The sequence below is a fragment of the Leeuwenhoekiella parthenopeia genome (genome assembly GCF_020782115.1).
GTDB classification, from domain to species: domain Bacteria; phylum Bacteroidota; class Bacteroidia; order Flavobacteriales; family Flavobacteriaceae; genus Leeuwenhoekiella; species Leeuwenhoekiella parthenopeia.
In genome coordinates, this window is the sequence record NZ_JAJGMW010000028.1 from 1 (window position 1) to 55,826 (window position 55,826).

At 41.9% G+C, this 55,826-nt stretch carries 55 protein-coding genes; 35 read left to right on the forward strand and 20 right to left on the reverse strand.

Annotated elements, in window-relative coordinates; genetic code table 11:
• Positions 1-2,273: 2,273 nt before the first annotated feature.
• From LLW17_RS16455 to LLW17_RS16470, 4 genes are all read right to left on the reverse strand, one after another.
• Positions 2,274-3,719 carry an amidohydrolase family protein gene (locus LLW17_RS16455; RefSeq protein WP_228231387.1) on the reverse strand — a complete coding sequence of 482 codons (1,446 nt, stop codon included), beginning with the start codon at positions 3,717-3,719 and terminating at the stop codon, positions 2,274-2,276.
• A gap of 1,045 nt (positions 3,720-4,764) precedes the next feature.
• A complete protein-coding gene (locus LLW17_RS16460) occupies positions 4,765-5,085 on the reverse strand; it encodes a rhodanese-like domain-containing protein (protein WP_228231388.1) in 321 nt (106 codons plus the stop codon).
• Between the two features lie 63 nt (positions 5,086-5,148).
• Positions 5,149-5,769 (reverse strand): thioredoxin family protein, encoded by a 621-nt coding sequence (locus tag LLW17_RS16465; protein ID WP_228231389.1) that lies wholly within the window; start codon positions 5,767-5,769, stop codon positions 5,149-5,151.
• A 12-nt stretch (positions 5,770-5,781) separates the two neighbouring features.
• A complete protein-coding gene (locus LLW17_RS16470) occupies positions 5,782-6,324 on the reverse strand; it encodes a TlpA disulfide reductase family protein (RefSeq protein WP_228231390.1) in 543 nt (180 codons plus the stop codon).
• 195 nt (positions 6,325-6,519) lie between these two features.
• On the opposite strand from LLW17_RS16470, the gene LLW17_RS16475 reads away from it, so the two are divergent.
• The 12 genes from LLW17_RS16475 to LLW17_RS18895 all read left to right on the forward strand — a co-directional run bounded on the left by LLW17_RS16475 (position 6,520) and on the right by LLW17_RS18895 (position 16,434).
• Entirely contained in the window at positions 6,520-6,978 is a 459-nt protein-coding gene (locus tag LLW17_RS16475) for a MarR family winged helix-turn-helix transcriptional regulator (protein WP_228231391.1), read from the forward strand.
• Complete coding sequence (locus tag LLW17_RS16480) at positions 6,971-7,603, forward strand: NAD(P)H-dependent oxidoreductase (protein WP_228231392.1); 633 nt, start codon at positions 6,971-6,973, stop codon at positions 7,601-7,603. The genes LLW17_RS16475 and LLW17_RS16480 overlap by 8 nt, the downstream gene beginning before the upstream one ends.
• Positions 7,604-7,649: 46 nt before the next feature.
• Positions 7,650-8,216, forward strand: a complete 567-nt coding sequence (locus LLW17_RS16485; protein WP_228231393.1) for a YceI family protein — start codon at positions 7,650-7,652, stop codon at positions 8,214-8,216.
• Positions 8,217-8,457: 241 nt separating this feature from the next.
• Positions 8,458-9,855 carry an anthranilate synthase component I family protein gene (locus LLW17_RS16490; protein WP_228231394.1) on the forward strand — a complete coding sequence of 466 codons (1,398 nt, stop codon included), beginning with the start codon at positions 8,458-8,460 and terminating at the stop codon, positions 9,853-9,855.
• A gap of 87 nt (positions 9,856-9,942) precedes the next feature.
• Positions 9,943-10,572 carry an anthranilate synthase component II gene (locus LLW17_RS16495; protein ID WP_228231395.1) on the forward strand — a complete coding sequence of 210 codons (630 nt, stop codon included), beginning with the start codon at positions 9,943-9,945 and terminating at the stop codon, positions 10,570-10,572.
• A 167-nt stretch (positions 10,573-10,739) separates the two neighbouring features.
• Positions 10,740-11,738: an anthranilate phosphoribosyltransferase gene (gene trpD, locus LLW17_RS16500; protein ID WP_228231396.1), complete on the forward strand. Its 999-nt coding sequence runs from the start codon at positions 10,740-10,742 to the stop codon at positions 11,736-11,738.
• Between the two features lie 36 nt (positions 11,739-11,774).
• Complete coding sequence (trpC, locus tag LLW17_RS16505) at positions 11,775-12,557, forward strand: indole-3-glycerol phosphate synthase TrpC (RefSeq protein ID WP_228231397.1); 783 nt, start codon at positions 11,775-11,777, stop codon at positions 12,555-12,557.
• Positions 12,558-12,646: 89 nt separating this feature from the next.
• Positions 12,647-13,561: a phosphoribosylanthranilate isomerase gene (locus LLW17_RS19025; protein WP_350355219.1), complete on the forward strand. Its 915-nt coding sequence runs from the start codon at positions 12,647-12,649 to the stop codon at positions 13,559-13,561.
• A gap of 60 nt (positions 13,562-13,621) precedes the next feature.
• Positions 13,622-14,806 carry a tryptophan synthase subunit beta gene (trpB, locus tag LLW17_RS16520; protein ID WP_228231398.1) on the forward strand — a complete coding sequence of 395 codons (1,185 nt, stop codon included), beginning with the start codon at positions 13,622-13,624 and terminating at the stop codon, positions 14,804-14,806.
• A 116-nt stretch (positions 14,807-14,922) separates the two neighbouring features.
• Positions 14,923-15,189, forward strand: a complete 267-nt coding sequence (locus LLW17_RS16525) for a GIY-YIG nuclease family protein (protein WP_228231436.1) — start codon at positions 14,923-14,925, stop codon at positions 15,187-15,189.
• 225 nt (positions 15,190-15,414) lie between these two features.
• Positions 15,415-16,179: a tryptophan synthase subunit alpha gene (trpA, locus tag LLW17_RS16530; RefSeq protein WP_228231399.1), complete on the forward strand. Its 765-nt coding sequence runs from the start codon at positions 15,415-15,417 to the stop codon at positions 16,177-16,179.
• A gap of 120 nt (positions 16,180-16,299) precedes the next feature.
• Entirely contained in the window at positions 16,300-16,434 is a 135-nt protein-coding gene (locus LLW17_RS18895) for a hypothetical protein (RefSeq protein ID WP_262909017.1), read from the forward strand.
• A gap of 100 nt (positions 16,435-16,534) precedes the next feature.
• Here the strand turns inward: LLW17_RS18895 and LLW17_RS16535 are convergent, their stop codons facing one another.
• Positions 16,535-17,281: an LVIVD repeat-containing protein gene (locus tag LLW17_RS16535; RefSeq protein ID WP_228231400.1), complete on the reverse strand. Its 747-nt coding sequence runs from the start codon at positions 17,279-17,281 to the stop codon at positions 16,535-16,537.
• Between the two features lie 3 nt (positions 17,282-17,284).
• Positions 17,285-17,806 (reverse strand): hypothetical protein, encoded by a 522-nt coding sequence (locus tag LLW17_RS16540; protein WP_228231401.1) that lies wholly within the window; start codon positions 17,804-17,806, stop codon positions 17,285-17,287.
• A gap of 470 nt (positions 17,807-18,276) precedes the next feature.
• On the opposite strand from LLW17_RS16540, the gene LLW17_RS16545 reads away from it, so the two are divergent.
• Positions 18,277-19,548 carry a PQQ-dependent sugar dehydrogenase gene (locus LLW17_RS16545; protein ID WP_228231402.1) on the forward strand — a complete coding sequence of 424 codons (1,272 nt, stop codon included), beginning with the start codon at positions 18,277-18,279 and terminating at the stop codon, positions 19,546-19,548.
• Complete coding sequence (locus tag LLW17_RS16550; RefSeq protein WP_228231403.1) at positions 19,549-21,630, forward strand: TonB-dependent receptor family protein; 2,082 nt, start codon at positions 19,549-19,551, stop codon at positions 21,628-21,630.
• A gap of 43 nt (positions 21,631-21,673) precedes the next feature.
• On the opposite strand, the gene LLW17_RS16555 is transcribed toward LLW17_RS16550, so the two are convergent.
• From LLW17_RS16555 to LLW17_RS16565, 3 genes are all read right to left on the reverse strand, one after another.
• Positions 21,674-22,450, reverse strand: a complete 777-nt coding sequence (locus LLW17_RS16555; RefSeq protein ID WP_228231404.1) for a hypothetical protein — start codon at positions 22,448-22,450, stop codon at positions 21,674-21,676.
• A 58-nt stretch (positions 22,451-22,508) separates the two neighbouring features.
• Positions 22,509-22,961, reverse strand: coding sequence for a pantetheine-phosphate adenylyltransferase (gene coaD / locus LLW17_RS16560; RefSeq protein ID WP_099647290.1), 453 nt, complete (start codon positions 22,959-22,961; stop codon positions 22,509-22,511).
• Positions 22,962-23,187: 226 nt separating this feature from the next.
• On the reverse strand, positions 23,188-24,171 hold the full coding sequence (locus LLW17_RS16565) for a D-alanine--D-alanine ligase (RefSeq protein ID WP_228231405.1): 984 nt from the start codon (positions 24,169-24,171) through the stop codon (positions 23,188-23,190).
• Positions 24,172-24,386: 215 nt separating this feature from the next.
• On the opposite strand from LLW17_RS16565, the gene LLW17_RS16570 reads away from it, so the two are divergent.
• The 9 genes from LLW17_RS16570 to LLW17_RS16610 all read left to right on the forward strand — a co-directional run bounded on the left by LLW17_RS16570 (position 24,387) and on the right by LLW17_RS16610 (position 32,763).
• On the forward strand, positions 24,387-25,040 hold the full coding sequence (locus LLW17_RS16570; protein ID WP_228231406.1) for a PASTA domain-containing protein: 654 nt from the start codon (positions 24,387-24,389) through the stop codon (positions 25,038-25,040).
• Positions 25,009-26,061 (forward strand): RluA family pseudouridine synthase, encoded by a 1,053-nt coding sequence (locus LLW17_RS16575; RefSeq protein WP_434084792.1) that lies wholly within the window; start codon positions 25,009-25,011, stop codon positions 26,059-26,061. Before LLW17_RS16570 ends, LLW17_RS16575 begins: the two co-directional genes overlap by 32 nt.
• Positions 26,062-26,088: 27 nt before the next feature.
• Positions 26,089-26,280: a hypothetical protein gene (locus LLW17_RS16580; protein ID WP_228231407.1), complete on the forward strand. Its 192-nt coding sequence runs from the start codon at positions 26,089-26,091 to the stop codon at positions 26,278-26,280.
• 12 nt (positions 26,281-26,292) lie between these two features.
• Positions 26,293-26,868, forward strand: coding sequence for a cob(I)yrinic acid a,c-diamide adenosyltransferase (locus LLW17_RS16585; RefSeq protein ID WP_228231408.1), 576 nt, complete (start codon positions 26,293-26,295; stop codon positions 26,866-26,868).
• A gap of 147 nt (positions 26,869-27,015) precedes the next feature.
• Positions 27,016-27,237, forward strand: coding sequence for a DUF2795 domain-containing protein (locus LLW17_RS16590; RefSeq protein WP_028374482.1), 222 nt, complete (start codon positions 27,016-27,018; stop codon positions 27,235-27,237).
• A 232-nt stretch (positions 27,238-27,469) separates the two neighbouring features.
• Positions 27,470-30,832 carry a preprotein translocase subunit SecA gene (gene secA / locus LLW17_RS16595; protein WP_228231409.1) on the forward strand — a complete coding sequence of 1,121 codons (3,363 nt, stop codon included), beginning with the start codon at positions 27,470-27,472 and terminating at the stop codon, positions 30,830-30,832.
• A 163-nt stretch (positions 30,833-30,995) separates the two neighbouring features.
• Positions 30,996-31,358, forward strand: a complete 363-nt coding sequence (locus LLW17_RS16600; RefSeq protein WP_228231410.1) for a DUF3140 domain-containing protein — start codon at positions 30,996-30,998, stop codon at positions 31,356-31,358.
• Between the two features lie 61 nt (positions 31,359-31,419).
• Positions 31,420-31,896, forward strand: a complete 477-nt coding sequence (locus LLW17_RS16605; RefSeq protein WP_228231411.1) for a DUF4199 domain-containing protein — start codon at positions 31,420-31,422, stop codon at positions 31,894-31,896.
• A 45-nt stretch (positions 31,897-31,941) separates the two neighbouring features.
• Complete coding sequence (locus LLW17_RS16610; RefSeq protein WP_228231412.1) at positions 31,942-32,763, forward strand: Cof-type HAD-IIB family hydrolase; 822 nt, start codon at positions 31,942-31,944, stop codon at positions 32,761-32,763.
• Positions 32,764-32,905: 142 nt separating this feature from the next.
• On the opposite strand, the gene LLW17_RS16615 is transcribed toward LLW17_RS16610, so the two are convergent.
• Both LLW17_RS16615 and LLW17_RS16620 read right to left on the reverse strand, forming a co-directional pair.
• On the reverse strand, positions 32,906-34,225 hold the full coding sequence (locus LLW17_RS16615) for an ABC1 kinase family protein (RefSeq protein WP_228231413.1): 1,320 nt from the start codon (positions 34,223-34,225) through the stop codon (positions 32,906-32,908).
• 8 nt (positions 34,226-34,233) lie between these two features.
• Entirely contained in the window at positions 34,234-34,920 is a 687-nt protein-coding gene (locus tag LLW17_RS16620) for a TetR/AcrR family transcriptional regulator (protein ID WP_228231414.1), read from the reverse strand.
• Between the two features lie 198 nt (positions 34,921-35,118).
• On the opposite strand from LLW17_RS16620, the gene htpG reads away from it, so the two are divergent.
• The 7 genes from htpG to LLW17_RS16655 all read left to right on the forward strand — a co-directional run bounded on the left by htpG (position 35,119) and on the right by LLW17_RS16655 (position 42,251).
• Positions 35,119-37,008 (forward strand): molecular chaperone HtpG, encoded by a 1,890-nt coding sequence (gene htpG / locus LLW17_RS16625; protein ID WP_228231415.1) that lies wholly within the window; start codon positions 35,119-35,121, stop codon positions 37,006-37,008.
• A gap of 177 nt (positions 37,009-37,185) precedes the next feature.
• Positions 37,186-38,586: a nicotinate phosphoribosyltransferase gene (locus LLW17_RS16630; protein ID WP_228231416.1), complete on the forward strand. Its 1,401-nt coding sequence runs from the start codon at positions 37,186-37,188 to the stop codon at positions 38,584-38,586.
• A 2-nt stretch (positions 38,587-38,588) separates the two neighbouring features.
• Positions 38,589-39,089, forward strand: a complete 501-nt coding sequence (locus tag LLW17_RS16635; RefSeq protein WP_228231417.1) for a hypothetical protein — start codon at positions 38,589-38,591, stop codon at positions 39,087-39,089.
• Between the two features lie 48 nt (positions 39,090-39,137).
• On the forward strand, positions 39,138-39,746 hold the full coding sequence (gene pncA, locus LLW17_RS16640; RefSeq protein ID WP_228231418.1) for a bifunctional nicotinamidase/pyrazinamidase: 609 nt from the start codon (positions 39,138-39,140) through the stop codon (positions 39,744-39,746).
• Positions 39,747-39,950: 204 nt separating this feature from the next.
• Positions 39,951-40,562 (forward strand): SET domain-containing protein, encoded by a 612-nt coding sequence (locus tag LLW17_RS16645; protein ID WP_228231419.1) that lies wholly within the window; start codon positions 39,951-39,953, stop codon positions 40,560-40,562.
• Positions 40,563-40,615: 53 nt separating this feature from the next.
• Complete coding sequence (locus LLW17_RS16650) at positions 40,616-41,335, forward strand: DUF429 domain-containing protein (protein ID WP_228231420.1); 720 nt, start codon at positions 40,616-40,618, stop codon at positions 41,333-41,335.
• Positions 41,336-41,888: 553 nt separating this feature from the next.
• On the forward strand, positions 41,889-42,251 hold the full coding sequence (locus LLW17_RS16655) for a DoxX family protein (RefSeq protein WP_228231421.1): 363 nt from the start codon (positions 41,889-41,891) through the stop codon (positions 42,249-42,251).
• A gap of 52 nt (positions 42,252-42,303) precedes the next feature.
• On the opposite strand, the gene LLW17_RS16660 is transcribed toward LLW17_RS16655, so the two are convergent.
• Positions 42,304-42,888 carry a T9SS type A sorting domain-containing protein gene (locus tag LLW17_RS16660; RefSeq protein WP_228231422.1) on the reverse strand — a complete coding sequence of 195 codons (585 nt, stop codon included), beginning with the start codon at positions 42,886-42,888 and terminating at the stop codon, positions 42,304-42,306.
• Between the two features lie 207 nt (positions 42,889-43,095).
• Here LLW17_RS16660 and LLW17_RS16665 point away from each other — a divergent pair, with 207 nt between their 5' ends.
• Together LLW17_RS16665 and LLW17_RS16670 are read left to right on the forward strand one after the other, a co-directional pair.
• Positions 43,096-43,974, forward strand: coding sequence for an AraC family transcriptional regulator (locus LLW17_RS16665; RefSeq protein WP_228231423.1), 879 nt, complete (start codon positions 43,096-43,098; stop codon positions 43,972-43,974).
• Between the two features lie 293 nt (positions 43,975-44,267).
• Entirely contained in the window at positions 44,268-45,131 is an 864-nt protein-coding gene (locus tag LLW17_RS16670; protein WP_228231424.1) for a helix-turn-helix transcriptional regulator, read from the forward strand.
• Positions 45,132-45,158: 27 nt separating this feature from the next.
• On the opposite strand, the gene LLW17_RS16675 is transcribed toward LLW17_RS16670, so the two are convergent.
• Entirely contained in the window at positions 45,159-45,935 is a 777-nt protein-coding gene (locus tag LLW17_RS16675) for a S1/P1 nuclease (protein WP_228231425.1), read from the reverse strand.
• A gap of 287 nt (positions 45,936-46,222) precedes the next feature.
• On the opposite strand from LLW17_RS16675, the gene LLW17_RS16680 reads away from it, so the two are divergent.
• From LLW17_RS16680 to LLW17_RS16690, 3 genes are all read left to right on the forward strand, one after another.
• On the forward strand, positions 46,223-46,729 hold the full coding sequence (locus LLW17_RS16680; RefSeq protein WP_228231426.1) for a hypothetical protein: 507 nt from the start codon (positions 46,223-46,225) through the stop codon (positions 46,727-46,729).
• Positions 46,726-47,649: an alpha/beta hydrolase gene (locus tag LLW17_RS16685; protein WP_228231427.1), complete on the forward strand. Its 924-nt coding sequence runs from the start codon at positions 46,726-46,728 to the stop codon at positions 47,647-47,649. Before LLW17_RS16680 ends, LLW17_RS16685 begins: the two co-directional genes overlap by 4 nt.
• Positions 47,650-47,758: 109 nt before the next feature.
• The gene (locus LLW17_RS16690; RefSeq protein ID WP_228231428.1) at positions 47,759-48,520 is read left to right on the forward strand and encodes a DUF4369 domain-containing protein; all 762 of its coding nucleotides are present in this window, start codon (positions 47,759-47,761) and stop codon (positions 48,518-48,520) included.
• Between the two features lie 68 nt (positions 48,521-48,588).
• Here the strand turns inward: LLW17_RS16690 and LLW17_RS16695 are convergent, their stop codons facing one another.
• The 7 genes from LLW17_RS16695 to LLW17_RS16725 form a co-directional block, all read right to left on the reverse strand.
• Positions 48,589-48,855 carry a hypothetical protein gene (locus LLW17_RS16695; RefSeq protein WP_228231429.1) on the reverse strand — a complete coding sequence of 89 codons (267 nt, stop codon included), beginning with the start codon at positions 48,853-48,855 and terminating at the stop codon, positions 48,589-48,591.
• 69 nt (positions 48,856-48,924) lie between these two features.
• Positions 48,925-49,893, reverse strand: coding sequence for a type I phosphomannose isomerase catalytic subunit (locus tag LLW17_RS16700; RefSeq protein ID WP_228231430.1), 969 nt, complete (start codon positions 49,891-49,893; stop codon positions 48,925-48,927).
• 29 nt (positions 49,894-49,922) lie between these two features.
• Positions 49,923-50,336 (reverse strand): 6-pyruvoyl trahydropterin synthase family protein, encoded by a 414-nt coding sequence (locus LLW17_RS16705; RefSeq protein ID WP_228231431.1) that lies wholly within the window; start codon positions 50,334-50,336, stop codon positions 49,923-49,925.
• On the reverse strand, positions 50,333-50,851 hold the full coding sequence (gene idi, locus LLW17_RS16710) for an isopentenyl-diphosphate Delta-isomerase (RefSeq protein ID WP_228231432.1): 519 nt from the start codon (positions 50,849-50,851) through the stop codon (positions 50,333-50,335). The genes LLW17_RS16705 and idi overlap by 4 nt, the downstream gene beginning before the upstream one ends.
• A gap of 100 nt (positions 50,852-50,951) precedes the next feature.
• Positions 50,952-52,883, reverse strand: a complete 1,932-nt coding sequence (locus tag LLW17_RS16715) for an OmpA family protein (protein ID WP_228231433.1) — start codon at positions 52,881-52,883, stop codon at positions 50,952-50,954.
• Between the two features lie 11 nt (positions 52,884-52,894).
• A complete protein-coding gene (locus LLW17_RS16720) occupies positions 52,895-53,836 on the reverse strand; it encodes a PorP/SprF family type IX secretion system membrane protein (protein ID WP_491546743.1) in 942 nt (313 codons plus the stop codon).
• Between the two features lie 44 nt (positions 53,837-53,880).
• On the reverse strand, positions 53,881-55,826 hold a 1,946-nt coding region (locus LLW17_RS16725), incomplete at its 5' end, for an Ig-like domain-containing protein (RefSeq protein ID WP_228231435.1).

Consider the following 55,826-nt stretch of genomic DNA (forward strand, 5'->3'; position numbering starts at 1 on the left):
CCCTTGTTACCGCGCGATTGTATCGCGTGCCTGAACAAAACAACTTTAGGACCGAAAACCTCTGATCTTATTCCGGGTTCCCGAACTGAAGAAACAAGATTTCTATTTCTATGCTTGCTTCTTTTCTTTTGTCTTGATACAAAAGAAACAACCCCGAAGCTTCGGGGCAAGGCTCACAAGACGGTGTCTAAATTTATCGTTCGCTGCACTGCATGCGCTTAACTCGACCGCTAAGGCGGCCTCAAACAGAACCGCCTGCGACGCTCCGCTCACTTCAAATTTTACAACACCTTCTTGTAGGCCGTCTTTTAAACCAGAACTGAAAATTTTATTCTTTAACCCTCTTTTTCTTCAGTATAGCAAAAAGTTCCCGTTAAAAATTTTCGAAGCCTTGGAGAAAATTTAGGGGACTTTTTGCGGTTTTGCCCCTGAGGGCAAAAATACCTAAGAAATGTGCCAAACCTAAATGATCCTAAAGAATTCCAATCACTATAAGCACATTCTATCTGACCAAAACCAATAAGCAATACAGATTAAAAAGGCTCCTTTCTTTTGGTGAGCCTGCCCTGAGCGATAGCCGAAGGGTTTCTTTGGAGAAGCAAACCGACGATAGGAGGTTCACGAGCTCCAAAACCAATAAGCAACAGCGAGCTAAACCGACGATAGGAGGTTCACGAGCTCCAAAACTAATAAGCGATAGCGAGCTAAACCGAGGCACGAGGTTCACGAGCTCCAAAAACCAATAAGCAACAGCGAGCTAAAGAAAATGAACAAAACACCCTATAGAACTAAAATACGATTCTTTAGCCCTCCCTCGATTCAGAATAGACGCTGGCAGCTCCGAGATTCAGGAGCGATAGCGACGCGGAGCTGACAAGGCAGTTTTCGCCCTCAAGGCGAAAAATTCCTAAGCGAGGGGCTCTTTTCTTTTGGTTCGCCTGCCCTGAGCGCTAGCCGAAGGGTTTCTTTGGACAGGCAAAGAAAAGTAAAGAAGATGCCATAGGACCTATAACACTCAACCCCATTCCCTGTCTTTTGTAAAGACTTTTGTAAAGCTTTTCTAAAACCCCTTGTTACCGCGCGATTGTATCGCGTGCCTGAACAAAACAACTTTAGGACCGAAAACCTCTGATCTTATTCCGGGTTCCCGAACTGAAGAAACAAGATTTCTATTTCTATGCTTGCTTCTTTTCTTTTGTCTTGATACAAAAGAAACAAAAGATCAAGGCTCACAAGACGGTGTCTAAATTTATTATTCACTGCACTGCATGCGCTTAACTCGACCGCTAAGGCGGCCTCAAACAGAACCGCCTGCGACGCTCCGCTCACTTCAAATTTTACAACACCTTCTTGTAGGCCGTCTTTTAAACCAAAACTGAAAATTTTATTCTTTACTCCTCCCTCGGTTCAGAATAACCTAACTTAAATGAGGAGTTAAGAATGCAAAGTGATGAGTTTCTGACCTTCCTGACAAACATTCAAAGCAAGTAGTCATTTCGAAGAAGTTTTTTACGACTGAGAAATCGCATCCCACTGATTTTATATACGTTTACTGCGCCATTCCGTCGCATACTTCAACAAAACACACCCTAAAATCTATAACTCAAAACCTTATTTCCTTTCTTTTACCTCTACCTTGACACCAGAGAAACAGCCCGTCTCGTCAGTCAGGCAGGAAGATGACTCAACCTTAACTTATACTTTAAGTTACTGAAAGAAATAATTACTAAATCCGAAGGGTAAGATGAATTGTAATGTGTTTGCAGAATTTAAAAAATGGCATACAGAAAAGATCTCGTGAAATTTAGGGCTGAGCGTTTAGGAATAGTCCTGTGGACTATTCTAGCGAAAGAGCCAGATTGCCGCGTGGGTAGTAAATTTTCTGCTGTTTGACCCACAGGGGAGTTCAGAAAATTTAGAAGTCGAATGATAAATTTAGAGATCGTTTCTTAAGCCTAGACTTTTTTGATTCTTTTACCTGCCCTGAGCGCAGTCGAAGGGTGGGCGATGCAAACCGACTTTAGGAGGTTCACGAACTCTATAAACAATAAATTACAGTGAGCTAAAAAAGAATAATCCCCTGTTACCACGCAATTCCATCGCGTGCTGGAACAAAACACCCTATAGTACCTATGACTTCCAATCTTACTCTTTGTTCTTTGTTCTTTGTTCTTTGCTCTTTGCTCTTTGCTCTTTGTTCTTTGCTCTTTGCTCTTTGTTCTCTGTTCTCTGCTCTCTGCTCCCCCGTTAAGTAAACCCTTTCCAAAATGGTCTTAAAAATAAGTTTTCAAAAAAGCCCGTGCATTAAGCCCCATTATGCGATCTACGATAGCACCGGCATCCAGTTTGTTGAAATCATGCTTAATTCGGTCCTTTTGTAAATAGTTGTAAGCATGACGTTCCAGGAAATCGCTCAGATACGGGAGTTCTTCCGCGGTCCAGAATGCATTAAGCGGATCGATGATGCCGTCATAATCTGAACCTATCGCCATACAATCCCAGGCAAAGAGACCCTCGGCGTCCAGCACTTCCAAAATATGCTGTATTTGATTCCACAGCAGTTCAGAGCGGTAATGCATAATTTTAGGACGTTGCGTGGCGTGACGGGTCGTTTTTAGGGTTTGCTCGCTGGCAACCCGGCGCTCGTCGAGTTGCAAACCCAGAATACCCCTGCTTTTAGCCAGTAAAATAAGTTCCTCATCATAAAAATTAATGGAACTGTGCTGTAGTTTTTGAGCGGTTTCCGGATAGGTCATAACCGGATTCTGAGGCGATCTAAGGCCGTTTGCAGCGCCATGACTAATGATGATGGGCAGCAGTGTGTAAGCCTCGTGAGTTTTTAAATATTCATAATACTCATAGCGTGCCTTCACACTCATATGCTTGACATCGATTAAAATGGGTCGCCCCTGTTGCCCGTCAAGCAGTAAAGCCAGAACCTCTTTTCCCAAAGGAGTAAATCCCAACCCCAGACCATAACTTTGATCGGCCTGCTTTTTAATAAGACCGCTAAAGCTTTCTTCGTGTCCGCAAAGGTGATTCCAGAAGTGATGGGCCATGGTTACGAAAAAGGGAGGATGCTCCCAGTTTTTGAGGCTTTTCAGGTTTTGAAGCACTTCCTGCCGGTCAGGATCGGGAGACAAACCGGTATTCAGCACGTGCATACCTTCAATGGTGATGATTACACAAATGCTTACAATGCCATCCTGCTCCTCTTCCACCTTAATAACTTCGATCTCGTTGTATGAATTCACAATACGATACCTGAATTTCCCCTCTTTCAGCTGAATCACTTTTCCGTCCAGCTGTTTGTAAAAATCATATTCAGCCTCAAGATCTTTAAAATAATCTGTAAAGCTCTGTATATGATCTATGCGCTTTTTGCCCAGTCCCGTTGCGAAATTGGCTGCCAGATCAAGCAGCAATTCGTTGGTAACCTTATTGCGTACAAACCACTTTTCCATCGGATAAAGCGACACACAGACCACACCAACTCCGCCGTAGGACAAGGCAGTAAAATTAGACTGTGAAAACTTGGTCAGACCGGTTAAATAATTAAGCACCTTATCAAAAACCGAAGGCGGATCGTAATGCCAGATCGAATGTTTAGAACTGCGCCGGACCGTATTTTTACCAACCGGTTTAGAATTAAAACTTTTACCAAAAGGTTTCAGTGCCGGATGGCAATGCAGATCTACGTAAAAATGAGAAGTATTCATAACTTGAGTTTAGATGTACTCAGGGGTCATAAATGATAAAGGGATTCTAAGGTACTCATTTATATCGAGATAACACAGAGTGCTGAATGCAGAATGCTGAATTCAGAATGTAGAATTTTATGCTTTCAAATAACTCAATAACTCAATAACTCAATAACTCAATAACTCAATAACTCAATAACTCAATAACTCAACAATAAATCAGAAATACAAAATTAGAAATGCAGAACACCAGTTGTAACGTTGAAGATACCCAACCAGAAGATTATATAAGATATTAGCACTAATGAGCTCCCTTCTCTGTGGGAGAAGGGCGGGGGGGATGAGGCCAGAATGCTAAATTTTTCCGTTCAAATAACCGAATAACTCAATAACAAATCAGAATGCAGAATTCAGAATGTAGAATTTTATGCTTTCAAATAACTCAATAACTCAATAATAAATCAGAAATACAAAATTAGAAATGCAGAACACCAGTTGTAACGTTGAAGATACCCAACCAGAAGATCATATAAGATATTAGCACTAATGAGCTCCCTTCTCTGTGGGAGAAGGGCGGGGGGATGAGGCCAGAATGCTGAATTTTTCCGTTCAAATATCTGAATAAGAAATACGAAATCTCCAGCGTTGAACGAATGCCATTCTCTTGGCTCAGATTAGCTGCATTAAGCTCCGAAGCACCAGTAACGTTTCGTTCACTTCAAATGTTACAGAACCTTCTTATTATGGTCGGCATTTCAGATTATACCTAAGAATATCATTCTTTAGATTTCTTTTTCTTCAGTATAGCAGAAAGTTCCCGTCAAAAATTTTCGAAGCCTTGGAGAAAATTTAGGGACTTTTTGCGGTTTTGCCCCTTTAGGCAAAAATACCTAAGAAAAAGTGTCTTTTCTTTTGGTTCGTTTTCTTTGGACAAGCAAAGAAAATGAACGAAACCTGCTCTAAAAATTAAAATTTCTAAACCGCCGACAGAAGGTTCACTAATTCGAAAAACAAAAAAAAAGAGCCCAAAGGCTCTTTTGTAATTCATGCTATATCAACAGGCTTAATCTTCGGGATAAGCAACATCACCATCCCATTCCATAAAACCGCCCATTAGATTATAAGTAGTCTCAAACCCCAGCTGATCCATCAATTGGGCAGCCTGACCACTTCGGTTACCCGAACGGCAGTACACATAATAGTTTTTAGACTTATCCAGTTTATTTACTTTATCGATAAAGCCCTGACCTTCGTAAATATCAATATTATGCGAATCAGGCATAATCCCTTCATCTACTTCATTTTGGGTACGTACGTCTAGTATAAAGGCATTATCGTCTGCGGCCAGTTTACGGCGCCATTCTTCCTGGGTTAGATTTTTCATGATTTGTTTTTGAGGTTGAATACCAAAGTTAAGGCATTGTCTATTTTCTTCCTAAAATTTTATTTAAGCTTTGATCGAGCAACCAATGGCTTTCGTGTTGCTGGGCTCCACAGGTTTACCGGCTAAAAGGGCCTGTACCGCATCTGCTACAAAGCGTTTGGTCACCGTAGCCTCATCGCGCACGCTGTCGTCAATAGCCCCTATATAGCGTACCAGCAGAGATTCTCCTTCTTTTTGTAAAAGATATACATGCGGAGTTTTAGTAGCCCCATATTGCGGGTAGATTTCCTGATTTTCGTCAAACAGATACGGGAAGGTAAAGCCCTTTTCGCGGGCACGCTCCTGCATAGCTTCAAAACTGTCACCGGGCTGCACCTCCGGATTATTGGGATTGATTGCGATTACCGGATAACCCTTAGCTTTAAACTCCTTATCCAGATCAAGGATGCGATCTTCATTGGCCATGGCAAAGGGACATGTGTTGCAGGTAAATACCACAATAAAACCTTTGGCTTTATCAAAATCTGAGAGGGAAACAACGTTTCCATCAACATTTTTAAGTTTAAAATCGGTGGCAACATCTCCCACAGCATATCCGCTTTCAAAGGTGTCGATCTGGGTAAATGCAAATGCTGAAACAACCAAAAGCAAGGTTAATACAACAAGAATTTTTAGGGATTTCATCTTATTAATAGTTTAATCATTAAAGTTGCTTTTTAAGGAAAGCAATTCGTGTTCCAGTGCCGGATATTCAAACGAACGCTCATAAAAGCGGTATTCTTCCGAAGTTAGTATTATAGTGGCCGGGATAGCCCCACTCCACTCTTCCGAAACCTGGGGAATCCACACATCTCCATGCGGATCATCTAACAGCAGTACCTTCGACTTCAGTTGCTTTTTGAGAATAAAAGGGATTAAGCGCTCCTTAACCTGATCTGGAAAATCAAGACTCACCAGAATAACCTCAACCTGTTTATCTTTATAATTTGCCTGCAATGCTTCAAAAGCCGGCAACTCGGCCAGACAGGGCTTGCACCACGTAGCCCAAAAGTTAATCACCCGTACCACATCGGTGTCTGTTACCTTTAGAAAAGGCTTAAAGTGTTCATAATCGTAAACCGGCAGCTTATACCCCTGCTCCTGATGCACTTTTACGGGCTTTGGCAACTCCTGACCCTTGGTCGCATCGGTGCATCCCAAAGCCAAAAAAGCAGCCATAAAAAACAAATAAGGTCTCAAAAAATCGGTTTAAAGCGGCTAAAGCTAGAGTAAATCAACTGGTTTTGCACAGTCTTTAAGATTTGTATAACATTTAAACGCTGCAACCCCTTAAAAATCGATGAGTCTCTTAATAATGCGTTAAACTCGTTCGCGTTGCTTGCAGGAAAACAACTTTGCCTTACATTTGTATATACAAATATTGTATAGACGATAATGACAATTGAAGAAGCCTTACATATAAGTGCAAAACTGGATCTGGAATCCAAAACAGCAATAAATCTGCAATACACTTCCCGCATTCTGGAAGAAAAGTTTGCCGGCTTATTGAAGGAATACGATTTGACTACCCCACAGTTTAACGTGCTTCGCATTTTAAGAGGTCAAAAAGGAAAGCCTGCGAGTCTGGCCTGTATTCAGGATCGAATGGTAGACCGCAACAGCAATACCACCCGTTTGGTTGACAAACTCATTAAAAAAGATTGGGTAAAGCGCAGGGTGTGTCCCGATAACCGAAGAATGGTAGAGATCGAAATCACGCCCGACGGCCTTACGATCTTAGAACAACTCGATCCCCTCACCCGCGAGATCAATGCCAAAAACGTGGCTCCTTTAACGCAAGATGAATTACTAACCCTAAATACACTTTTAGATAAATTAAAAACTCATGACTAAATACGTAGAAGACTTAAACTGGCGCTATGCCACCAAAAAATTTGATGCAACCAAGAAGATTGCTTCAGATGATTTAGAAACTCTTAAAAAAGCAGTACAACTTTCTGCAAGCTCGTACGGCTTACAACCGTATAAAATACTTGTTGTAAAGGACGATGCTGTTAAAGCAAAGCTGAAAGAAGCCGGGTACAATCAAACCCAGTTTACCGATGCTTCTGAGATATTTGTATTCGCACATCAAACCGATTTTGGTGCAGAATTGGTAGATTCTTATATCGAGATTGCTGCTGAAGCAAACGGAGTGAAGCCTGAAGCGATGCAGGACTATGCTAATTTGATGAAGAATTCCCTGCTCAACCTGCCACAGGAAGCCAAAGCAGGCTGGACAGCCAGACAGGCCTATATCGCAATTGGTAATTTATTAAGTGCAGCTGCCGCTCATAAAATTGATGCCTGCCCAATGGAAGGTTTCAATGCAGAGGCATTTGATGAAATCCTAAATCTTAAAGGAACCAATTTACACGCAGTTGCAGTGGTTGCTGTAGGATACCGCAGCGAAGAAGACAGTCATCAGCACGATCCTAAAGTGAGAAGACCACAGGAAACCCTGTTTGAAACGATCTAAAATTTTTTAATTCAATACTTGTATATACAAATAAATCTCTAAACCCATGAAAACAGTAAAATCAATTTTAATTCTGGCAGTAGCTGTAGGCACTGCATCATTCACAACAAAAGCTATTATGGAAAAAGTAAGCGTAAAAACCAGCTCTATCACCTGGACCGGTAAAAAAGTAACCGGCAAGCACGTGGGAACCATAGATCTTAAAGACGGGTTCTTTACAATGGAAGGGGACAACATCACCGGTGGTGAGTTTCATATCGATATGACCAGTATTGAATGTACCGATCTTTCCGGAGACAGCAAAGGTCAGTTAGAAGGGCACTTAAAGAGCGACGACTTTTTTGGTGTTGACAATTACCCAACTGCAAAACTGGTTATAACCAATGCTGTAAAACAGGGAAATACCTATAAAGTAACCGGAGATCTTACGATTAAGAAAACCACCGAGCCGGTAACTTTTGAATTGGAGCGTGCAGGCAGCAACTTCAGCACCGTTCTTACAATCGACAGAAGTAAGTATGACGTACGTTACGGTTCTGGTAGTTTCTTCGACAACTTAGGGGATAAAACCATCTATGATGATTTCACCCTGGACATCAACCTGTCTATCTAATTTTTTTCAGAACTAAATGCCGATTTTGTTTGTTAACTAAGAAGCTATTTTTATATTTGAGCCACTTATGAAAAACAGAATCGCAAATACCTGGTGGTGGATCTCGCAACTTTAATGTCGTGATGCAACCTCGTATTTGATAAATACATAATTAAAGGCCTGTCTCACGACAGGTCTTTTTTGTTTTACGCAAAGCGGAAAGACAACATAAAATGAGTTTAGGTAGTCAAACCCATAAAAGATGAAATTTACCTTAAAGACACACAGCAAGAAAATTCTGGCAGATACCATTACTCCGGTATCGGTTTACCTGCGTTTGCGCGATAAATTCCCCAACAGTCTGTTGCTGGAGAGCAGCGATTACCGGGCAAACGACAATACCTTCAGTTACATTTGCTGCAATCCCATCGCCTCCATTTCGGTACAAAACGAGCAGATTAAAGAAGTGTTTCCTGACGGAAGCATGCAGCAAACAAACATCAGTGCAGACACCGATGTCGTGGGTATTATTGAAGGCTTTGCCCAAAAGTTTGAAACCCAAAACAACGACCGCAAGTTCATTCAAAACGGACTTTTTGGGTATATGAGTTATGACGCGGTACGCTATTTTGAAGATATTGAGATTGCTAAAAAGGAAGACAGCCTTCAGATCCCCGATATTTATTATGCGGTGTATCAAAACATCATCGCCATCAACCATTTCAATAACGAGGCCTATATTTTTTCGCATACCTATGAAGGCGAAAACAACCTCGATCAAATCGCACAGCTGCTTACCGTAAAGAGCTTTTCAGAATACAACTTTAAGCTGGAAGGGGAACGCAAATCGGTAATGACCGATGCAGAATATGTAGACCTGGTCAAAACCTGTAAAAAGCATTGTCAGCGTGGCGATGTGTTTCAGATTGTACCTTCCAAGCGTTTTTCGCAAGGCTTTAGCGGCGATGAGTTTAACGTGTACCGAAGCCTGCGCAGCGTAAACCCATCTCCCTACCTCTTCTATTTTGATTACGGAAACTTCAAGATTTTTGGCAGTTCGCCCGAAGCTCAATTGATCGTTCAGGACGGCAAAGCCGAAATTCACCCCATCGCCGGAACCTTTAAACGTACCGGTAACGACGAGCAGGACGCCGCTTTGGCCAAAAAACTATCGGAAGACGCCAAAGAAAACAGCGAGCACGTGATGCTGGTTGATCTTGCGCGTAACGACCTGAGTCGTAACGGCAGTAATGTAAAGGTAGAAACCTACCGCGAAGTGCAGTTTTTCTCGCACGTGATTCATCTGGTAAGTAAAGTCACGGGAACCAAACACCCCGAAACCTCAACAATGCGGGTGGTAGCAGATACTTTCCCGGCAGGGACTTTAAGCGGTGCACCCAAACACAACGCGATGAAACTGCTGGAGAAATACGAACCCATCAACCGGGATTTTTACGGTGGCGCCATCGGCTTTATGGACTTTAACGGCAACTTCAATCACGCCATCATCATCCGTTCGTTCCTGAGTAAAAACCATCAATTACACTATCAGGCCGGTGCGGGTGTGGTAAGCGACAGCGTGCCCGAAAAAGAACTCGAAGAAGTGTATAACAAACTGGGAGCCCTTTCTAAAGCCCTCAAACTGGCAGAAGAAATTTAGTCACCTGGTACCCAAAAGGGAACCCTTATTTTCGCAAAGCGAAAAAATTAAAAGAACTTAAAGTATTCAATAGACTTTAAACCAAATATGGAAACCAATAGTAATAGCAATAATAATAGTAAATCCACTCCCCTTTCGGGGGTCGGGGGGCTCAAAATATTAGTCATCGACAACTACGACAGTTTTGTGTACAACCTGGTGCATTACCTGGAAGATCTGGACTGTGAGGTTACCGTAAAACGAAACGATCAGCTTACGCTGGAAGAAGTTAAGGATTACGATAAAATTTTACTCTCTCCGGGACCGGGCATTCCCGATGAAGCCGGACTTCTGAAAGCCATCATAAAAGAATATGCGCCTACCAAGAGTATGTTTGGGGTATGTTTGGGTCAGCAGGCAATTGGCGAGGTTTTCGGCGGAAGCCTGATCAATCTGGATAAGGTTTTTCACGGGGTAGCCACCAAAGCGAAACAGACCGTGAAAGACGAAACGCTCTTTAAAGACATTCCGGAAGAATTTGAAATAGGTCGCTATCACTCGTGGGTCGTGGCGCCGGAAGGGTTCCCGGAAGAACTGGAAATCACCTCGGTAGACGATAACGGCCAAATCATGTCTTTGCGTCATAAAACATACGACGTGCGCGGGGTACAATTCCATCCGGAATCGGTACTCACACCCGAAGGCAAAAAAATGATCAAAAATTGGATAAATGCGTAGCACTTTATCATTTCCGCCCTTCGGCTATCGCTCAGGATAGACTCCGGCGGAAATCTCAATAAAACATAGTTTACATTTCCGCGAAGGCGGAAATCTCAAAACAGAATTACAAACATCAAAAAAAGTTCTCTCCCCCGGGGAGAGATGCCCGAAGGGCAGAGAGGGAAATGAAAACACTTTTAAACAGACTCATCAACCACGAGCAACTCAATAAATCAGAGGCACGTGACGTGCTGGTCAATATTTCGGAAGGTAAGTACAACACCAGCCAGATTGCGGCATTTATGACGGTGTATATGATGCGCAGCATCACCGTTGAAGAACTGGCCGGCTTTCGGGATGCGCTTTTAGATTTGTGCATCGCCGTACCCTTTGAAGGCTATGATGCCATTGACCTCTGCGGAACCGGTGGCGATGGCAAGGATACCTTCAACATTTCGACCCTGTCTTCCTTTGTAGCCGCCGGAGCCGGAATCAACGTAACCAAACACGGGAATTACGGGGTTTCTTCGGTGAGTGGGAGCAGCAACGTGATGGAGCATCTGGGTATTACATTCAGTAACGATAAAGACTTTTTGAAGCGTTGCCTGGACGAGGCGGGAATTTGTGTGTTACATGCGCCCCTCTTCCACCCCGCTATGAAGAATGTAGGTCCTATACGCCGCGAACTGGGCGTCAAAACCTTTTTCAATATGTTGGGCCCTATGGTAAATCCGGCTTTTCCCGACAATCAGTTGGTGGGGGTTTTCAATCTGGAGTTGGCCCGTATGTATGGCTACCTCTATCAGAAAACCGATAAGAATTTCACCATTCTGCACAGCATAGACGGCTATGACGAGATTTCCCTCACCGGCGAGACCAAAGCCATTCGCAACACCAGCGAGCGTATGCTTACCGCTGAAGATTTTGGCGTAGAAACCATTAGACAGGAACAGATTTACGGCGGCGACAGCATCGAGTCTTCTGCTGCAATATTTAAAAAAGTCATCAGCGGGCAGGGCACCGAAGCTCAGAACAATGTGGTCGCGGCAAATGCCGGTATGGCCATAGCCACAGTAAAAGGCCTGGAACCCAAAGAAGGATTTGACATCGCGAGAGAAACCCTCCTCAGCGGTAAAGCTTTAGATCGCTTAGAGAAACTAATTCAGCTAAGCTCACACGTCTAATAGGTAATAGCAATAAAAATAACAATAGTAATCGTTTTGAACATTTTAGATAAAATAATCTCAGACAAACGAAAGGAAGTAGCCTTACGTAAGCAACTAATTCCCGTGAGTCAATTAGAACAATCCGTTCTTTTTGACCGGAAATCGCCTTCGCTGGCTCAGGCTTTACGCGATAGTGACACCGGCATCATCGCCGAGCACAAGCGCCGTTCCCCCAGCAAGCAGGTAATCAATCACAACCTCAACGTTCAGGATGTCGCAACCGGTTATGAAAGTGCCGGTGCCTGCGGCATGAGCGTTCTTACAGACGGTAAATACTTTGGCGGTTCTCTGGACGATTTGCTGTTAGCCCGTGCTGCCAGCAATTTTCCGCTGTTGCGAAAAGAGTTTATGATTGATGAATATCAAATTCTCGAGGCCAAGGCTTATGGTGCAGACGTCATTTTATTGATCGCTGCGGTACTTTCGCAAAGCGAAATCAGGAGCCTGTCTGAATTCGCAAAAACGCTGGGGATGGATGTCCTGCTGGAGGTGCACAACCTTGAAGAATTGCAAAAATCGATTATGCCTTCGCTCGATATGCTGGGAGTCAACAACCGAAACTTAAAAACCTTTGAGGTTAGCCTCGATATCAGTAAAAACCTTTCCGCAGAAATCCCGGACGAATTTGTAAAAGTCTCTGAAAGCGGAATCAGCACTATCGAAGCGATTAAGGAGTTACGCCCTTTTGGCTATCAGGGCTATTTAATTGGTGAAAACTTTATGAAAACCGATGATCCCGGTGCAAGCGCCACTGAGTTTATCCATAAACTCCGATAAAAAGCTCCCCTCCTTTCCAAGGAGGGGAACGTTTCAGCTTTGCTGAAACAGGGGTGGTTCTACTGCCCCCGGATTGGAAATAATCTGAAATGAAAAATAAAGACACACATAAAAAAGAAACTCCCGCTCTCCCGACCTCCTTCGGGATGGAGAGGGTTGGGGTGAGGATAAAAGTCTGTGGGATGAAACACAACACCGCAGCCGTTGCAGCCTTGCAGCCCGATTATCTGGGGTTTATTTTTCATGAGAAGAGTCCGCGCAATTATGATTTAAAAGAGATTCCTAAGTTGCCACCCCGAGTCAAAAAAGTAGGCGTATTTGTCAATGCCAGCCTGGATTTTGTTCTTGAAAAAGTAAACCAATTTGGTTTTGACGTCATCCAGTTACACGGTAACGAATCACCCGAGTATTGCAAAGAACTTAGAGGGCTATGTCAGATCGAGCGTGTCACACTGAGCTTGTCGAAGTGGAGTCGTGATCCTGAGAAAGAACATAAAACCGACTCCGCCAAAAAGCCTATACCTGGCCCTTCCGGTGAGCTCAGGACAGGCTCAGTCGAAGTACCTGTACCGAGCGCAATCGAAGTGCCTGCACGGAGCCCAGTCGAAGTGCCTGTACCGAGCGCAGTCGAGGTACCTGCACTGAGCTCAGTCGAAGTGTGGAAAGTGTTTAGCATAAAAGATCACTTTGATTTTTCAGTCTTAGAAGCCTATGAACCCTATGTAGATGCCTTTTTATTCGATACCAAAGGCAAGGAAAAAGGAGGCAATGGGTACACCTTTGACTGGGAAGTTTTAAAAGACTATCCTTCCAAAAAACCTTTCGTACTGAGTGGAGGTATTGGTCTGGACGAACTCGACTCCGTCAAAAATATGCTGAAGACTGATTTACCGCTGTTTGCCATTGATGTAAACAGTAAATTCGAAGACCAGCCCGGATTAAAAAATAGAAGCGATTTAGAGGAGTTATTGAGCTTTTTTAGAAATCCTGATAGTGCGAAATAAAAAATAGAAATAAGAATAAAAGATTTCCGCCTTCGCGGAAATGAAAATATAGAATAAAAAATGAACTACAACGTAAACGAAAACGGATATTACGGCGATTTTGGAGGAGCATACATCCCCGAGATGCTGTATCCCAATGTAGAAGAACTGCGCCAGAATTACATCAAGGTCATGCAGGAACCCGAATTTCAGAACGAATTTCACGAACTGCTGCGCGAGTACGTAGGTCGCCCTACCCCGCTTTATTTCGCGAAGCGCTTTTCTGAAAAATATGGGACTAAAGTCTACCTGAAACGCGAAGACCTCTGCCATACCGGGGCGCACAAGGTTAACAACACCATCGGGCAGATTTTGATGGCTAAACGTTTAGGCAAAACCCGTATCATCGCAGAGACCGGTGCCGGGCAGCACGGGGTGGCTACCGCTACCGTTTGTGCTTTGATGGGACTCGAGTGCATCGTCTACATGGGCGCTGTTGATATCAAACGCCAGGCGCCAAACGTCGCCCGTATGAAAATGTTGGGCGCCAAGGTCGTTCCGGCAGAATCGGGAAGTAAAACCCTGAAGGATGCCACAAACGAGGCCATTCGCGACTGGATCAACAATCCTACCGACACGCACTACATCATCGGTAGCGTCGTAGGGCCGCATCCCTATCCCGATATGGTAGCACGTTTTCAAAGCGTGATTTCCGAAGAGGTTAAAAAACAACTGGTGGAGAAAGAAGGGCGTGAAAATCCCGATTACGTAGTGGCTTGTGTAGGAGGCGGCAGCAATGCTGCGGGTATTTACTACCACTATCTTGACAATCCGAATGTGGGTATCATCGCGGTTGAAGCTGCCGGTAAGGGCATTGACAGCGGCGAGAGTGCAGCAACCTCAGCATTGGGCAAAGAAGGTATTATTCACGGTAGCAAAACCCTGCTGATGCAAACGCCGGACGGTCAGATCACCGAGCCCTATTCCATTTCGGCAGGTTTGGATTATCCCGGAGTTGGGCCTATGCACGCGCACCTGTTTCGCAGCGGACGAGGGGAATTCATCAGCATCACCGATGATGCAGCCATGCAGGCCGGTCTGGAACTCAGCAAACTCGAAGGCATCATCCCGGCGATTGAAACCTCACACGCCTTAGCCATTTTCAAAGACCGAAAATTTAAAAAAGACGATGTGGTGGTGATTAATTTAAGCGGTAGAGGGGACAAGGATTTGAATACGTATATCGAATATTTCAACCTCGCATAAGCGAGTTTGACTTTTTTCATTTCCGCGAAGGTCGAGTGTTATTTTTCATTTCCGCGAAGGCGGAAATCTTATGATCCAAACCCCAATGCTCAATGGAAGAATTGTTTTAAACCTATATTCTTACCAATAAAAACCACACCGTTCTTTACATTGGGGTAACCGCTGATTTGAAAAAACGCTTAAGACAACATAAACAAAAAAGTAATAAAGGATTTACGGGAAAATACAATGTAGAAAAACTGGTCTATTTTGAATCAACTCCCTATGTGAATAATGCGATACACAGGGAGAAGCAACTCAAAAAATGGAATCGGGAGTGGAAAGAAAATCTAATAAGCGACATAAATCCGGATTGGAATGATTTGAGTTGGATGCTTGAGTGAAATTATTCCGGATTAAATAAAGGGTTTTAAATAAAAATAAGGATACGATTGGAGAGATTTCCGCAGGAACTAAACTAAAATAAGGATACGATTGAAGAGATTTCCTTAGGAACCAAACTAAAACAAGGATACGATTGAAGAGATTTCCTTAGGAACCAAACTAAAACAAGGATACGATTGAAGAGATTTCCGTCTTCACGGAAATGACTAAAAGATTATATAAACATGAACAGAATCAATAAAAAACTACAGGAAGATAAAAAACTGCTTTCCATCTATTTTACGGCAGGTTATCCTAAGCTTCAGGATACCACGACCGTTATTCACGAACTGGTAAAAGCAGGTGTCGATATGATCGAAATTGGTTTACCGTTTAGCGATCCGCTGGCAGACGGGCCTACCATTCAGGAGAGTTCGACCGCAGCCCTTAAAAACGGGATGACCACCTCTACCCTTTTTGAGCAGATCAAAGACATCCGTAAGACTGTGGATATTCCACTCATCGTGATGGGCTATTTCAATCCAATGCTTCAGTACGGTGTGGAAGAATTTTGCGCTAAATGTGCAGAGATAGGTATTGACGGCCTCATTATGCCCGACCTTCCGCTGGCCGAATACGAGATGCATTACAAAGCCATCTTTGAGAAGTACGACCTTAAGATGATTTTCCTCATTACCCCACAAACGTCAGATGCGCGCATCCGCCAAATTGATGCTGCCAGCGATGCCTTTATCTATATGGTAAGCAGCGCGAGTACCACCGGTAAAACTTCAGGCTTCAGCACGGTGCAAACCGATTATTTTGAACGCATTGCAAAGCTTCAGCTTAAAAACCCACAGATTGTAGGCTTCGGTATTAAGGATGAAGATACCTTTAAAGCCGCCACTCAAACGGCTAAAGGAGCTATAATTGGTTCGGCATTTATTAAGGCACTCACAGCAGATGGTATAGAAGGAATTGGCCGTTTCATTTCAACAATTCGACCCTAAAACCAACAAGTGGCTGATTGCGAAGGCTTTTTGTGTATTTTAACGGGATCTTAATACTGCATTATCAGTATTTAACACGCGCTATGAGTATCTTGAATTGAATTTAAAAAAGATAGTATTATGGCAAAGAAATTTGAACGAAAAGTAGAACAAAAAGATAGCGATCCCACAAGTAGTTTAGGGGACCGAAAGAAACAAACCAATAAGGTTGATATTGATGAGAAAACCATCAAAGATCAACAAAATAAAAAATAAGATTTACGTAATGTAAATTCCATTTTCGCCCAACTTTGTAGAATGGATGCCGGTGCACTTAGGTGTACCGGCATTTTTTTTTGCATAAAATCAACCAGGCTTAGAATACCAGTTTCCCCAGCAAAACAGGATTGGTAATATCCTCCGCATTCAGTTCGTACTGCCTCAATTCACTGGCTCCAATAACCAGCAAATGATTGTCTCTGATGATGACGTCAAAAGCGTCGATCTCAATACCGCCCAGCAAATCGGGCTCTGCGGGCTTGGTCACATCAAAAATGCGTACCGTACCTGCATCAGTCACCAGCAGGTAGTTTTCGTAAAGCCCAAGGCCAATGGGTCGGTCCATTTCTACTGTGGTGAGCAATACCGGCTCCCGCGGATTTTTAGTATCATACACCTGAAGCTGATTGATAGTTCCCATACACACTGCGTTGGTATGCAGGGTCACGTAGGTATAATCACCGCTCGAAACCACAGGATCACAACTGCGCACGTGCTGCACCTCAGAAAGCTTCAACGGAAACTTGGGATCTGAAATATCATAGATAAACATACCCAGTCTGCTTCCCATAAATAAATACTCATCAAGTGCGTAAAGGGTTTCGATATCAAAACCAATGTATTTATCACCGGTCTTAACGGGTTTATCGGGATCTGTAATATCAAAAATATTCAAGGCCTGATCGTCTACCGTATAGAGGTAGTCACCAACCAGGGCAAAACGGGCCAGCGAGCCTCCCTGACCATCCCCACCGGCAGCGTCATTGGCTACCGCGCTGGTATCACCCTCGCACGAAGTGAGGATCAAAACAAAAAGCAACAACGTGTATCCTATATTTTTCATGATCTAGTCTTCTTTTAGTTTATACCCCACGACAATCAACTCCTCTTCTACGCCATAATTTTCAGGACTTAAACCTTCGGGAGATATCAAAGCCGGAAACGCTTGCTGCTCCCGGTGTAGCAGCTGCAATTCATCTGCACCTCTTTCATAGCGAAAAGCGACAAGATCAATAAGATGATGCGAGTACATCACAGTTCCCCGTATGGCCAGATCGGTACTCCCGGGAATGCTGATAAAAGCCAAAGATTGCGGATCTTCAGGATTGGTATTATCAAAGACGTGAAAACCTTCCTGCTTTTCATTGATGTACATCATGGCATCTTTGATGTAAATCTTTCCCGCATTTTGTACGGGGCGCGAAGGCATCAGTTTTATAGTTTCTTCAAAATCGGCCCGGGTTTGTGTAATGGGCTCGTAGGCTATGTGATAAGGATCTACAACCTGAGGCCCATCATCATCTACGGTATACCAGCAGGACTGCAACAGCATTGCCACTCCAAAAAGCAGGAAGTACATTTTTTTCATAATTGATCGATTTAGTTCGTGTTAATTAATCAAAAGATGCGGTTTTCGGTTAAGGGTTGCGTTCCGAAACGAAATAGTACAGGAATTTTAATTTCAGAACCCACAGAATCTGAGGGTTTTAGCTACTTGCTGCGGAATTTTAAAAGGTATTAGTACAAAAAAGACAAGCTTTTGACGTTTTGCATCCTTCTAAACATCAACTCGGCCGTCATCTTGAGCGCTTATTTTGGTAATTAGTCTACACTAAATGCTCTCGACTGCACTTCAACAAGCTCAGTGTGACACGCTCGACCTGAAAGTAAACCACATGTTATGATGCAGTATACTTCATAGCTTAATTTTCAGTTGAATCTAAAAACGCTCACAAGGTAGCTTTTAACAGAAACAGCTCCAGCCGTTAAACTTATACTAATCTCCTGCGCGAAAAACCCGGGGGATATGAAAAACTTTAATTTCGTAAAAAACTACCTATGAATAAATTATTCTACACACTAGCCTTAGCAGTCGCTTTTACAGCCTGTAAAAATGATAAAAAGGTTTCTGAAGAGACCAAAGAAGATCTTGCCGATAACGGCAGCGTCACGGTTGAAACCACAGTAGGACCTTTAGAACTTCCTGCTCCCTTTGCTTCCGAATCGGTTACCAAAGAAAGCAAGGTGGTCGCCTGGCCCGAAGGCAAGACTCCCGTAGCCCCTGAAGGTTTTACAGTAACCCGCTTTGCAGATGAGCTGCAGCACCCGCGATGGACCTACGTAGCTCCCAATAACGACATTTTCGTAGCCGAATCAAATACCCGAAACAGCGCCAATCAAATCACCCTCCTTCGCGATACCAACAGCGACGGAAGCGTTGATGAACGTTTTGTATTTAAAGATGGGCTCAATCAGAATTTTGGGATGCTGGTTCTTAGTGACTATTTCTACATCGCCAATACCGATGGACTTTACCGTTACCCGTATACCGAAGGTCAAACCAAACTGGAAGGCGAAGGCGAGAAAATCGTTGAACTTTCGGCCAGCGGTTACAACAACCACTGGACGCGTAATATCATCACCAACGAAGCTAAAGACAAAATATACATTTCGGTAGGTTCTGCCAGTAACGTGGGCGAACAGGGAATGGAGAAAGAAGAGCGACGTGCGGTAATTTTAGAAGTAAACCCCGACGGAAGCGGCGAAATCACCTATGCTTCGGGATTGAGAAATCCTGTGGGCATGGACTGGAACCCGGTTACCGGCGAACTTTGGACCGCCGTAAACGAGCGGGATGAATTGGGAAACAATCTGGTTCCTGATTATGCGACCAGTGTCAAAAAAGGCGGCTGGTACGGATGGCCGTACAGCTATTATGGCCAGATTAATGATCCACGTTGGGAAGAAGACCCGCATCAGGATCTGGTAGACAAAGCCATTGTTCCCGATGTGCCCTTGGGATCCCATACCGCCTCTTTAGGATTTACCTTTTACACCGGAAATAAGTTTCCGGCTGAATATCAAAACGGAGCTTTTGTTGGGCAGCATGGCTCGTGGAATCGCGAACCCTTCTCGGGCTATAAAGTGGTCTTTATTCCATTTGAAAACGGAAAGCCAAAACCGGCTGTTGATTTCCTTACCGGTTTTATCCCCGATGAAAACGGAAACGAAGTTTATGGTCGCCCGGTTGCAACTACCGTTGCTCCTGATGGCTCCCTGCTGGTTAACGATGACGACAGCGGTATAATCTGGAGGGTTTCAGCAAACTAGATGAAAAACCTCCTGCTGCTCTGTACCTTATTGGTTACGTCCCTTGGCTTTTCTCAGGAAGAAACAGCGACCGACTCGTTGACCCAACGCAATACCTTAGGCGAAATCCTGATTACCGCAACCCCGGTTCAAAACCAACTGCAGCGCATTCCGGCGGCAGTGGCTGTAATTACCGCCCAAAATTTAGAGCGGGGTGATCAGCTTTCGGTAGCTAATGAGATCAACAAAATTCCCGGAATACAGATGCAGCAGGGTGCTCTGAACACCAGCCGCATCAGCATTCGCGGTCTGGGTGCACGCAGTCAATACTCCACAAACCGGGTAAAGGCGTATCTTGAGGGTATTCCGCTTACTACCGGCGAGGGAGAAACTACTCTTGAAGATTTAGACCTCAGCCTCATCCAAAACATAGAAATCATCAAAGGCCCCGCGAGCAGCAGTTACGGCGCGGGTTTGGGAGGAGCGATGCTGCTTTCGGTTATCAAACCCAAAAAACCGGGTTTTTCGGTGCGTTCAAATGCGATGACGGGTTCGTACGGACTTTTTAAGACGGGGGTATCGGGCTTGTATGCAGATGAGCAAACACAGGGATTTATAAGCTACAACCACCTGGAAAGCGACGGTTTTCGGGATAACAGCGGGTATAACCGCAACAGTATTACGGCTTATGCCAAAACCCAGCTTAACGAAGTTTCAAGCCTTAGTTTTTTTGGGAATTATATCCGTCTCAAAGCCTACATTCCAAGTTCGATAAACGCTAATGATTTTAGGGAAGCTCCGCAAAAAGCTGCATTTACCTGGGCGCAGGCCCAGGGTTATGAATCCTACGATAAAATTTTGGCAGGTCTGTCTTACGACTGGCAAATAAACGCTCAAAACCGCTGGACTACCAGCCTATTTACCAATACCCGCGACGGCTATGAGCCAAGACCTTTTGATATTCTGGACGAAAACAGCCTTGCTTTCGGTATACGCAGCAATCTGAATTCTGAATTTTCGATTTTTCAGCTAAACGCGAAAAGCAGCATTGGCGTAGAATATTTTGATGAACACTATAAAGCCGAATTGTTTGAGAATAACTACGAAAGCAATCCGGGTAACGGAAGCATTCAGGGAAACCGCTTTGCTGATCAGGAACAGGACCGAAAATACCTGAATCTTTTCGCCCAAATACAACTAAAATTTACAGAACGGCTTACGGGAGATTTCGGCCTTAATTACAACCACAGCCGTTATATTCTGGATGATATCTTAAACGAAAACGGCACAGACAATTCGGGCACCTATACCTATCCCCGCATCTTTTTACCTCAGGCGGGTGTGACCTACGAGGCTTTTACCGATAAGTTTATCTACGCGACCGTTGCCCGTGGTTTTTCACTGCCCACGGTTGCCGAAACCCTGACACCCGAAGGCGCCATCAATCCCGAAATCAAACCCGAAACCGGCGTAAATTATGAGCTCGGTTTTAAAGGGCAATGGTTACAAAAACGGCTCTATACCGAAGTAGCATTCTACACGGTGCAGGTTGACAACCTGCTGGTGGCAGAACGTGTGGGCAATGATCAGTACGTAGGCCGCAACGCCGGAAAAACCGATCACAACGGTGTAGAATTTTTCGCACAATACCGGGATTATATAGGTGAAAACCTGATGCTTCAGCCCTACGCATCTGTAGCGCTAAACGACTATTCCTTCGAAAAATTCACAGACCGGGACGTCGATTACAGCGGCAATGATCTTACCGGCGTCGCAGACCGGGTGATTAATTTGGGACTTGATCTATCGTGGAAAAGCTGGAGCTTCAATACCAATTACCGCCATACCGGAAGCATTCCGCTTGATGATGCAAATAGTATTTACAGCGATTCGTATAATGTGGTGAATCTGCGTAGCGATTATGCTTTTGAGTTGGGCAAGACTTTAGACCTGAATGTATTTGGAGGCATCAACAATCTGTTTGATGCAGACTATGCCGCACAGATTTTACCCAATGCGACCGGTTTTGGAGGCAGTTTACCCCGATATTACTATCCCGGCGAACCGATTAATTTTTACCTGGGACTGAATTTTCAATTCTAAATTCAGAATTCAGAATTATTGAATAACCCAATAATCAATAACTTCAATTACTCCCGGGTTTCGCCAGCCCCTCTTGCTTAAACTTTTTAATTTCGGCATTAAAGCTTTCGCTAAGGGCAAGAAGTTCTTTCAACAGATCGAGTTGGTGCTCGGTTTCGAGCAGGATTCCATCCAGATTTACCGCGCCCACATATTCAAAAAAGAGATTTTGATATTCGGCTTCGATCTTGAGCTGTTCCCTTAAAAACTTCTGATCAAAATAGGCGTCAGTAGCAAATAACTGCTGCATGCGTTCATACGAGATCACTCCGTAATCCTTTTCCTTTTTGGAGGGATCTTTTTTAAACAAGCTTGCAAAGCGTTTGGCCAACATTATAAAATCGATACCCTGAGAAGTGTATTGCGGGCGGTAAGCCTGTGGATTGAGCTGATAATCTCTTTTGACCAGGTCATTAACCTTGGCTGTATATTCCTCCTGATTGAATTCTTTGGGCTTCGGCGCTTCGGTTAGGCGTACTTCGTCAAGTTCGTTGAGATTTTCATTTAATGCAACCACCCAGCGTTGCTCGAGTTGCTCTTGTTCCACAATAAAAACCTGAGTTTCCATAAAAGGTGCGCTAAACACCAGCGAATCATTCAGGCGGGCTGCGATACTAAAATCGCCCGCATCGGTAGTAACGGTCGACTTCTTTTGGGTGCGGTTTTCCACCAAAACACCCGGAACACGCTTATCGCCGGCATAAACCTTACCCGAGGTATTTTGCGCTTTCGCGGCTGCGAAAATCAAAAAAGTAACAAGAAAAATAAGGTTTTTGATCATAGATAAATGGTGTAGGCTTACTCTAAAGACCTGACTAGTGCACTTGCGTTGCAGTTTTCTAAATACGCACAGCATCAGGCACAAGCCCGGTGTAATCCCCACCATTGCGAATAACGTCGCGCACAATTGAAGACGAAATATAACTCTTACCCGAAGAGGTGAGTAAAAACACAGTCTCAATCTGCGCCAGTTTTCGGTTGGTATGGGCAATGGCCTTTTCAAACTCAAAATCCGCCGGATTGCGCAAACCGCGCAGAATAAAGCCGGAGTCGGTTTTGTTACAAAAATCTACGGTAAGCCCTTCGTAGGTCATCACCTTAATGCGGGATTCGTCTTTAAATGATTCCTTTAAAAAGTGTTCGCGTTGCTCAAGCGTAAACATGTATTTCTTTTCGGCATTAACCCCTATGGCGAGAATGATCTCATCAAAAAGTTTGAGCCCACGCTCAATGATGTCGTAATGACCTAAGGTAAGGGGGTCAAATGATCCTGGAAATACTGCGCGTTTCATAAATAGGAATTCAAAATTCAAGGTTGAATATTAAAAGTACAAAAACAAGTGCGTTTAAATCTGTTTACGGTTTAAGGTTTACGGTTACTTCAAGCTTGAAAACCGTTGAACCGTGGAAAACTTTAATCGTTTAGGTATTTTAAACACCTTACTCTGACCTTTATGATAATAATTCAGAACCAATAAGTTTAAAATAAAAACTGCCTACTGAGACTGCCTGCTGAGACTATCTTCTGTTAATCGCCTGTTGAATAACGTTATCAAATAAATCTGAAAGCGAAATCCCCGCAACCTTTGCCTGCTGTGGGATGATACTTGCCGGACTAAGGCCCGGAGTGGTGTTGACTTCCAGAAAATGCGGTTCTCCGTTATGGAAAATAAATTCAGCACGGGTAAGTCCCTTCAGCTTTAGAATTTTAAACACGCGTTCTGCTTCACGCTGTACCGCATCGGTCTGCTCTGGTGAAATGCGTGCCGGTGTAATCTCCTGAGACTTTCCGGCATATTTGGCCTCGTAGTCAAAGAAGTCATTCTCGCTCACAATTTCGGTGACCGGCAGGGCCGTGATTTTTCCGTTATAATTGATCACACCCACAGAAACTTCGGTACCTTCTAAAAAGGATTCGATAATGATCTCATCGTCTTCCTTAAACGAATTTTCCAGCGCTGCTTCCAGATCTTCCGCAGCATAAACCTTCGAAACCCCAAAGCTGCTCCCCGCTTTATTCGCTTTTACAAAACACGGCAAGCCCACTTTACTGATGATTTCTTCGGCATTGATGGCATCGCCCTGATTGATAAAATAATTGGTTGCTGTTTTAATTCCGTAAGCCCTAAGCACACTGATACAATCGCGTTTATTAAACGTTAGCGCAGCTTCATAATAATTGCAGGCCGTCTGCGGAATATTAAGCAGACCTAAATACGCCTGAATGCGCCCGTCCTCACCGGGAGTACCATGAATGGTATTAAACACGCAGTCAAACTTGATTTTTGTCCCATCAAGCGTTATCGAAAAATCGCTTTTATCTACTGGAATGGGTTTATGATCGGGGTGCGTACAATGCCACCCGTCTTTTAAAATGGAAATAGGATAAACGGTATATTTTGAAGGGTCGAGGTGTTTGCAAACGGTATTGCCACTCATCTGTGAAATTGCAGCTTCACTTGAATAACCACCCATCAGGACCGCAATAGTTAACTTAGACATAGTAAAACGAAAGCTTAACGTTAGGTATTCTTTACGGCTCCAAAGAACGCCAATTTTAGAATAAATAGGCAAAAAAAATGATTGTAATTGAGCTTCAGCCTAAATTAAGTTAAGTTTGCAAACGCATTAAGACTCCCTGAATAAAGCGCACATACGTTTTAGAACAGGTTGTCGTTTTTAACTAAAACAAAGAGCTCTCAGGAGCACAGGTATATATGGGATTTTTTAAATTTTTATTCAGTAAAACCTTTTTAAAACAACTGCTGTTAGCGGTACTGGTTTTAGTGGTTTTAGGCTTTGGCATACTATTTTGGCTAGACAGTTCTACCAACCACGACCAGCGTATTGCAGTACCAGACCTCAGCAAGATGACTTTAAGTCTGGTAGAGCAGGAACTCGAGAATGCCGATTTGCGCTATGTGGTGATTGACTCCTCAAACTTTAATCCCGACTATCCCCGGTATTCGGTAATCGAACAAAACCCGGCACCTGGTAAATTTGTAAAGGAAGACCGAAAGATCTATCTCGTACTCAACCCATCGGGCTATAGGGAAATTACGCTACCCCAATTGGTAGGCCGTACCCAGCGCCAGGTAGAACCTACGCTTTTGGCTTTAGGTTTCAGAATAGGCAAAATAGACTACCGCGATCACATCTCTGAAGACGAAGTGCTGGAGCTGCGCCACGACGGGAAAACCTTAAAAGAAGGCGATGCCCTTCGCAAAACTTCGGTAATTGACCTGGTGGTGGGCAATGGTGAAGGCCGGTATATTCCTGAGGATAGCGAGTCTATGGATACCTATGACGAGGATTACGTTCCTGAAGATGAATTTATGGATGAGCAAGCTACAGACGATGCAGGAATTTAAAACCGAAGATCCCGAAGAAGGAGACGACGACCTGTACGAGCATTACAGCTTTACTGCGGGGAAAGGACAAGAACCGCTGCGTGTAGATAAATTCCTGATGAATTTTATCGAAAAAGCGACCCGAAATAAAATACAGCAGGCCGCCAAAAATGGAAACATTGAAGTTAACGGTACGGTCGTTAAGCAAAATTATAAGGTAAAAGCCGGCGATGTCGTTCGGGTTTTGTTTGAACACCCGCCCTACGAGTTTTTACTTACGCCCGAAAACATTCCGCTTGACATTGTTTATGAAGATGACACCCTTTTAGTGGTCAATAAACCGGCCGGAATGGTGGTGCATCCCGGTCACGGGAACTACAGCGGTACGCTTATCAATGCACTGATTTATCATTTCGAAAATTTACCCGAAAACAGCAGCGGGCGCCCCGGTTTGGTACATCGTATTGATAAAGACACCAGTGGCTTGCTCGTTGTGGCAAAGACCGAAGAAGCCATGACCCATCTGGCCAAACAGTTTTTTGACAAGACCAGCGAGCGCGAATACATCGCAATCGTCTGGGGTAATGTGGAAGCAGACAGCGGCACAGTAGAAGGTCATATAGGCCGCCATCCCAAAAACCGACTGCAGAATACCGTTTATGAAGACGGTTCGCAGGGTAAAGAAGCCGTAACGCATTATAAAGTAATTGAGCGCCTGGGTTATGTCACTTTAATAAGTTGCAAGCTGGAGACCGGGCGAACACATCAGATTCGCGTGCATATGAAACACATAGGTCATACGCTTTTCAATGACGCACGCTATGGCGGTGATGTCATCCTTAAAGGAACGACCTTCAGCAAATACAAGCAGTTTGTAGAAAATTGCTTTACCATTTTACCCAGACAGGCCCTACACGCCAAAACCCTGGGATTTGAACATCCTAAAACCGGTGAATGGTTGCGTTTTGACAGTGCATTGCCCGAGGATATGGTTGCCTGCATTGCAAAATGGAATACATACGCCAGGCACGCCATGGAATAAGCAAATCTGTTTCAATACCTTTGCCCTATGTTTGATTTTATACCCGAAAGTTTACAGCCTGTTTTAATCATTGTAATTCTTGCCGTGCTCTTTTTTGCCGTAATGGCAAATAACCGCAAAAACCAAAGCAAGCTGCGCGAGCACAAGAAGCGTAACTTTAGGGCAGATTATCAAAGGCGTAAAGCAGAGCGCAAACAATCGCGCGAAGACCAGTCTTAAAAAAACACACCTGTGAAAATTTATACAAAAACGGGAGACGACGGTACTACAGCTCTTTTTGGCGGTACCCGCGTTTCTAAACATCACATACGCATCGACAGCTACGGTACGCTTGACGAACTCAATTCGCACCTGGGTTTGCTGCGCGACCAGGACATAGATGCTTCCAGCAAGTCTATGCTGCTTAAAATTCAGGAAAAACTTTTTGTAATTGGGGCTATTCTGGCCACAGATCCTGAAAAGGAAACCCTGAAAAACGGCAAAAAAAGGCTCGACATCAAGCGCATTTCAGACGAGGACATCAATCTGCTGGAAGCTGAAATGGATAATATGGACGAGACCCTCCCTCCTATGACGCATTTCATCTTACCGGGCGGACATCAGACCGTGTCATTCTGTCACGTAGCCCGATCGGTTTGCCGTAGAGCAGAGCGCTTAGCTACAGCACTTTACCAGCACAGCCCTTTTGAAGCAAATGCCTTAAAATACCTAAACCGCCTATCTGACTACCTATTTGTACTGGCACGTTTCTTGTCAAAACAGCTACAGGCAGAAGAAATTAAATGGATTCCCGAAAAGGAGAATTAAACATTTGATATTTGATAAAAATGTCTTTAACGCCAATAATTACAGGTAGTTATAAACGTTCTTAAAAATAGTTTTGAAATAATTGATTATTTACTTGGTTATTACGTTAATAAATTTATTTTTGCAAAAAATTAAACACGTTAACTTATGTACTGGACATTAGAACTAGCTTCGCACCTGAGTGACGCACCCTGGCCTGCAACCAAAGATGAATTGATTGATTATGCGATTAGAACGGGAGCACCTTTAGAGGTTGTAGAAAACTTGCAGTCTATGGAAGACGAAGGTGACTCGTATGATTCTATCGATGAGATATGGCCAGACTATCCGTCTGATGACGATTACCTCTGGAATGAGGATGAATATTAATAGTTACCTCGGGTAAAGCATTTAAAAGTCTCGCATTGAGGCTTTTTTTTTGCTTAAATTTGAACCCGTTTAAGAACAAAACAGCTTTGCTTTAAGCAGGCAAAACGAATATAAACAAACACCCGGCATTTCACCAGATTGCCGAGTAGAACATACGGCCTCGGGCCGGGCTATAAGAGATTAATAAACCGGGCAGGTGTAACCAGACGCTCCGGAAAAACACAAACCAGTTATGGGATTATTAGACAAAGTTTTAAAGGTTTTTGTAGGTGACAAATCAAAACAGGATGTTGCTTCCATTCAGCCTATTGTAGATAAAATCAAAAGTTTTGAAGCGGAATTAGAAAAACTCTCTCATGACGAACTTAGAGCCAAGACTACAGCTTTTAAAGCAAAAATCGCCGATGCGCTTGCAGACAACAATGCCGAACGCCTCAAACTGGAGGCCGAAGCCGATGAAACCGAAGATATTGACCGTAAAGAAGAAATCTACGCCAGCATCGATAAACTGAAAGACGACGCCTACGCAATCAGCGAAAACATCTTAAATGAAATTCTCCCCGAAGCATTTGCAGTCGTTAAGGAAACCGCCAAGCGCTTCTTCCACAATGAAACCATAACCGTTACCGCAAGCGCCTTTGATCGCGAACTGAGCGCTGAAAAAGACTTCGTTACCCTTGAAGGCGACAATGCCCTTTGGTCAAACAGCTGGGATGCCGCAGGTAAGCCCATCACCTGGGATATGATTCACTACGATGTGCAGCTCATAGGTGGTGTGGCGATGCATCAGGGTAAAATTGCAGAGATGCAGACCGGTGAAGGTAAAACCCTTGTAGCTACCCTTCCGGTGTATTTAAATGCTCTTACCGGCAAAGGGGTTCACCTGGTAACCGTAAACGACTATCTGGCTAAGCGGGATAGCGCCTGGATGGCACCGCTGTTCAACTTTCACGGACTTACCGTAGACTGTATTGATTATCACAGACCCAATTCCGCAGCGCGCCGCAAAGCGTATGCCGCAGACATCACCTACGGTACCAATAACGAATTCGGTTTTGACTACCTGCGTGATAATATGGCACACGCGCCAAATGATCTGGTACAACGCGAGCACAACTACGCCATCGTCGATGAGGTCGACTCGGTGTTAGTTGATGATGCCCGTACGCCGCTTATTATTTCAGGACCGGTACCTAAAGGCGATCAGCACGAATTTGATGCCTTAAAACCAAAAATTGAAAGCCTGGTTAACATGCAGCGTCAAAATCTCACCGGAGTATTGGCAGAAGCCAAAAAATTAATCGCTGCCGGAGACACCAAAGAAGGAGCGATCTTATTGCTTCGCGTATACCGCGGTCTCCCGAAAAACAAAGCGCTTATTAAGTATTTGAGTGAAGAAGGAATCCGCCAGTTGCTTCAGAAAACTGAAAATCATTATATGCAGGATAACAATCGCGAAATGCACGTGATTGATGCTGAATTGTACTTCACCATTGATGAGAAAAACAATCAAATAGAACTTACCGATAAAGGTATCGAACACCTTTCCGGAAAAGACGATCCTAATTTCTTCGTCATGCCCGAAATGGGAATGGAAATCAGTAAGATTGAAAACGCGAATCTTACTCCTGAAGAAGAAGCTCAGAAAAAAGAAGAACTGTTCCGTGAGTTTAGCATCAAGAGTGAGCGTATTCACACCATGAACCAGTTGCTTAAAGCCTATACCCTGTTTGAAAAAGACACGGAGTATGTGGTGATTGACAACAAGGTGAAAATTGTTGATGAGCAAACCGGTCGTATTATGGACGGGCGTCGTTACAGCGATGGTCTGCACCAGGCGATTGAAGCAAAAGAAAATGTGAAAATTGAAGATGCTACCCAGACTTTTGCAACCGTAACCCTTCAGAATTACTTTAGAATGTACCGCAAACTCAGTGGTATGACCGGTACTGCGGTAACCGAAGCCGGTGAATTATGGGAAATCTACAAACTGGATGTGGTAGAAATCCCAACCAACCGCCCTATTGCCCGTGACGATAAAGACGACAAGGTTTACAAAACCAAACGCGAAAAATACAATGCGGTTATTGACGAAGTACAGAATCTGGTAGAGCAAAACAGACCGGTACTTATTGGTACCACTTCGGTAGAAATATCGGAATTGCTAAGCCGTATGCTTTCGCTTCGCAAAATCAACCACAACGTGTTGAACGCGAAACTGCATAAAAAAGAGGCCGACATTGTTGCTGATGCCGGTAACTCCGGTCAGGTAACCATCGCCACTAACATGGCTGGTAGGGGTACCGATATTAAATTAAGTAAGGCGGTAAAAGAAGCCGGTGGTCTTGCCATTATAGGTACCGAACGCCACGACTCCCGCCGAGTTGACCGCCAGTTGCGTGGTCGTTCGGGACGTCAGGGAGATCCGGGTAGTTCGCAATTCTACGTATCGCTTGAAGATAACCTGATGCGCCTTTTTGGTTCTGAACGTATTGCCAAGATGATGGACCGCATGGGGCTAAAAGAAGGCGAAGTGATTCAGCACGGAATGATTTCAAAATCTATAGAACGCGCTCAGAAAAAGGTGGAAGAAAACAACTTTGGGGTACGTAAGCGACTGCTGGAGTATGATGATGTGATGAACGCCCAGCGCGAAGTGATTTACAAGCGTCGTTACCATGCTTTATTTGGAGAGCGTTTGCGCGTAGATATCGCAAATATGATTTACGATACCTGTGAGCTGATTGCAGAGACCAATAAAATGGCTCAGGATTATAAGAATTTTGAGTTTGAATTGATCCGTTTCTTCTCGATGAGCAGTCCGGTTGAAGAAGCAGAATTTGCCAAGCTTTCTGCGAAAGATTTAGCGGTGCGTATTTATGACGCAGCATTGAAGCACTATCGTGAAAAAATGGAGCGCAATGCAGCTCTTGCTTTCCCGATTATCAGCAATGTATATGAGAATCCAAACAGCAACTACGAGCGTATTGTTGTACCGTTCTCTGACGGAAACAAAGAACTGAAAGTTGTGACTAACCTGAAAGAGGCCTATGAGTCTAAAGGTAAACAGCTGATCACCGATTTTGAGAAGAATATCACCCTTGCGATTATTGATGATGCCTGGAAAACGCATTTGCGTAAGATGGATGAATTGAAGCAAAGTGTGCAGCTGGCTGTTCACGAGCAGAAAGATCCGTTGCTCATTTATAAGTTTGAGGCTTTTGAACTTTTCAAGCAAATGATTGATCAGGTAAACAAAGATGTGATTTCGTTCCTGTTTAAAGGTGAATTGCCGGTGCAGCAGGAAAATCAAATCCGTGAGGCCCGTCAAATCCAGCAAACCGAGAAAACACAGACTTCTAAGGAAGAAATCCCGAATCTGGACGAGCGTGCGGCACAAAGTCGCGCTGCAAGCGGAAACACACAGCCGCAACGACAGCAAATCACCGAAACCATCACCCGTGAGCGCCCCAAAATAGGCCGTAATGATAAAGTAACTATCAAACACGTGATGAATGGGGAAAATAAAACTATGAAGTACAAACAGGCCATTCCGTTCTTAGATAAGGGCGACTGGGTGCTGGTAGAAGAATAGACGCATTCTTCCCAAATAATTCAGAAGCCCGAAGATTTTCTTCGGGCTTTTTTCTGCCTGAAATTCAATCGCTTACCCGCTACTAAATACTTAACACTAACTTAATATTGAGGTTTGTAGTGCTATTGCATAAACCTTATTTTCGCTCAAAATCTGAATCAAATTGTTTTCAAAAGAACGCCTGCATAACGAATTACTCAACGCGACAAATATGAACGCGGTAGAACTGCGCGCCTGGTTACGCACCGATATTGCGCCCATAACCGTAGCCAATTACAAAGACGCTCCATCGCTCGATTTGTCAAACAAACTGCTGCGTATTTTAATGAAAACAACAGACGAGCTTACCCGTACCGATTGCCTGATCATTCAAAGTGTACTGCAACGTATCAAATACCTGAAAGCTAACCGCTCCCGCGATTCCTTTTTGCGTTTAGACTGGGAAAACAGTCTGCGCAATCTGGGTTATGATCTCAAAAAAACCGGAACTAAAGCCACCAGACCGGAAGCATTTTATGAGCGCTAACCCAATCAAAATCAATGCTTCCTTATCTGAATTATAGTATCTTAGAGGCAAATTAAAAAAGATGTTTTCATACAGATTAGAGCTTAAATGGGCGGTGATTTATACGTTCTTCCTGTTTATCTGGATGATCTTTGAAGTCCAGATGGGATGGCATGATGAGGGTATTGCTCAACAGCATATCTATACTCTGTTTATCTTGATTCCTGCTACACTGATTTATTATCTGGCTCTTACCGATAAGCGCAATAACTTTTATGGCGGCATTATGAGCTACCGCCAGGGGTTTCTGGCCGGTCTGGTGATTACGCTATGCATCGCAGTTCTTGCAGCCCCTGCACAATACATCATCAGCACCTGGATCACACCCGATTATTTTGAAAATGTAAAGGAATATGCTGTGCAAACGGGCAAGACCACTCCCGAAGAAGCGGAGGCCTTATTCAACCTAAAAAGCTATATGATTCAGGCTGTCGCAGGTAGCCTGGCTGTGGGACTTATCTTTAGCGCGCTTCTACCACTTCTGGTAAAAAGGAAATAAGCATTTTAGCCTTTAGCTTTTTCATACAAAATGTATTTTTACGTTATGAATAAAGATCTTAAACTCATCTGCTCAGATATTGACGGCACCTTATTGAATGCCGATCGCGATATCGCCCCTGAAACGGCTTCCGCATTTAGCAAACTTCCAAAAGATTTTCCGGTGATCCTGGCTTCTTCAAGAATGCCTTCGGCTATGTATTACCTGCAGGAGAAAATTGGCCGTTATGGCAGTCCGCTTATTTGCTATAATGGCGCACTGGTTTTAGACGAAACTGGAAAGGCCCTGCAATCACACACGGTATCATTAGAACTTCTGAATACCATTATTGAGCATCACAAGGATTTCGATTATAACATCAGCACGCATTGCACCGATACCTGGCGCACCGAAAAAATGGATTACTGGACGATGCGTGAAATACGCAGCACCCGAATGCAACCCGTTTATGTGCCACTAAAAGACCTCATCGCTTCTCTTGAAGCCGTAGAGGAGCTTCCCCATAAAATCATGTGTATGGGATCTCCTAAAGCCCTGGACAGCCTTATTGAGCTTTTAAAGGAAAGACATCCCGATGAAGCACATTTATACCGCTCGAAAGATAGTTATGTCGAGATTTCAGCAAAAAATATTGATAAGAGTACTGCCTTAGAAGATTTGATAAGAAGCAAATACAATCTGGAATTGAGTAACGTTATGGCTTTTGGAGATAATTTTAACGACACCCAACTCCTCAAAAGAGCCGGTATGGGCGTAGCAATGGCCAATGCTGCTCAGGAAGTGAAAGATGCAGCAGACTTTGTGAGTGAGTACACAAACAAACAACATGCGGTGGCAAAAGCGATTGAAAAATTCTTAATACCGTAAACGCATACTGAGTTAGAAAAGTAATAGCAGCAAGCTTACAGTCTTTTTTTTCAAGTTTAGAGGTTTATCTATCGGGCTTGCAAAAAAAAAGAGGCACACTCCAACCAAAAAGTGCGCCTCTCAAACAACCTAACCAATAATCTTAAATATCGTTCTGAATATAATTCTTGTAATTATTCACTTTAATTTTTGCCCCCAGATCGTGCATCAGGTTATATAAACCGAAAAAGGTTCGGTTGATATAGAGAAAATGCTTGCTGCCACGATTACCATTCATTTTTCGAAGTTGGGTATCTTTTGAGTATTTATCACTCAAATCGGCTATTCTAGCAAAGAATGTCTCATCACTAAAATCAAACGTATCGAGGTGAAAGGGCTGAGTAAATAAACTCAGCATTTCGTGAAATAATTCGGAAAAGAATTTAAGTTCTTCAGGGGAATCCTCTTCGCGAAGTATTTCAAGTTCAAACATTTTCTCTGTAAAAACCTCGGGGTTATTAATATTTTCTGGGTTCGCCAGTTCAAAATAAGGCGTATAAAATTCTTCGGGCACCTGTTTAATGCAACCAAAATCTATGGCTATTAAATTGTGTTCCTTATCAACCAAAAAGTTACCGGGATGTGGATCTGCGTGCACCGCTTTCAGATGGTGCATTTGATACATATAAAAATCCCACAACGTCTGTCCTACCTGATCTGCAGCTGCTTTATCTGTATTGCGTGCCGTAAACTCACTCAGGTGCTCCCCTACCATCCAGTCCATCGTAATGATACGTTCACTGGAAAGTTCCGGGTAATACTGCGGAAACTTCAGATTTGGAATAACACTGCATTTTTCGGTTATTTCCTGACTCTGCTTGACTTCAAGGATATAATCAGTCTCTTCAAGAAGTTTGTCTTCAACTTCCTTAAAATACTTTTCTTTATCCTTTCCTTTTAAATTAAACATCCTGCTAGCGACCGGCTTCACTAGAGCCAGGTCGCTGCTGATGCTGTCTGCAACGCCGGGATATTGTATTTTCACAGCAAGTTTTTTCCCATCTTTCGTAGCCTGATGCACCTGTCCGATGCTGGCCGCATTAACGCTTTGGGTTGCAAACGTATCGTATAATTCTTCAGGATATTTATCTAAATAATTTTTAAAGGTCTTTCTAACTAAAGCCGCACTTAACGGAGGTACCGAAAACTGAGATAAAGAAAACTTTTCAACATACGCCTTCGGCAGGATGTTTTTTTCCATACTAAGCATTTGTGCAACTTTGAGTGCACTACCTTTCAAACTCTTAAGCCCGTCGTAAATGTCTTCTGCATTATCATCATCCAATTCTTCCCGGCTTAAATCTGAATTAAAAGCCTTTTTGCCATAATATTTGGCATAGTTACCACCAACCTTAATTCCGGTCTTGACGAGCTGTGAAGCACGCTGCAACTTGTTTGTGGGTATGTAGTCAATGGTTTTCATCTGTTGTTTTATGATTTTCTTGAAAAATTCTCTTTAAATAGAAATTTTCCAAAATCCAGTATACTTTCAAGCGGTGTTGTATTAAATACGTCAAAAATAGCGTTGACGGATTTCTCGATGGCTACATCTGTTTTTTCAAAGCGGGCCGAATTATCATCCATCCAGTATTTCAAAAGAAATAAGGTTTGTAACCAGGCACCTTCACTAAATATAGAAACCGGATTTTTGGTTAATCGTGAAGACTTTTCATCATTAGCCTGCTCGATGAGATCTCCGGCAAACTCCCGCACTTTCAATCGTAAGTCACGAAGCTGACCTAAACTTTTTAAACTGTCTTTCTGTTCGTGTAAAGCGAAAAGCACATAACTCCTATTAGCCGTCAACACCTCAAAAAAGGTGTAGAAGAAAGAAAGCATTTTCTCCCGGTTGGGATACATTTTATATTCCGGGTTCTTGTGTAATACCTGAATGGTGTTTTCGTAAAAAGCAATCCAAATCTCTTCGCGAATTCCCTGAAAGGATCCAAAGAAGTTGTAAAATTCACCTTCCTCAATCCCGTGATCTTTACAAAATTTAAATACCGAAGCAGGTCGCATACCATGTTCTAAAACATATTCCATATACATGGTCATTACATCACTTTTGGTAAGTGCTTGTTTTTTTGATTTTGCCGGTGTTGCTTTTTTCGCTGTCATAGTCTTAATCTTGCTTCGTAAAATTAATGTTGTTCAACCTTTTATCAAAACACTTAAACAAAATGTTACGTTAATGTTCTTTCAGAAAATTTGAAACTTGTGTCAGTTTGTCACAGGTAGTTATTTGGTATTTTTTTTGAAACCCTTGGTGTATCTATTATTAACTCAAATGCGCAATGCGCTTAAAATACACACACTATGTCCACAGGTAAAATAAATGTTGCTGTTGAAAACATTTTTCCGCTCATAAAAAAGTTTTTATACAGTGATCACGAAATTTTTCTACGTGAATTGGTTTCTAACGCGACCGATGCAACAATTAAACTGAAACACCTAACCAATATTGGCGAGGCTCAGGTAGATTACGGCAATCCCAAAATCGAAATCAAAATTGACAAGGATGCAAAAAAATTGCACATTATCGATCAGGGTATTGGGATGACCGAGGAAGAAGTGCAGAAATACATCAACGACATCGCTTTCTCGGGCGCCGAAGAATTTTTAGATAAATACAAAGATTCAGCTAAAGATAGCGGGATTATCGGGCACTTTGGATTAGGATTCTACTCTGCTTTTATGGTAGCCAGCAAGGTAGAAATCATCACCAAATCTTATAAAGATGAGCCGGCAGTACATTGGGTTTGTGATGGCTCTCCGGAGTTTGAACTCACTCCGGCTGACAAAACCGATCGCGGTACCGAAATCATCCTGCATATTGCAGAAGATTCAACCGAATTTCTCAAAGAGAGTCGCATTCGCGAGTTGTTAACCAAGTACAATAAATTTATGCCGGTGCCTATTAAATTTGGCACTAAAGAAGAAGAGCTTCCACTACCTGAAGATGCTGCTGAAGACGCAGAGCCCGAAACCAAAACGGTTGATAATATCATCAACAACCCCAATCCGGCCTGGACGAAACAGCCTACAGATCTTGAAGAGAAGGATTATAAAGAATTCTATCGCGAGCTCTACCCTATGCAGTTTGAAGAGCCGCTCTTCCACATTCATCTCAACGTAGATTACCCATTCAACCTAACCGGTATTTTGTATTTTCCGAGACTGGGCAGGGATATGAATATTCAGCGTGACAAGATTCAGCTGTATCAAAATCAGGTTTTCGTAACCGATAATGTAGAAGGTATAGTACCCGAATTTTTAACGATGCTACGCGGGGTTATTGATTCGCCAGATATTCCGCTTAACGTATCGCGCTCCTATTTACAGGCAGATGGTGCGGTTAAAAAGATATCAAGCTACATCACGCGAAAAGTTGCAGATAAGCTAAAATCCCTGTTTAACGAAGACCGTGCAGATTTTGAAAAGAAATGGGATGATATTAAAGTGGTGATTGAGTACGGTATGCTTAGCGAAGATAAATTCTTCGATAAGGCTGAAGCTTTTGCCCTCTACCCTACTGTTGACGGCAACTACTACACCTATCCTGAACTGGAAGAAAAGCTCAAAGAAAATCAAACCGATAAAGACGGTAAGTTGATTTTCCTTTACGCTTCAGATAAAGACGCACAGCACAGTTATATTGCTGCTGCCAAGGACAAAGGTTACGAAGTATTGTTGCTCAACTCGCCTATCGTTTCGCACCTGCTGCAGAAGCTCGAAACTTCAAAAGAAAACATCAGCTTTGTACGTGTAGATGGCGATGACGTTAATAACCTCATTAAAAAAGACGAGGAACACATCTCTAAACTTTCAGAGGAGGAAAAAGAAAGCCTGAAAAAACTGCTTGATGAGACCATTGCAGATAAAGCATATACGGTAAAACTCGAAGCCTTAGACAGCAACACGGCTCCATTCACAATTACGCAGCCTGAGTTTATGCGTCGTATGAAAGAAATGCAGGCCAGCGGTGGCGGTGGCGGCATGTTTGGAATGGGCAATATGCCAGATATGTACAACCTCGTTGTAAATACAAACAGCGAACTGGTAGGTGAAATCCTCAATACCAAAACCAAGAAAAAGCAGGAACGCCTCATAAGTCAGTCATTAGATTTGGCTCGTTTGTCTCAGGGCTTGCTTAAAGGCGAAGCTTTAACTAACTTTGTCAAACGCTCCTATGAGATGATTAAATAGGTAGTTAGATCGTAGATTTGAGAACCTTGATCTAGAAACCCTGACTTCATATTAAGAACCGCCCGATATCCGGGCGGTTTTTTTATGCTTTCGCCTTTCTAATCCTAACGTTTCTTTAACCTGCATCCCGCTTCTATTCTGGCTATTTTAGGTAACTTTCTACCTTTAAATATGACTATGTTTAACTTTACCGCTACCTATACAGACCTGTACCAGTTGAGCATGGCGCAGGTTTATTTTAATAAAAACGAAAATCAGCAGGCCGTTTTTGACTATTATTTTAGAAACCTTCCGTACAAGGGTGGCTATGCTGTTTTCGCAGGGCTGGAAATACTACTTCAGGTTATTGAAGAGCTTCGGTTTTCTGATGAGGATATCAACTATTTAAAAGGCCATGACTTTAAGGAAGATTTTTTAGATTACCTGAAAGATTTTCGCTTTAGCGGAAGCATCAGAAGTATGGCCGAAGGGGAAGTGGTTTTTCCCAATGCCCCTATTTTAGAGGTAGAAGCAAACCTCATCGAAGCCCAGATTATCGAAACCATTTTGCTCAACATACTCAACTTTCAGACCCTTATAGCGACCAAAGCGAGTCGCATACGCAACGTTGCTGGTAACAAGACCCTGCTCGATTTTGGTTTGCGACGGGCACAGGGTCCGGGTGGCTATTATGCTTCCAGAGCAGCGGTTATTGGTGGTTTTGACGGAAGCAGCAATGTGATTGCCGGCAGGGATTTTAACATCAGCATCAGCGGTACAATGGCACACGCTTTTGTGCAAAGTTATGATGAGGAGTTAAGTGCTTTCCGGGATTTTGCCAAACACCGCCCTAAAAATTGCGTGCTTCTGGTTGACACCTACGACACCCTCAAAAGTGGAGTACCCAATGCAATTACTGTAGCTAAAGAAATGGAAGAACGCGATCAAAAATTGCTGGCCATACGTCTGGACAGCGGGGATCTTGCCTATCTGGCAAAACGCAGCCGGCAAATGCTGGACGCAGCCGGCCTTAATTATGTAAAAATTGCAGCATCTAATCAGCTGGATGAGTACGTGATTCAAAGTTTACAGAATCAAAATGCTCCTATAGACATTTACGGTGTAGGCACCAATCTGGTGATTGGAAAACCCGATGGTGCTTTAGACGGGGTTTATAAACTGGCTTTTGCTAACGGAAAGCCTCGCATTAAAATTTCAGAAAGTATCTCTAAGGTGACACTTCCGCATAAAAAACAGGTCTTTCGTATGTTTACCGAGGAGGGTCATCTGGTAGGTGCAGATGCTGTAGCTCTTGAAGAAGAATGGCACCTCAACCGTATGCACCATCCGGTAGAACCCTTTAAAAATCTTACTTTGGCCAGCTTAAAGCAAAAACCAATGTTGCAAGCGGTAATGATTGAAGGTAAACGCACCTATCCCGAAAAATCCCTGGAAGAGATTACAGCATTCAGTAAAAAGCAGGTTGATGCCCTTCCGGAAGAATACAAACGCTTTGATAATCCGCATATTTACAAAGTGGGTATTAGTACCCAACTCAAACAGGAACGCGACAAGCTAATCGAACAACATAAAGAATAATTATGCAAAAACTTACTTTAATCCTATTTCTAGTTCTATCCTTCTCAAAACTTTCCGCTCAATCGGAAAATCAAAAAAACTATCTTACCAAGGAAGATAACACCATCTGGTTAGAATCTTTCAAGAAATTAGACTCAGAAGAGCTTCAGCTTCAATTCATAAGAGAAAAAATTTATAGTGATAGTATTTACAATGCCCCAAGACCGGGAATTTCGCACACCGGTTTATCTGATGAATCTAAAAAAAGTCTAAAAGACAGACAGGATTCACTACCTAAAGTAAACTCTGATTGTAAGATTTTAATGGCGTTGAATTCAGAAAAGAATAAGACCGAAATTGATTTGAAGAAAAATCCGGAATCAATAGAACTTGTCGAAAAACTCATTCCGCAAAATATTGAAAGTATTCAAATACTTGAAGGTGCCGAAGCTATGGTACTATACGGCTCACGTACCAGAGGGTGCGCCGTACTCGTTTTAAAAACCGTTAACGGCAAACGGTAAACCTAGCTTGCCTTCAGAAGAAACAACCTATTAAAAACCTACTAGTATATGAAAGCACTTCTTATCATAGATATGCAAAATGACTTTATGCCCGGCGGTGCTCTTGCTGTACCCGGCGGAGACCAGATTATTCCACTGGTAAACAAGCTGCAGGATAAATTTGATCTGGTCATCGCCACTCAGGACTGGCACCCTGAAAATCATTCCAGCTTTGCTGAAAACCACCACAATAAAAAGGAATTTGAGGTCATTGATCTCAATGGTATTAAACAGACCCTCTGGCCTGTACATTGCATACAAACAACAGACGGGGCAGATTTTCACCCCCACCTCAATGCCGGGCGCATCGAAGCCATATTTAGAAAAGGCACCAATGCGAAAATTGACAGCTACAGCGGCTTTTACGACAATGCTCATCAAAAGGCGACGGGACTCACCGGCTACTTAAAGGGAAAGGGCGTAACCTCTATTTATTTTTGTGGTCTTGCTGCCGAATATTGTGTGGGATTCTCGGTTCTGGATGCCCTGACCGAAGGTTTTAAGGCCACGCTCTTCGAAGATGCAACACGTGCTTTAAATGAAGCTGATTTTGAACAGATGAAACAGCGCATCCTTGAAAAAGGAGGACGCATTCGTTTAGCCGAAGACCTGTTTTAAAAAGTCCTCCTTAAAATTTAAAAGACCGCCTCATAGCGGTCTTTTTTTTGTGCTAAAAAATTAAATAATAGCGCCTTAACCATCATCTAAATAATTTTATCACATTTTAAAAATTATGAATTTTCAATTAAAAAAGTATTTACATTAGATGCGATTGTTGCACTTTAAACACCAACCAGAAAGGCGGTATTCCGCATAATTTTTATGATACACCCACATACTGAAATCCGGTTTATTAACGACCAAAAAGGTCACGGCGTTGTCGCGACCCAATTCATCCCGGCAGGAACAATTACCTGGGCCTTAGACAAACTCGATCGGGAGTTTAGCCCTGCCGAATTTCAAAAGCTCGATCCGCTTTATCAGCATATTCTGGACACCTATACCTACCGCAACAAAAATGGGAATATGGTGCTGTGCTGGGACAATGGCAGGTTTGTAAATCACAGTTTCAAATCCAATTGTTTAAGTACAGCTTATGATTTTGAGATCGCCATACGGGACATTCACCCTGGAGAAGAACTTACCGACGATTACGGCTATCTGAATGTCACCACTCCTTTTGAAGGAATTGACGAAGGCACTTCCCGGAAGGTGGTATATCCTGATGATTTATTGAATTATTCTGATATCTGGGATAAACAGCTACTCGAAGTTTTTCCGAATATTACAGAAGTTAATCAACCTTTGAAAAATTTGGTTTCTGAAGAGGTCTGGTTAAAAATAGAGCGCATCATTAGTGGAGATGCAAAAATGGCATCTATCGCCGAGAATTATTATCAACCCAAAGGCAGCAAGAAATCTGCTAAAGCTTAGTGCCTAAGCAACACCTACATTCGTGAGAAAATAGGTATTTTTGGCAAAAAGCTATGATTTTTGCTGGAATAGACGGCTGTAAAGCGGGTTGGTTACTAATCACCTATCAATCGGGGATTTATAATTGGCATATAGTCCCACACATTGATGAACTACCTCAATATACCGGAAAAATTGCCCGGGCGTGCATTGATATGCCCATAGGACTGGCCTCTGAAAAATTCCCGCGTACCATCGAGAAACGCTTACGTGCAGAATTGGGCAATCGCAGTTCAACCGTTTTTAGTGTCCCGGTGCGCGCTGCGGTGTATGAACCCGATCGCTACAGGGCAAAGCAAATAAATAGCGCACTTACCGGAAAAAGTATTTCGGAACAATCTTTAAATATCAAAGCTAAAATTTTGGAAGTTGATCAATTTGTGCACAAGAAGCCAGATTCACTGGTACTCATTGAATCACATCCGGAGCTCTGTTTTAAATATTTAAAAGGTAGTATTCTTCAGTCTAAAAAATCTGAAAAAGAGGGTATCGAAGAACGCCTTGAACTCATTGCCAGTTTTGATACAGATTGTGCATCGGTGTTTAAGACCATCCTTCAAAGTACATTGCGTAAACACGTAAAACCCGATGACATCACAGATGCACTGGTTCTCTGTCTGGCAAATCATCTCGGGGGACAAAAAAACTTCAACCTTCTGCGTGATTTAAATACCGAAGATGAATTGAAGACGCCTATCCAAATAGGCTACTATAATCCTCAAAATTTCCAATAAAAATCATTATTTTACGGCATTCCGTAAATGATTTAGGTTTGATAGGGCTATATTCGCAACTCCCTACTCAATGAGCCTTATTATTAATCTATTACACCCCATTTCATTCGAGTTATGATTACACTTAAATACCGGAAACGCAAGAGATACCTTAATTTACTACTAGCAATCTTATGGATTTTGATTTTGAGTTTTAGGCTTATACAAAGACGGCAAATTGAAACCCTCGATTTTTGGATTGGCGGTTTTGCACTTTTTTTCCTGATTTACTTTATCTATTTATCTAAAAAACCCTTGCTTAGCCTGAGCAAATTGCACATTACCAGACACCGCTTATTTGGGAAAACCGTGATTCCTTTAAATGAGTTAACTGAACTTGAGATTAATGCAAAGGGAGATTATGTACTAAAGTCAAATACAGGCAAGGAAATAAGCTTCAAACCGGTATATTTAGACCAAAAATCGTTGAAAACATTTAAAGCCTATATATCCGATCTGAGTTCAGGACGCGATACACAAAGGCCCTAGCGTGTATTATCTAAAATGAAAATTTATGATTCAAGCTCCCTGGCACTATTTTGCTATGGCTGCAATGTATGTTGTAGCTGGTGTAATGCATTTTGTAAAACCCAAAGCCTACATGCGCATTATGCCACGCTATTTACCGGCACATAAAAGTCTTGTCTATCTAAGCGGATTTGCTGAAATACTTCTTGGTGTTCTCTTATGTTTCGATGCTTCTAAAAACCTTGCAATCTGGGGCATCATTGCAATGCTCTCCATTTTTTTACTGGTACACGTTTACATGCTTTCATCTGAAAAAGCCGGTCTTAATTTGCCCAAATGGTTGTTGGGATTACGACTCCTATTGCAATTTGGGCTTATGTACTGGGCTTATTTCTATTTATCGATATAAAAAAACCCTCACTAGTGTGAGGGTTATCTTTATTAGAAGGATTAGGTTTTTACTATTTTAAGGTAATTTCTTTGGTAAAAAAATCATCACCGATGCTTACACCTATTCTGTAGGTCCCGGCAGGAAGCGCGTTAAGATCAAGCGCCTGCTTAACGATAAGATCACTATTAGCAAGAGACTCGATGATTTCGCCATTTACATCATAAATTCGGGTTGTTGTTTTAACCTCTTTAGGATTTGTAAATGAAATCAATACAAGACCATTCTCTACTTTATAGCTGGGCTTAAAGATCGTCTTACCTTCATCACTTACAATATCAAGACCGTTAATAGTACGCGATATAGTGGTGTATGATTTTGCGTAAACATCTTCATAGATAAGGTAGTACTTCCCAACAGGAAGTTCTTCAAGACTCAATGTTTTACTGTCATTTGCAGTTGCACCGGTGTATTCACTAAAAAGACGCTCACCTTCTGCATCCTCAAGATAAATCTGGGCGCCTTCAATGGCGTTAGTGTAGGCAACATTCACTTTAAAGTTGTCATTTACAGTCACGGCAATACCGTCTGCAGCGTTTACATTAAGACTCAACAGAATCGCAGTAAACAGAACCAATGTTTTAAATAGACTTTTCATAGTTTTGGGTTTTTCTATTTGTTTGGTTCAAAATTACGAGGAAGACCCACCGAAAAATAGAAGCGATTGTGCAGATTTATGTCTTATTTTAACCCTGCAACCGATTTAAAATTTAGTTTTGTGAAAATTATACATATTAAGGTTAAAATAGCATAGTAGCTTATGAGTTGTCTTAGTTAATTTTAGGAAAGATTAAAGACCATAGCCATGATTAAATCCCCAAAACCTGCTTTAGAGAAAATTGAACCCGGTTTTGGCAGTTCATTTTCGTACCGAACCTACGACGAAAATCACGAGAATAATAATCAGAACTTTTGGCATTACCATCCCGAACTCGAACTTGTCTATGTAAAAAAAGGTACCGGTAAGCGACAGGTAGGAAGTCATATTTCGTATTACCGAAACGGTGAGCTTATACTTATAGGTTCAAATCTTCCACATTGCGGTTTTACCGACTCGTTGAGTAATTATGAGCGGGAAACCGTAATACAAATGCGACCTGACTTTCTTGGGGAATCATTTTTTCAAATTCCTGAAATGCGCAGTATTCAGGGTTTGTTTGAGCGCGCCAAAATGGGCATTGTATTTCACGGGGAGTCCAAAAGAGAAATCGGGGCAAAAATTGAATCGTTAAAAGACCTTAAAAGCTATGAACGCCTTTTAGGCTTGTTAGAGATACTAAAGCTTCTAGATCGCACAGACAACTACACCATACTCAATGCTCAGGGTTTTATACTCGAAACCGAACTTCAGGACAACAACCGCATCAACGTAATATTCAACTTTGTTAAGGAAGAATTTAAACGACAAATCTCATTAGAAGAAATAGCCGATCTGGTAAATATGACGGTACCGGCCTTTTGCAGGTATTTCAAAAAAATTACCGGAAAGACTTTTACTCAGTTTGTAAACGAATACCGCCTGGTTCACGCAGCCAAGCTACTCCACGAAAAACCGATCAGTATAACCGATGTTTGTTTTGAAAGTGGTTTTAACAACTTCAGCCATTTTAATAAGCAATTCAAAAAATTTACAGGCAAAACCCCCTCGACGTATAGAAATGAGCTAAAAAACGTAGTAACCTAATTATCAGTACTTACTAAAAAATACAATCGATTTATTATTTGTTAATTTTTTAAGAAATAATTCTTAAAAAGCAGGGCTCATGGAAAAAATTCACTACTTTTATTTCACTCCAAATCACATTCTTCCCTAAGTTTTTTATTACCTTTTGTCGTATATTTAAAAAAATATGTAAGATTTTTATTCTTACATTATTGTTAAATAAAGCTACAAATGTAACTATATGCTTTTTACTGTTACTTATTAATTGATGCATTAGAATTAAAAGTCCCAAAAATCTAAAAATCAATCATTCCATGATTCTACTCAATTGGCAGGAAATCTTTTTTATTAACAGATTTACAACTTCGAGGTGGGATATGCCTGATCGTGATGAGGTCTATTTTGAAATGATTTTTATTGAAGAAGGAAGTGGCCGAATAAGTCTTAATGGTAAGACTATTAATTACAAAAGCAGAGATATTTTTATTTTTTCAAAAGATGAACTTCCTGATGTAAAAATATATGAGACCACTACTTTTATAGTCTACCGTCTTACTCAACTTATGTTTTCGAGTAAGATTAATTTGACTGAGCGTCAATATTGGTTAAGAAGGTGCGAATACATTTTTAATCACCCCAAACGCACTTTTGACGTTGCGGTACGCAAAATGGAAGATTTGGATTTGGTTTGGCGCATTATCTTCTTTATAAATAAGGAAAACACAAAAAAGGAGCAATATTATCTTGAAATTATAGCAAATATGCTGAGTACACTTTTAAGTGTTTTAGCACGAAACGTAACTGACACGCAGTTTTCTAAAGAATTACTCCTTAAAACGGCTAATAAAAATGAACGTATTGATGAAATCTACGCATACATACGCTATAACATCTACGATTCCAAAAAATTGAAAATAGCCAGTATTGCCAAACATTTTCACATTACGAGCAGCACACTCAGCAATTATTTCAAAAAAGAAACCGGCAACTCGCTTCACAACTACATCCTCTTATATAAGCTAGATATTGTAAAAGACCGTTTGCTCAATTCTGAATTCACAGTATCACAAATAGCTATGCAACTGGGCTTTACCGATGAAAGTCATCTAACCCGCATTTTTAAAAAGTATTGCGACAGCACGCCCAAACAGTATAAATTAGACCACGGCTATGAATAATTGTGTGATATGTCTGATTATTTAAGACTATCCAAAAATACTGTTTAGCATCTTGGCCAGTCTTACACCTCCTTTTTGTAGCTGAAGAGTTACGAGATCCATATGATCTGCCACATAGCGATATCCCAATTTCTCTCCCTGATCTGCAGAATTATAAACCTGCTGTGCCAGTTGCTGACCCTCCTGAACCCAGGACATTAATTCGCCAGAAGTTAGTTCTTTGAATTTCTTTTTAGAAATAGCGCCAAAATTGGTGTTAAGCTCGCTGTAAGACATACCGTAACTTTCGATCATTTTAGTATCCCATACCGAGTGTAAATTGGTTCCGTCATTGAACCAGCGCACCTGAAAATCGTTGCCACCTTTATCTTCTGCTCGTCCCAAATGCAAGGGTTGATGTAAATCACCTATAAAGTGAACCAATAATTTAAGATGAAACACTTTTTCTTCCTTTGAACTTCTGTCGCTGGTAAGCACTTCCTCACAGGTCCTTATTGCAGACACCAGATCTCCATAATCGTTTTTATCAGACTCCTCATAGGTAAGACCCGGCTCTACATTTACATAGTGCCAACTACTGTATTTACGGTATTCATCATAACTCTTAATCTCGTCTGCATAAGTAGATATGGTGACAAGCGTTTCATCATCCAGAAGCTCTTTTATTGCCTTTTTGGCCTTACCGGTCAAATATGTAGAAGCAATAGCTGCTGTCGTTCTGTGTCCCTTTTGTCCCCAGTCATCTGCATAAACTGAAAAACTTAAAGTGGTAATAAGTACTAGTGCGAAAGCCTTTCTGAACATAGTTTTTTTTTGCAAAACTAGTCATTATCAATGGCAAATAAGACCCGGCGGTAATTTGAAAAAAAGAAAAGCTAACCACAGCATTGAATATCATACAATTAAGCAAACTATTTTTATCACGATTACCGGTAAGAAACATAGATTCTTTAGCAATTCTGGTATATTTTTAGATGTGGAATAGCATCCGAAAACTGCAACAAATAACTATAACTAACGTTTAATTCTGATTGAGCCTAGATTTTTCTTAATACCTTTGAAAGTACTTAATATTTATAGACTGGTCCCATATGAATACTTATAAAGAAGTGCAACGATTTGATCAATGGTGGTTGCGTTTGCTGCTTGTTGTAATACTTGCCATTGCGATTAGTCCGCTTATTTTAGATTGGGACACACTCAAACTTAGCCGGTTTGAGATCGCTTCGGTAATTCTGAGCATACTGGTCATATTAGGTTTGTTTTTGGGATTCTGGTACGTCTTTAAACTGGAAACTTCTATAGATTCAAAAGGAATTACCTATCGCTTTTTCCCATTTCATATTAAATCCCGCTTTAAATCCTGGGAAGAAATCAAAAGTGCCACCGTTCGTAAATACAATCCCATAAGAGAATACGGCGGCTGGGGTTATCGTATTTCATTTACAAAACGAAAGGCCCTCAATACCAAGGGCAATAAAGGTGTACAACTCTACTTTAAAGATGGAAATGAGTTGCTTCTGGGAACACAGCATCCCGAAAAAATTAAAGAGATTCTTGATTACTATAAAATTCCGGTAAACTCAACCTTACCATGAAAACACTGTTTTATGTGGCTTTTATGCTCCTGGGCATTTCCTCTAAAGGACAGGACTGGATTGAATCTGAAATACGCATAAATGAGTTGATTAGCGGTACATTGCTCACGCCCCCACAAAAAACCGACACGCTGGCAATTATTATTGCCGGATCGGGGCCTACAGATCGTAACGGGAACCAGCAAATGCAGCAAAATAACAGTTTAAAAAAGCTGGCTGAAGGACTTACCCGAAAGAGTATTGCGACGTACAGGTACGATAAAAGAATACTAAAATTACTACGCAACAATACGTTGAAAGAGGAGGAACTTCGTTTTGAAGATTTTGTAGATGATGCTGTTGCCACCATAAACTATTTCAAAAATCACGATTATTCTACTATAATACTCATAGGTCACAGCCAGGGTGCGCTCATAGCCAGTCTTGCCGCGGCAGAGGAGCCGGTAAATAAATTGGTTTCACTTGCAGGAAGCGGTCAGCCCTTAGATTTGCTTATTCTGGATCAACTTAAGAAACAGGCTCCGGGCTTGGTAGATAATGCAAAGCAGGCTTTTGACGATCTGAAAACAAAGGGTAAAGCAGAAAATTTCAGTATAGGTCTTGCTTCACTTTTACGTCCTTCCGTACAGCCATTCCTAAAAAGCTGGATGGCTTATGATCCTGCCGACGCGCTTCAAGCTCTGGAAATACCCATTTTGCTGATTTCAGGAACAAAAGACATACAAGTACCACCTGGCGAGTCTCAGCTCTTAAAAGAAGCTAAACCCGAAGCCAAACTGGTTCTCATAGACTCGATGAACCATGTTTTAAAAAAAGTAACCGGAGACGATCTGGACAATGCTAAAACCTACAGCAATCCGGGACTTCCGGTTGCCCCTGAATTGATTGAGGAAATAAGCCTTTTTATCAGAAAAAACTAAAGGTTAAGCATAGGCTTCATTCATTACGCCTTTAATACATTATCCAAATCTTTTATTCTGGTATATTCTCCAGAATTTAGGCATATTTGTACCCCTTAAAAACAACCTTATGCAGATTAAAAATTTACTTATTTATGTATTGCTCTTTACCTCATTGCTTAGCTGCAGCAAGAGCGGCAACTTTGTTCTAAGCGGCAAAGTCAATGGTTTACGAAAAGGCGTAATTTACCTGCAAAAGGTTGAAGATACCATACTGGTAAATCTGGACAGCGTAGTGGTAGATGGTGATCCTGAATTTGAACTTTACGCAGATTTAAAAGAACCGCAAGTGGTTTATCTTACTCTTGAGAAGGTTGATGCTTCTGACTTTGACGATCGTATTTTGATTTTTGCCGAGCCCGGCGAAATGACCCTTAATACTTCACTTAAAAATTTTCAGAGTCAGGCAGCCATAACAGGATCTGAAAATCAATTGAAGCTAGACGAGTACAATAAAGTATTGCGCCGCTTTAATGATGAAAACCTGAACCTTATTAAAAAGAGTTTTGAAGTTCGTAAAGAAGATCATGAAGATTCCATTATTTTTTATGATGAAAAAATTCAGAATCTTATAAAGCGTAGATATTTATACACGGTAAATTTCGCAATGAACAATAAAACCTATGAGATCGCCCCCTATCTCGCGGTAACCGAAATTTTTGATGCAAATGTGAAATATCTCGACACCATTTATAAGTCTCTGGAACCCAAAATAAGAAAATCTAAATACGGTAAGGTCTTAAAAGATTATATAAAGGAACGCAAAAATACAGATTTGGATCAGCAAACGATGACCAAAACAATTTCAGAAACAGACAGTATAGAAGACTAGTACTAAAAAGCCTTATAAAAAGAAAAAGCCGGTAAAATACCGGCTTTTTTCTTTTATCCATTTAAACTTTAGAGCGCATTAACGCGTTCTGCTAACTGAGTAGCCTTCTCTTCAAGTTCTGCATTTACAGCTTTAAGATGCTTTCTTCTGTTCTCTACACTTTGATCATTAACCTTAGCGATTAACTCGTCAAAAAGGGTAATAGAATCGTCTACGATAGCTTCAGCTTCTTTATGATCTTCTCCGGGATTTGAAGCTTCCCAAAAATAAGCTGCTTCAATAATATCACCCAGTACAAAATTGATGTCTTTCTTTAAATCTCTAATACTTGCCATTGTTCTAAATTTTATGCAAAAGTAAGTCTATTTTAGCTAGTAAAATAATCTCCGCCTGTACTGTCTTTCTTAAAGGTAAACTTCTAAAAGTTCGCAGGAATCCGACACGATCTTCACTCCGCTATTTGCAGCAGGTATCAGTAGAGTCTGCCCTGCCTGTAGTGTACCATTCCCTCCGCTACCTTCATAACTAAAGCCTCCGGAAACCGCAATAAGAATGGTAAACGAGTCTGTACGCGCTATTTCATAGCTGCTATTCTCAAGCTTTAACCAATCGGTCTTAAAATAGTTGTGATGCTTGAGTAACTGAGGGCTATTAGAGCTCTTTCGGTCGTAATGCAGTTTAAAATCCTGTGTTAACTCAAAATCCAACACTTCTCGAGATTCTTCAACGTGAAGATCTCTTAAATTTCCTGAATCGTCTTTACGGTTGTAATCATAAACCCGATACGTAACATCTGAGGTTTGCTGAATTTCGGCCAGCAAAACCCCTCCTCCTATTGCGTGTATACGACCGGCATTGATAAAAAAGGAATCCCCTTCCTGAACTTCGTGCGTATCCATCACCTCCTCAATAGAAAGGTTTTTAATACGCTCATCGTATTCTTCCTTGGTTATTTTCTGATTAAAACCTACTGTTAGTAATGCGCCGGGATCTGCCTGCATAATGTACCACATTTCGGTTTTACCGGTACCTGTGGGTGAGGTCTCGTCTGTAGGATGAACCTGAATAGAAAGATCCTGAGCGGCGTCAATAAATTTAATGAGTAACGGAAAGTTTTTACCAAAACGCTCATAGACCTTGCTGCCTAATAAATCTTCCGCGTTTAACTCAATAAGTTCGTGTAGCGATTTACCTTTTAAAGAACCACTCTTAACGATGCTTTGTCCCTCCGGCAGATCGGCAATTTCCCAGCTCTCTCCCATTTTGGCACGGGCATTATCACCCTTTTGGAACAGGGAATGTAATTTTTGTCCTCCCCATATTTTTTCCTTTAATACAGGCTGAAACGTAAAGGGGTAAAATGTTGTTTGCATACAATAATATGAACTAATTATTTAAAATTTTATGAGCCTGAATAGGTAACGAAGTTACGCGCAGTTTCGTACAACGTAATTTCAAGATCAAACTTTGAGTCTAACTTTTTGCGCAACTTATCATAAATGACCACGCAAATATTTTCGGCTGTAGGATTTAAGTTTTTAAATTCAGGCACATCTTCATTGAGATTTTTATGATCAAACTCATCTTCAATTTCTGCTTTAATTAAATCTTTCAGCACTTTAAGATCAATTACAAATCCGGTTTCAGGATCAATTAATCCCGTAACACTTACGATTAGATCATAGTTATGACCGTGATAATTGGGATAACTGCATTTCCCAAAAACCTCAAGATTTTTTTCTGTATCCCAGTCAGCTCTATACAGTCTGTGAGCTGCATTAAAATGGGCTTTACGCTTAACGGTAACTCGGCTCATCGCTCAATGTGGTTATAAAATTTCTCAAATATAATTTTGAACCACTCGGTATAGATGTGAGGGTTTTGTTCAATATCTGCTTTGACATCAGGTAAGGATATCCACTTCCAGGCGGCTACTTCTTCCGGATTTAAATTAGGTTCACCATCAAAAGTACCTGTCAGGATATGGTCAAATTCGTGCTCTGTAAGACCATTGTCGAATGGAGCTTTATAGATAAATGAAATATTTTCAGCAAGATCTGTGGTAAAGCCCATCTCTTCCATAAGACGGCGTTTGCCCGCAGCGATATTGCTTTCTCCCTCTCTTTGGTGACTGCAGCATGTATTGGTCCATAATCCCGGGGAATGATATTTAGAAAGAGCCCGCTGTTGTATCATAAGCTCCTTATCCTTATTAAACACAAAAACGGAAAAAGCGCGGTGCAAAAGAGCTTTTTCGTGCGCCTCCATTTTTGGCATCAATCCTACCTGGTTATCATGTTCATCTACAAGAATTACAAGTTCTTCGGTCATAGTTCCTTTTTTGGTAAATGTACAAATACCTCACAGGCCTAACAATAGAAAAAGCCTTCTTATGCAGAAGGCTTTTCGGGTTTATTATGTTAGATGCGTATTAATAATCCTGTACAATGAATTCGCTACGACGGTTGAGCTGATGTTGTTCTTCAGTGCAGGGAACACCGTTGCTGCATTCGTTAAGCAATTGTGTTTCTCCATAACCTCTACCTGTCAAGCGATCACGATCTATACCACCTTTCTCAACGATATATTCTATGGTTGATTTGTTACGTCTTTCAGAAAGAGCCATGTTATAAGAGTCAATGCCACGACTATCTGTATGAGAGCGTACATCTATGCGCAGTTGAGGGTATTCTTTCATGATCTCAATGATCTTGGCCAGCTCTACAGCAGCATCAGGACGTATAAACGATTTGTCAAAATCGAAATAGATTGGATTAATAAGTTTACCTAAGTCAAAATCCGGTGGAATATCTACTATTGATGGCTCAAGTTCAATAACCACTGTTACTTCACTGGATTGCTCGGGAATTGTTACATTCTTTTCAGCAGTTGCGTAGCCCTCCATCTCTGCTCTTGCAAAATAGTCTGCTCCACAATCGGGGTCGTCAAAATTAAATTTAGCATCAGGCGCTTCAGCCACTCCTGAGGTGAGTAATTCGTTATCAATATCGCGAATTCCAACCCGCGCCCCGTTAAGAGGCTTACGTGTGTTTTTATCAATTACCTGAACGATTAAAGTACTTTCACAAGCTTCACGGGTAAATGTATAGATATCATCATCCAGAGGATCATTCTGTCTGTTAGATGCGAAATATCCGTTTCCTGATTCGGCATCGAAGATAAAAGTGAAATCATCTTTGGGGCTATTTACCGGCTCACCAAGATTTGAAATACTGCTTTTTTCTGAATCGTATACATAAACATCAAGACCGCCTAAGCCTCCACGACCATCAGTAGAGAAATAAAGCTTACCATCTGCATCTACAAATGGAAAGGTGTCTCTACCCGGGGTGTTTATGTCAGCACCAAGGTTTTCAACAGTTCCAAATCCATTTTCAGTAATCTCAACTTTCCATAAATCAGATTCGCCATAAGTTCCATCACGATCTGATGAGAAATAAAGCGTTTTACCATCGGGCGAAACTGCTGGATGTGCGGTTGAAAAACTATTAGTATTGAAAGGTAACTCTACAACATTTCCAAAAGTGCCGTCATCAGCAAGGGTAGCCTTGTAAAGTTTTAGCTTGTTTGTATTTCGTTTATCAGTACGATAGGTTTCGTTTGTGAAATTGTTACGTGTAAAATAGAGGGTTTTGCCATCTGGTGAAAGAGTGGCCGTACTCTCGTGAAATTCGGTATTAATACTTCCGTTAAACTTGGAAACACCATTAAGCTGTCCCTGATCTACAATATCACCTACATATAAATCTAAAAAGGGCTGATTATTCCAGGAATGTACACGTCTGGTTAAATTACCGGTATCACGGGTTGAAGAAAATAAAAGTTTTTCGCCATAATAAGCAGGAGCAAAATCAGAGTAACCTACCGTATTGGCGCTAAGACGCTCTACAGTAAAAGTACCCATTGCATTTCCTGATTTAAGCTCACTAATAGAAACCGAATTATCGTAGTCAGTTCCCTGAGTTTCAGCAAGACTTTCATATTTACTAATCATCTCATTAGAAGTCTCATAGTCTTCTATTGCCCGTAAAGCCTGCGCATATCTAAAATATTGGTTGGGAGTTACCTCCTGAGCATATTTTTCTACCAGCTTGGCGTACCACTTTGCAGCGTCATCATAATCTGCATTGTAATAAAAACTATCTGCCAGTTTAGCAAAAAGATCAGCAGATTCATAGCCCTCTTCAGCTACACGAAGAAAAATCTTTTGAGAATCTACAAATGCGTATTGATTAAATTTCTTTGTTCCCTTTGCTAAATCCCGTTCCTGAGCATTTAAAAACGCACTAAAACAAACCAGAACAAATACAGAAAGTAGTAATTTTTGAAGCATATGGTTCATAGTTTTAAATTTTAGAAGAATCTCGGAGTTAACATTCTGTCGTACTCTTTAAACAATTCAAATCGTAAAAAGACTTCGTATGTACCATCGTTATAGGTAGCGTTACCCAAATCTGTACTTTCCCGATCGTAGGCAAAGCCAATCAATAAACCATCGTTAATCTGGAAACCAACAAGACCGCTTAAAGCAGCACTCCAACGGTAAGAAGCTCCCAAAGTAAGTTTATCATAGAATAAAAAGTTAGCATTTACATCAACAGCTAAAGGTGCCCCAGCAACCATTTTAACTAATGTAGAAGGCTTAAACTTAACATCGCTACTAAGGTCAAAGACGTAACCGGCTAAACCGTAATAGTGAATGCGTTCTTCAGCAACAAAAGTCTCTGCTGTTTGGGTACCACTGCGATCAAAATGATTGGTCTGCAATAGTTGCGGAGCAGATAAACCTCCGTAGAACTTTTCGTTGTGATAAAATATACCAACACCCACGTTTGGAGAAAGCTTATTATCAATATTGATAAGAAAAGGGTCTCCAACGTTAAAAGGATTTGTTCTTGAAAAGTCTACATCTAATAAATTCAAAGAACCCTTTAGTCCAAAGCTTAATTTACCTTCAAGCCCGGTCTCTATAGTATAGCTGAAATCTGCGTTGAAATACGTTTCTCTGGCAGGTCCAAGAGCATCATTTACCAGACTAAAACCCAAACCTACCTTACCAACGCCTATTGGACTATGAACAGATAAATTTTGAGTTCTGGGAGCCCCATCAAGTCCAACCCACTGGCTGCGGTGTAACATCAATATACTGGTCACTCCACGGTTACCTGCGTAAGCAGGGTTTATAACCAAAGGATTGTACATATACTGTGTATATTGAGGATCCTGTTGTGCCTGAGCATTAAAGCTCAGAAGCACAACAAAACCACAAATCAGACCTTTTACTATTCTTCTCATCATTACCAGCTTGTTTTTATAAGTACTCATCTAATGATGTTTTATTAATTAATGTATAAGAATGAAGCCAATCGACGTATTTCTCCATCAGCACGCTCGTATTCGATAACATAGTAATAAGTACCTGTAGGTAATCGCTCTCCTCGGCGTACTGTTGCACGACCGTCAGAGAATCCTTCAAAGGCTTTATCCCCATTGTTATATCCTGTAACACTGAATACTTCAACACCCCAACGGTTGAATATTTGAACCTTATTATTTGGGAAGTTCTCAATATTCAGAATTGTAAAGACGTCGTTCAATGCATCACCGTTAGGAGTTATCACATTGTACACAATAATGTCTTCCGGAGCCGGATTAACCCCAGCTAATTGTGTAAATGTGGGATCATTGGTTGGATCTCCATCAGCATCTGCATCATTACGTACAGACTCGACAGTATCGTCCCCATTATCTGAAACATCTTCAATTACATCTCCATTGCTTAAAACTCCACTAGCTATTGCGCTATTGGTAACTCCTGCAGACTCAATATCTTCCTGAGTTATAGTATAAATCGCACTAAAGGTTGTAGAATCTTCAGCTCCACCCGCAAGATCAATCGGACCTCCGGTTACAGGCACTAAAGGATCATCAATCACAATATCAAATATTGTTGTATCACCAGTATTGCGTACTGTAAACGTATAGGTAATAGTCTCATCTACGTCAGGTACATTGTCTCCGTCCTCGTCATTCCAAGTTCCAAACTTGTAGACACTCAATCCTTTAGAACCAGGAGTGGTTGTTACAGTAGGATCGTTACCCGGATCTCCGTCACCATCGTCATCGGTAAGTTCGTCACCATTATCAGAAACATCGGTAACTTCTTCACCAAACTCATCTGTACCTGTAGCAACAGCACTGTTAATAACAAAACCTGCCTCAATATCATCCTGAGTGATCGTGTAAACTGCAGTTACCACACCGCTCTCACCGGCAGCTAATGTTTCAGGCACTAAAGCAAGTCCAGAAATATCAAGCCTTTCATCTCCTATTACAACATCACTTACACTGGTATTACCCGTATTGGTTACTGTGAATGTATAGGTAATGGTTTCTCCAACCTGTGCAAAAGCATCCTGATTTTCATCATTCAACACTGCAGTTTTCACAAACTGAAGTTGTGACAGCGGTGACTCTTCGATAACAATGTACACCGTTGCAACGTCTGTTGCCACAGGTGAACCGGCATCGAATATCTGATAGGTGAACTGATCTGTACCTGTAAAGCCATCATTTGGCGTATAGGTAAACGTACCATCACTATTAATGACCACAGTACCATTAGAAGGAGCTACGATCGGAGATACTGAAGTGTCTACCGTCTGAGTCTGACCTTCTGGATCTGAATCATTAGTCAGTACATTACCTACCACAGGAGTATTTATTTCACCGTAGTAAGCATCGTCATTAGCAACAGTTGTGTTTCCTGTATCTGCAATTACTTCGATGGTCACAGTACCTGTTGCACAAGCCTGTGGATCTCCATTATCGCAAACAGTATACTCAAAACTATCCTGACCTGAATAACCCGGGTCTGGTGTATAGGTATAGGTACCGTCAGGGTTGATAACAACAGTTCCATGATCAGGATCTGTTTTACCAGTTACCGTGATCGCATCGCCATCAGGATCAAAGTCATTGCTCAGTACATTACCCTCAATTGGAACCCCAACTTCGGTGATATTGGTATCATCGTTCGCAACCGGTGGATCATTTGTCGTGGTTGGTAATGGAATTACCTGAATCACTACATCGGCCTGATCGCAAGCTTGAGGGCTTCCGCCGTCACAGACTTCATACGTGAAGCTGTCCTGACCGATAAAGCCGTCGTTTGGTGTATACGTGTACGTGCCGTCTGCATTGAAGACCAATGTACCGTTTGTTGGCTGAGTCACTACCGTGTAAACCTCACTGCCCGCAGGACCGTCCGGGTTCTCATCATTAG

What these genes read in the sequence shown, in the direction of transcription:
- LLW17_RS16455 (WP_228231387.1), bottom strand. Translation starts at nt 3,719, where the DNA reads ATGAATACTTCTCATTTTTACGTAGATCTGCATTGCCATCCGGCACTG.
- LLW17_RS16460 (WP_228231388.1), bottom strand. Translation starts at nt 5,085, where the DNA reads ATGAAAAATCTAACCCAGGAAGAATGGCGCCGTAAACTGGCCGCAGAC.
- LLW17_RS16465 (WP_228231389.1), bottom strand. Translation starts at nt 5,769, where the DNA reads ATGAAATCCCTAAAAATTCTTGTTGTATTAACCTTGCTTTTGGTTGTT.
- LLW17_RS16475 (WP_228231391.1), top strand. Translation starts at nt 6,520, where the DNA reads ATGACAATTGAAGAAGCCTTACATATAAGTGCAAAACTGGATCTGGAA.
- LLW17_RS16480 (WP_228231392.1), top strand. Translation starts at nt 6,971, where the DNA reads ATGACTAAATACGTAGAAGACTTAAACTGGCGCTATGCCACCAAAAAA.
- LLW17_RS16485 (WP_228231393.1), top strand. Translation starts at nt 7,650, where the DNA reads ATGAAAACAGTAAAATCAATTTTAATTCTGGCAGTAGCTGTAGGCACT.
- LLW17_RS16490 (WP_228231394.1), top strand. Translation starts at nt 8,458, where the DNA reads ATGAAATTTACCTTAAAGACACACAGCAAGAAAATTCTGGCAGATACC.
- LLW17_RS16495 (WP_228231395.1), top strand. Translation starts at nt 9,943, where the DNA reads ATGGAAACCAATAGTAATAGCAATAATAATAGTAAATCCACTCCCCTT.
- trpD (WP_228231396.1), top strand. Translation starts at nt 10,740, where the DNA reads ATGAAAACACTTTTAAACAGACTCATCAACCACGAGCAACTCAATAAA.
- LLW17_RS19025 (WP_350355219.1), top strand. Translation starts at nt 12,647, where the DNA reads ATGAAAAATAAAGACACACATAAAAAAGAAACTCCCGCTCTCCCGACC.
- trpB (WP_228231398.1), top strand. Translation starts at nt 13,622, where the DNA reads ATGAACTACAACGTAAACGAAAACGGATATTACGGCGATTTTGGAGGA.
- trpA (WP_228231399.1), top strand. Translation starts at nt 15,415, where the DNA reads ATGAACAGAATCAATAAAAAACTACAGGAAGATAAAAAACTGCTTTCC.
- LLW17_RS18895 (WP_262909017.1), top strand. Translation starts at nt 16,300, where the DNA reads ATGGCAAAGAAATTTGAACGAAAAGTAGAACAAAAAGATAGCGATCCC.
- LLW17_RS16535 (WP_228231400.1), bottom strand. Translation starts at nt 17,281, where the DNA reads ATGAAAAATATAGGATACACGTTGTTGCTTTTTGTTTTGATCCTCACT.
- LLW17_RS16540 (WP_228231401.1), bottom strand. Translation starts at nt 17,806, where the DNA reads ATGAAAAAAATGTACTTCCTGCTTTTTGGAGTGGCAATGCTGTTGCAG.
- LLW17_RS16545 (WP_228231402.1), top strand. Translation starts at nt 18,277, where the DNA reads ATGAATAAATTATTCTACACACTAGCCTTAGCAGTCGCTTTTACAGCC.
- LLW17_RS16550 (WP_228231403.1), top strand. Translation starts at nt 19,549, where the DNA reads ATGAAAAACCTCCTGCTGCTCTGTACCTTATTGGTTACGTCCCTTGGC.
- LLW17_RS16555 (WP_228231404.1), bottom strand. Translation starts at nt 22,450, where the DNA reads ATGATCAAAAACCTTATTTTTCTTGTTACTTTTTTGATTTTCGCAGCC.
- coaD (WP_099647290.1), bottom strand. Translation starts at nt 22,961, where the DNA reads ATGAAACGCGCAGTATTTCCAGGATCATTTGACCCCCTTACCTTAGGT.
- LLW17_RS16565 (WP_228231405.1), bottom strand. Translation starts at nt 24,171, where the DNA reads ATGTCTAAGTTAACTATTGCGGTCCTGATGGGTGGTTATTCAAGTGAA.
- LLW17_RS16570 (WP_228231406.1), top strand. Translation starts at nt 24,387, where the DNA reads ATGGGATTTTTTAAATTTTTATTCAGTAAAACCTTTTTAAAACAACTG.
- LLW17_RS16575 (WP_434084792.1), top strand. Translation starts at nt 25,009, where the DNA reads ATGAGCAAGCTACAGACGATGCAGGAATTTAAAACCGAAGATCCCGAA.
- LLW17_RS16580 (WP_228231407.1), top strand. Translation starts at nt 26,089, where the DNA reads ATGTTTGATTTTATACCCGAAAGTTTACAGCCTGTTTTAATCATTGTA.
- LLW17_RS16590 (WP_028374482.1), top strand. Translation starts at nt 27,016, where the DNA reads ATGTACTGGACATTAGAACTAGCTTCGCACCTGAGTGACGCACCCTGG.
- secA (WP_228231409.1), top strand. Translation starts at nt 27,470, where the DNA reads ATGGGATTATTAGACAAAGTTTTAAAGGTTTTTGTAGGTGACAAATCA.
- LLW17_RS16605 (WP_228231411.1), top strand. Translation starts at nt 31,420, where the DNA reads ATGTTTTCATACAGATTAGAGCTTAAATGGGCGGTGATTTATACGTTC.
- LLW17_RS16610 (WP_228231412.1), top strand. Translation starts at nt 31,942, where the DNA reads ATGAATAAAGATCTTAAACTCATCTGCTCAGATATTGACGGCACCTTA.
- LLW17_RS16615 (WP_228231413.1), bottom strand. Translation starts at nt 34,225, where the DNA reads ATGAAAACCATTGACTACATACCCACAAACAAGTTGCAGCGTGCTTCA.
- LLW17_RS16620 (WP_228231414.1), bottom strand. Translation starts at nt 34,920, where the DNA reads ATGACAGCGAAAAAAGCAACACCGGCAAAATCAAAAAAACAAGCACTT.
- htpG (WP_228231415.1), top strand. Translation starts at nt 35,119, where the DNA reads ATGTCCACAGGTAAAATAAATGTTGCTGTTGAAAACATTTTTCCGCTC.
- LLW17_RS16630 (WP_228231416.1), top strand. Translation starts at nt 37,186, where the DNA reads ATGTTTAACTTTACCGCTACCTATACAGACCTGTACCAGTTGAGCATG.
- LLW17_RS16635 (WP_228231417.1), top strand. Translation starts at nt 38,589, where the DNA reads ATGCAAAAACTTACTTTAATCCTATTTCTAGTTCTATCCTTCTCAAAA.
- pncA (WP_228231418.1), top strand. Translation starts at nt 39,138, where the DNA reads ATGAAAGCACTTCTTATCATAGATATGCAAAATGACTTTATGCCCGGC.
- LLW17_RS16645 (WP_228231419.1), top strand. Translation starts at nt 39,951, where the DNA reads ATGATACACCCACATACTGAAATCCGGTTTATTAACGACCAAAAAGGT.
- LLW17_RS16650 (WP_228231420.1), top strand. Translation starts at nt 40,616, where the DNA reads ATGATTTTTGCTGGAATAGACGGCTGTAAAGCGGGTTGGTTACTAATC.
- LLW17_RS16655 (WP_228231421.1), top strand. Translation starts at nt 41,889, where the DNA reads ATGATTCAAGCTCCCTGGCACTATTTTGCTATGGCTGCAATGTATGTT.
- LLW17_RS16660 (WP_228231422.1), bottom strand. Translation starts at nt 42,888, where the DNA reads ATGAAAAGTCTATTTAAAACATTGGTTCTGTTTACTGCGATTCTGTTG.
- LLW17_RS16665 (WP_228231423.1), top strand. Translation starts at nt 43,096, where the DNA reads ATGATTAAATCCCCAAAACCTGCTTTAGAGAAAATTGAACCCGGTTTT.
- LLW17_RS16670 (WP_228231424.1), top strand. Translation starts at nt 44,268, where the DNA reads ATGATTCTACTCAATTGGCAGGAAATCTTTTTTATTAACAGATTTACA.
- LLW17_RS16675 (WP_228231425.1), bottom strand. Translation starts at nt 45,935, where the DNA reads ATGTTCAGAAAGGCTTTCGCACTAGTACTTATTACCACTTTAAGTTTT.
- LLW17_RS16680 (WP_228231426.1), top strand. Translation starts at nt 46,223, where the DNA reads ATGAATACTTATAAAGAAGTGCAACGATTTGATCAATGGTGGTTGCGT.
- LLW17_RS16685 (WP_228231427.1), top strand. Translation starts at nt 46,726, where the DNA reads ATGAAAACACTGTTTTATGTGGCTTTTATGCTCCTGGGCATTTCCTCT.
- LLW17_RS16690 (WP_228231428.1), top strand. Translation starts at nt 47,759, where the DNA reads ATGCAGATTAAAAATTTACTTATTTATGTATTGCTCTTTACCTCATTG.
- LLW17_RS16695 (WP_228231429.1), bottom strand. Translation starts at nt 48,855, where the DNA reads ATGGCAAGTATTAGAGATTTAAAGAAAGACATCAATTTTGTACTGGGT.
- LLW17_RS16700 (WP_228231430.1), bottom strand. Translation starts at nt 49,893, where the DNA reads ATGCAAACAACATTTTACCCCTTTACGTTTCAGCCTGTATTAAAGGAA.
- LLW17_RS16705 (WP_228231431.1), bottom strand. Translation starts at nt 50,336, where the DNA reads ATGAGCCGAGTTACCGTTAAGCGTAAAGCCCATTTTAATGCAGCTCAC.
- idi (WP_228231432.1), bottom strand. Translation starts at nt 50,851, where the DNA reads ATGACCGAAGAACTTGTAATTCTTGTAGATGAACATGATAACCAGGTA.
- LLW17_RS16715 (WP_228231433.1), bottom strand. Translation starts at nt 52,883, where the DNA reads ATGAACCATATGCTTCAAAAATTACTACTTTCTGTATTTGTTCTGGTT.
- LLW17_RS16720 (WP_491546743.1), bottom strand. Translation starts at nt 53,836, where the DNA reads ATGAGAAGAATAGTAAAAGGTCTGATTTGTGGTTTTGTTGTGCTTCTG.